This window comes from Litorimonas taeanensis, from assembly GCF_003634015.1.
Taxonomy (GTDB): domain Bacteria; phylum Pseudomonadota; class Alphaproteobacteria; order Caulobacterales; family Maricaulaceae; genus Litorimonas; species Litorimonas taeanensis.
Map to the genome: position 1 here is coordinate 629,099 of NZ_RBII01000002.1, position 56,515 is coordinate 685,613.

Here is a 56,515-nt window from a genome sequence, read left to right on the forward strand (position 1 = left end):
ATGCGGGGCAAAAGATTGAACAAGGCTCATAAATAGGCTCTCTTTTTGTTTCTACCCATTTTGCAGGGGCAAATGGGTCTGAAATCACGGTTTATTTATATATATAATTGTCAAACGCCTTTGGAACCCTTTTAGTTCCCATGCGTATTAAAAAATCTAGGGATCAATGAGGCCGAAATGACAAATAAGAAAAAAGACGACGATTTCCAACTGACAAAGTCCGGAAATAGTTTCGCGAGCCAGCCTTTGCGAGACAAAATCGGGACAAATCTGAAAAAGATATATGACGATGTCGTTCAAGAGGAAATCCCAGAAGAATTTCTCTCACTTTTACAACAAGCAGATACAAAGAAATAACTGAGGCTTAACGCTTCAAGAAAGTCAATAATGACCGCTTCCGGTACGACGCCATACGACCCGAATGATACAACGCCTTGGCCTCCCTTGGACGAAGATCAGTTTCGAAAAGAGCTCACTGAGCTAATTCCCCATTTACGGGCCTTTGCACGCTCGCTTTGCGGTAATGCAACCCTTGCCGACGATGTCGCGCAAGACGCTATGTTGAAAGCCTGGAAGGCTCGTGAAAAATTTAAACCCGGCTCTAATCTGAAGGCTTGGACTTTCACGATATTACGCAATCAATTTTACTCTATCAAACGCCGCTCTTGGCGCGCTACATCTCTTGATCAAGAAGTCGCTGAACAAACGATTGTTGCGCAATCTGATCAAGAAAAGTCTATGCAGCTGAATGAACTTCGCCGCGGCCTCGATAGTTTGAAAGATGATCAGAGAGAAGCGCTGATTTTAGTCGGTGCGTCAGGCCTGACCTATGAAGAAGCCGCTGAAATTTGTAACTGTGCCGTTGGTACAATTAAGAGCCGCGTAAGCCGCGCCCGAAAAAACCTTGAAATCATCATGGATAATGCTGATTTTAAGACCGAGGCCGATGAAGTCAGTGCCTTAAATGCTATGAATGAAATTTTAGAAGAGGCTGACAATCTTTCAAATTCCTAACATTATGACCCTCAAGGCACCTAGCGGTCTTGAATTTCGACGCTTCGAAAGATGACGGACTTACGCATAAGGTTTGGCGTAATATTGGCGATTGCGCTTTTCCCAATACTCCTCTTTGCCTTGTTTATGGCAACACGCCTGCAAAACAACCTCTACATCATTGTGGCCCTCGTCGTTTGGCTTATTGGTTACCTATCTATTTGGGCCTCTATTGAACGGCTTGTCTTTTCTCATCTTCGTGTCATTCAAAGAACATCGCGCTTGTTTTCCAAGGGCGATATGGATGCGCGCATTGGGAATTTAGAACGCGCGCCAGTTCGAATTGCAGCCCTTTCAAATACGTTTGATACGATGGCTGAAAATATTAGTGAGCGTGAATTACGTCTTTTAGAAAACCTAAAAGAGAAGGAAACCTTACTACGCGAGATACATCATCGCGTGAAAAACAACCTACAAATTATCATTTCACTTTTGAACATTCAGGAAAGAAAACTTTCCGATCATGATATGATAGAGGCCATTCACGACACGCGGAGCCGAATAAATGCAATCGCACTTGTTCATAGGGGACTTTACGAAGGTGAAGACCTCAGCGTCATTGACATGCAAGACTTTTTGTCACGTTTGATTTCTGAATTAGTGATCAGTTTTGATATGGCAAATCTCGGCATAGAGGTGAAGCTATCTCTAGAGAAATTAGAGTTTACGCCAGATGCTGCTGTTCCCGTGGCCTTGTTTATCGTTGAAGCCATATCAAACGCCATAAAACATGCACAATTTGAAGGCGGAACTATTACCGTTTCAAATACAAAAACCGAAGGCGAAATTACAATTTCTGTCTTGGATAGCGGTACCTTCGTCGATAAAAAAATTGTTCAGAGTACAGGCATAAAACTCATGAAGGGGTTTGCCCGGCAATTGTCAGGAAAAACGACGATTGGCCCAACCCAAAACGGTTTCTTGGCTGAGATTTCATTCCCTATCCAAGAAGCTATTGGTTCTTAAAACAAAAAGCAGGGAAGCTTTCCCTGCTTTCATATAGTCGAGAGTAATCTCTCTCATTACCATGATGTCGGGCCCTAACCTTCTTTAAGCTTTAACAAGGCCGCTTGCGCGGCTCTTAAATGTGGGCGCTCTCCACCATTCAAACCTTCATTAGACGCCCTCGTTAGGGCTTCTTCGTCTTCAACCCATTGCGTTAGCAAAGCCTCTTTTGTCTCAGCACTCAGCGTGGAGGCATCCACAATATCGGAAGGGTTGTCGAATTGCTGATATGTGAGCGTGTCGTCAGAACGTAGATTAGTCATGAGATTTTCTCCTGTTTTATACAAAGAGAATTCCTGCAACGTGAAAGTGTTCCAAATTATTTGGGAACATTAAGCCTAAGCTTTCGTTGTTCTTTCGTAACTAAGCGGCAGTGAGCTTTCTCATAGATGCCGCGGAAAATGAATAAGGAGATTACCATGGCGACTAAGAAAAATGTTGTTTCAATTAAACAAGACATTCCGGAACAGTTAGAGACCCTACGCGCTGATGTTGCTACTCTTGCTGAGACCATTAAGGCCCAAACAAAAACATCAATTGCTGAAAAAACAGCCACAGTTAAGGGCGCAACCTCTGAAACGGCCGACCTTGCCAAAGCGCGTTACGAAGAAATTGCTGCAAAGGCCGAAACAAGAATTCGGGAGAAACCTTTAACCTCACTTGCGATTGCGGTGGGCGCTGGCGTTCTCTTTGGGGCTCTATCACGCCGATAATCATATGTTGAAATATGTAACGCTTCTTGCGCCTTACCTTTTGAAGGTGCCACATCGCAACCCAGCCAAACGACTGGCTGGGTTTGCCTTTGTTTATGGCTTAATGGCTCTTGGCGCTGTGTTTGTTTTCACAGGTAGTTTTATATGGAGCGTTTCACATTACGGGTATGAGGTAAGCTTTATATTTGCTGGTCTATTTCTTCTTGGGCTTTCAGGCCTTTTCTGGATTATCTTGAACTGGCCCAAGAGAATAAAGCCTGCAGCTTTTGAAAATGAGCTCAACAATGATCCAATAGGCTCGCTTTTACCCGAGAGCGCCAAACAAGACCCCATCGTCCAATCCTTGTTGAAGCAAGTGAATGAATATCCGCTCGTTTCCTCATTAGCTGGCGTAACTGTGGGTATTATCCTTGCCAAAACCTTCTTTGAGGAGAGTTAGAATGTCCCAATTGAATTTAGAAAATAGTGAAAAGACACATATTGATGAAGTCGATGCCAAAGGTGGTCGTAAAGAAGGCGTAAACCTTATACTGACCTTGTCGATGATCATTGCCCTGGCGGTAATGACTCTAATCTTTATAATTTTCGTTATCTAGGCTCTTTCCAGAGGCCCCTATGGTTTGCCCATAGCTATGTTTGAGTAGCGATGACGTAACCTTAAAAATCAATAATGCTAAAGCCACAAGCCATTTCTCGCATCGGCAAGGGGTTGGCTTTGTGTAAAAAAATGGAGCGGGCGATGAGATTCGAACCCACGACCCTCACCTTGGCAAGGTGATGCTCTACCACTGAGCTACGCCCGCTCATATTTTGCGTATCAAGATCATGAAAGACCCTGTGCGGCAGAAGTTGCGCTATATACCCCCTTTTTCAGGCATTTCAAGCGATTTGATGCAGTTTTTTTACTCGCCTTCATTTACTTAGCACGCTAGCGCTTTTCCTATGACGTCATCACGCGAACAAGCCCTGTTTTCTCAGCTAGAATCTCTTAATATTGTAACGGAAACACACAATCACGCGGCAATCTTTACTGTCGCAGAGGGTGAGGGCCAGCGTAAGAGTCGGGCCGGGAGGCATACAAAAAATTTGTTCTTAAAGGACAAGGCCGGCGCTTATGTTCTGATATGTGCAGTGAATGATACACAAATCAGACTCAATCGTCTCCATAAGCCTCTGGGCACAAAACGTCTTTCATTTGGAAAACCAGAAGCTCTGATAGAAAAGCTTGGGGTTAAGCCAGGTTCAGTGACACTGTTTTCCATTATCAATGATATGGGGAGTGAAGTGAGATTAGTACTCGATAAAGCGCTTTTTTCTTATGAACGTGTTTGGTTTCACCCCTTGCGAAACACCGCCAGCACCGCCATTTACACCAAGGATATACTGAAATTCGCCAAAGCCTTGAACCACGAACCCACGGTTATCGACTTCAAGGCTTTGAACGAAGATAGCCCTCTGGGTTGAAAGGAACATAATGAACACACCATCTTCTGATACAGCGTCCAATATGACTGCGGATATTATCAAAGATTCGTCTGATATGGCTTTTATGGCTGATGTTGTTGAAGCCTCGAAAGAAACGCCTGTCGTTGTAGATTTCTGGGCGCCTTGGTGCGGTCCCTGTAAACAACTTATGCCAGCACTTGAGCGAGCCGTTAAAGGTGTCTCTGGTAAAGTTAAGATGGTTAAAATTAACATTGACGAAAACCCTGGCGTTGCAGGTCAATTGGGAGTGCGTTCTATTCCTGCTGTTTTTGCTTTCAAAGATGGAAAGCCTGTGGACGGGTTTATGGGCGGACAGCCAGAATCAGAACTTGATAAGTTCATAGGCCGCTTGGCAGGGGAGGTGGACCCATCTGCGGAAGCACAAAGCCTCGTAGAGCGGGCCCGTGATAGTCTGGCTGCAGGAGATATTGGCGGCGCCGCTCAAGATTATGCTCAAGCTCTGAGTCTTGATGAGGCAAACCCCTCTGCCCGTGCAGGGCTTGCCCAAATCAATTTAGATTCTGGCAATGACATTGGCGCAGCAGAGCTAATCTCTAACACCCCAGTTTCCCTCGTGGATCATCCGGAAATCGCAGCCATTCGGTCTAAGCTAGCTCTCATTGAGGCCGCCCCTGAGCCAGACGCGGAAGACCCTGCACTCGAACTGGCACAATCTGTCGAAAACAACCCAGACAATCTTGATGCGCGGCTAGAGCTTGCTAAAGCCTATGCCGCAACAGGACGCAATGCACAGGCCGTTGAGCAGCTTTTATACTCTATTCGTAAAAACAGAGCCCATAATGACGAAGCTGCTCGGCTTTTCCTTTTGACAATATTCGAAGCGGAAGGCCCTCAATCAGAGGTCTCTATCAATGGTCGCCGTGAGCTTTCCTCAATCTTATTTGCATAACATTATAATTCATGAGCGCTTATTATAAATCACTAGCCCGAAGAACTTCACCAGAAACGGTGTCGCTCTTTCCTTTAAACGGAGCCGTATTATTACCAGCCTGTGATTTGCCATTGAATATTTTTGAGCCACGTTATCTAAATATGGTTGATGATGCTCTTAAGGGCGATCGATTAATTGGCATGATTCAAAGCACCAAGGCCGGTCTGGCCCCCGTGGGTGGGCTCGGCCGCATTATTCAATTCTCAGAGACAGATGACGGGCGCTATTTAATCGTATTAAAGGGCTTAAAGCGCTTTAAGCTTGGCGCTGATATTGAAAGCTCGGCCCCTTATCGCCAAGCTAAAGTTGATTTCTCTAGCTTTGATCAAGATGCAGATATTCACGGGGCAAAACGGACAACAGAAAGCCTGTCAGAAGGTGGAAGAACAGAGCGTTCAGCACTGACAGTTGCAATGAAGGCTTTGGCCAAAAAAATAGGGGTACAAGTCGATTGGCAAGGCCTCTCTGATATTCCATTGCCCGTTTTAATCAATCAAGCCGCCATGATTTCGCCCTTTCAACCCGAGGACAAACAGTCTCTCATCGAAGCCGTTACGACGGATGAAAGGCGGCGCTTACTTATCGGCCTTATGCATTTATATGCGGGCGGTGAAGGCCCTAACGCGCCCAAGACGCAATAGGTTAAACTGACAAGCCAAAACCATAGGTATGATATGAACACCTCAAGCCACGCTGACATTTTAGTTGATCCAAAAATGCTAAATGTTCTTGTCTGCCCAAAAACAGGTGGGCCGTTAACTTATAATTCTGACACCAAGGAATTAATCAGCAAAAAAGCAAAATTAGCCTTTCCGGTTCGTGAGGGCGTTCCGATAATGTTAATTGATGAAGCAAAGCCGCTTTAAATATGCCGTTTGCCCATAATCGCCGATATTATCTATGAAATTCATATCACTTAAAGACTCGTATTATGGTTAATAAGTGTTACTTTTAACCTGTTAAGGTGCCTAAAGAGATTTGCCGCCTTGCAACAAGGTAATATCGATGGCCCTTAAAAATAGTACATTTTCAAACTACCGATTATTCGGCGCTTTGGCTATCAGCATCAATCTATGGGCTTATAGTGCGCTGGTATCTGCCGCGGCGCTCACTGAAACCGCTGTAACACAAGACACATCGCAACATGCTCAAATCTCTGGGGTGGTTGAAAGTCACCTCCAGAATAATGCCGAAGATATTTTTTTAAAAAGTGGGCTTTCAAAAGGCAGGATAGACGCTGCCCTAAAAGTTTATAAGCAAGCTGGATACTCGCCTTTATGGAAACGCGGAGCCGCAGAAAAGCTCAATGCGCTACCTGTATTTTTTAAAAGTCACGGACTGAAGCCCTCTGTATCAAACGAATCAATTCAAGCCCTTATTCAAGCACGTTTTGAAAGCCGCTCGGCGGCTGAACGCGCAATGGCAGATCTACATTTAACAATTCTTTGGTTAAACTTGGCCTTAGAATTGTCAGGCCGTTCATATGATATGGAAAATTCGTCAAATGCAGAGCAAGTTTCTCAGCGTTTAAAAAAGGCGGCGGGTAAAGATCCATTATTAGAAATGAATGTCTTTGCCCCTCAAGCCCCGCAATATGAAAACTTACGCCGAGCTTTAGGGTTATATACAAATAAAGCGCACCAAGGCGGATGGAAAGCCCTTCCAGTTATTCACCGCCCTATCGAAGTTGGCCAATATTCTCTCTTAATCCCAGCGATACGCCAACGACTTAAGGATGAAGGGTTTTTATCCCTGACTGTTGTCTCGAATGTTGTCGATGGGGTGCAAGTCTTCACCTCTGGACACAACAACGACCCTTTACAAAACTTGGAGCTCTATGACACAGAGTTAGAAAGCGGCGTTCGGGCGTTTCAAAAACATCACGGTCTGAATATAGACGGTGTTATTGGGTCAATGACCTTAAGAGTGATGAATGAAAGCGCTGACTCTAAAATAAAGCAGATTGAGGACACTTTGAATGCGTGGCGAGCCCTGTCGCAATTCAATGCTTCGGTACATGAAAATTATATTTGGGCCAATATTCCTTCCTTCACCGTTGAAGGCTGGGCTCATGGTAAAAAATCAATTTCCATGGGAACCATAGTTGGCACACAGGACACACAAACGCCTTCATTCTCTGATGAAGTTGAATATATCGTTGTGAATCCTAAATGGTACTTACCCACCAGTGTCGTCGAACGGCAAATGCTTTCTAAGCTGAAAAAAAATCCAAACTACGCCGCAGAACATCATTATAAAATCTATAGCCGGAAAACAGGCGGTGAATTAGACCCTCTCACTGTAGATTGGAATCAAGCCGGCATCAGCCGTAAAATTCAAATGGTGCAACAGCCCGGTGTTCACAATTCGCTTGGTCAAATGAAATTCATCTTTCCGAACCGGCATGCTGTCTATATGCATGCAACCCCCATGCAGCACTTATTCGCGCGGGATATGCGGGCTTTTAGTGCGGGTTGTATACGCCTTGAAGACCCAGTCTCTATGGCAAACTGGATTACAAATTTAGATTCAGAAATTGATACTGAGGCATTTAACCAGACCCTAAATTCAGCAGAACGCGAACGCTTTTATCTCGGAGAGCATTTGCCTATTCACATAACCTATATGCCCGTAACGGCTGATAAGTTTGGTATGCCTACATTTCACCGAGATATATATAACAAATTCAAAGCCCCTGATTATGTGACTCAACCCTATGATTTAGTTGTTCCTCAAAGAATCGCCGAATTAAAGGTAAAGGCCCCAACTTCATCCTCGGGGGCGGGCTCCTTTAATCAGCACGAATAACCATTGATTTTGTATCCATCCTTTTGCTTTTTTTTGATGGTTTTTCACCTGAACGGCCAGCCTTGACGCGCCCTTAAAGGCTTCCCATCTCTAAGCTTCATTAAAAGCTGATATTAGGAAAATCTTTTATGGCCGATCAATATGATTATGCCGACGCTTCTCAATGGCGCGGCACAACAATTTTAACCGTCCGAAAGAATGGAAAAGTCGTCATTGTCGGCGACGGCCAAGTGAGCGCGGGTAATACCGTCATGAAAGGAAATGCTCGTAAAGTGCGCACTCTTGCAGGCGAGAAAATTCTGACGGGCTTCGCTGGCGCAACAGCAGATGCATTTGCTTTATTAGAGCGATTAGAAACCAAGGTCGAACAATACCCGACACAATTAGCCCGCGCCTGTGTTGAGCTCGCTAAGGACTGGCGTACCGACAAATATCTAAGACAGCTGCAAGCTATGTTGATTGTAGCAGACAAATCAGAAACCTTCGTTTTAACTGGCAATGGCGATGTCGTAGAGCCTGAGGGCGGCATTACCGCCATTGGATCAGGCGGAAATTATGCTCTTTCTGCGGCCATCGCTATGGATGAGTATGAGGAAGACGCGGAAACATTAGCCAGAAAGGCGATGAAAATTGCTGATCGCATTTGTGTTTTCACAAATAATAACCTTACCTTGGAGAGCTTGGATTCTGACTCTTAATCCTATTTTTCTTTTTTAGCGTTTCAGGCTAAGAAAGCCGTATGACAAAAACCAGCCATATGAATGCCGCACAAATTCAGCAAGCTTTAGAGGCCGGCATTATATCCGCGAGTCAGGCCAAATCCATGCATGACGCCTTGGAACAAACGTCTGATAGGTTAAATTGGGATACAGCTCACATTGGCGATGAGGAAAACCTTCGTTTTCTCCGTCGCTTTTCTGATATCTTCCTGGCGATAGGTCTTAGTATATTGGGGCTCGGTGCCGCTGGACTTGTTAATCTTTTAGGTGGCGGCATTGTTAATTGGTTTGCGGCCGGAGCCTGCCTGATATTTGCGCTCTATTTTGGACGTCGTAAGCGCGCCCACTTACCAACCTTAGTTCTCGCGCTTGCTTTTCTTATATTTGTGCAGGCGGGGGCTAGCGCTTTATTTGGTGGAAGCGGAACAATTGCCGCCCTCCTCACATTAGCGGCGATGGGTTTATTCTATTACTTCATTCGCCTACCATTTTGTATTGCTCTCATTGCCCTCGCTAGTCTTTATCTGGTCTTCGCGCTTATCCGTTATAGCTTGCCGGGCGCTTTGCCTGTGCATACGGGAGTGGTTTTAATGGTTTGCGGCACCATTATTTTCGTCATTGCATTAATATATGACAGCAAAGACTTTCAGCGAAAGACACGGTTTTCTGATAATGCCTTTTGGCTCCACTTTCTTGCGGCCCCTATGATTATTCATGGCTTCGCCATTGGTGCTATACGAAACAAAGTAGACATCGCATTTGGCTTTGTTCCCATAGTGGATATCGACCGCTCTGACGCTATTCTCGTTCTAATCCTTGTCGGAATCATCGCCTTAATCGGTCTGGCTATAAATCGCCGCGGAATGATCGTTTCATCGCTTGGTTATGCGGCTTTCTCTTTGATTTATCTAATGGGTGGTACGGGCTTAGGCTTTAGTGGAGTTCTCGTTGCATCATTGATATTATTAGGCGCAAGTATTGTTTTGCTTGGTGTGGTTTGGCACCGATTAAGAGATATTCTTCTGACCATTTTGCCAAAATGGAAAATTTTTCCACCTGCATTCAAAGAAGATTAAACACGCTGTTGAACGCTATAGAACCCTCTTGAATTTATAGTTAGCCGCCCCATTTTTATGGCATGACAGATAGTTTTACACCCAGAGAAATTGTTTCTGAACTCGATCGCCATATTGTGGCTCAAGCCGATGCCAAACGGGCGGTCGCAATTGCGCTTCGTAATCGCTGGCGCCGAAAAAAAGTCGAAATCGATTTACGGGGCGAAATCACCCCTAAAAACATTCTCATGATTGGCCCCACAGGGGTTGGTAAAACTGAGATATCGCGCCGCCTCGCGAAACTAGCGCAAGCCCCTTTTATAAAAATAGAAGCCACTAAATTTACAGAAGTGGGTTATGTGGGCCGTGACGTCGAGCAAATTATTCGAGATTTGGTCGAAGCGGCAATTACGTTGCTACGTGATCAAAAACGGGAACAAGTGAAAGCTCAAGCTGAAAAAGCCGCAGAAGCCCGTATCATTGATGCGCTAGTCGGTGAAAATGCAGGAGAGGCCACACGTAGTAAATTTAGACAAAAGCTTATTTCTGGAGAGCTAGACGACAAAGAAGTCGAGTTAGAGCTTTCCGATACTGGCTCGCCCTTTCAAGGTTTTGAGATACCAGGACAACCCGGCGCAAGCATGGGCATGATGGACCTTGGGGCACTTTTTGGAAAAGGTGGCCGCACTAAAAAAGTTAAACTCCGTATAGGCGACGCTCATGGCCCTTTGCTCTCAGAAGAAGCGGATAAATTATTAGATGACGACTCCATCAAGCGCGAAGCCGTAGAGCGCGCGGAACAAGACGGTATCGTCTTCTTGGATGAGATAGATAAAATCACAGCGCGTTCAGATGCTCGCGGAGGCGATGTTTCCCGTGAAGGCGTACAACGAGATTTACTGCCCTTAATTGAGGGGACAACTGTCGCAACCAAATATGGGCCCGTCAAAACAGACCATATTCTCTTTATTGCCAGCGGCGCTTTCCACGTTGCGAAACCCTCTGACTTGTTACCCGAGCTTCAAGGCCGTCTTCCAATTCGAGTCGAATTACGAGCATTAAAAGAAGAAGACTTTGTTCGCATCCTGACAGAACCAGAAGCCAGCCTTATTAAACAATACAAAGCGCTCATGGAAACCGAGGATGTAACGCTTGATTTCACAGAAGACGGTATTGCCGAAATCGCGAAAATATCAGCAGAGGTAAATGCAAATGTTGAGAATATTGGAGCGCGGCGATTACATACTGTGATGGAACGCTTGCTTGATGATATCAGCTTCACGGCTACTGATAAAAGCGGTGAAAATCTGAAAATTGATGCAGATTATGTCCGCGAACATGTAGGAAAATTGGCAAGCAACCAAGATTTGAGCAAGTTTATTTTATAACGCTTTTACGTATCTAACGCTTTAGGAACACATACCACGCACCAGAACCACCATGTTTGATATGAGCCTGTGCATAGGTGGCTATAAGTGGTCTCAGGCTTGGATCATTAATCCAGTTAGGGAAGTTTCGGCGCAAAACACCGTCTAATCTTTGGCCCTTGCCAGTGACTACAAGCAAACATTTCTTATTATGCTTGGCCGCCCGCATAACAGCCTTTACCAAAGCGGGCTGCGCTTCGGCTTGAGTCATGTCGTGTAAGTCAATTTTCGCATCAATTTCTACGCGGCCACGGCGCGTTTTCTTGTCATTATTCACTTCAAGGGTTTTAGGTATTGCCTTAGCTGTCGCCGATTCCACAGGCCCTATACGCAACATATTTGCAAAGTCTTCTCGAGTCGGCAGAGGTTTTGCACTGCCCTTGCCTTTAAAATATCGACGCGGCGCAACTGTGCGGGCGACACGTTTCCAATCCGCTTTATCTTGAGGTTTTAAGGCTTTCTCTTTGTCCCAACTCATCGCATCATTTAGCTATTTGGTAACGCCATAAGAGGAGGGGCTATCGATTTTGGAACTAATAATGTCCAGCGCACAGCGTGTTTCATAACGCCCGCTCTAGCGCCAGCTTCATCGCCAGCCCCAAAAAACAAGTCTCCTCTTAGCGCGCCTCGAATTGCGCTCCCTGTATCCTGAGCTGAAACCAAAACTCCAGCTGGCTCACCTCTATAATCACCACCCTCTTGTGGAAGCTTGGTTTCAAGCCAAGCCAGTGTGCCATAAGGGTGATATCGTGGGTCAACGGCCATAGAACCCATTTCTGTCAACGGGACACGCATGGCGCCGCTAGGACCTTCACCCTCTTTAATTGTTTGTTCAGCAAAGAATATATAGCGCGGATTCTCATTCATGAGCGCTTTTGTTTTTTTCGGCCCGTTCTTTTCCATCCAGTTTTCTATAGCCTGTTTCGAGGCCTTATTTAACTTCATGTCCCCGCGGTCCACCAAAACACGACCTATAGATTTATAAGGTTTTCCATTATTTCCTGCATAGGCTGCTCTCAGGCTACGACCATCTTTATAACGAATTCTACCTGACCCCTGAATCTGCATAAAGAACACATCAATCGGCCGTCCATAAGCAATGACTCGTGCACTTTTTGCGTTTATCTCTGATCGCGGCAAATTCATTATGCTGGCGTTTGTTGGTTTAGCCAATATGGGTTCATAATATGTTTTGTCTGGTGTTAAACGCACATGAATTTCTGGTTCATAATATCCGGTCAACAAGCCTTCTTCAGCATTTAATGTTTTCAAAGATAGCGGGGCGAACTCTGTCTCAAAAAATAATCGGGCGCTATATTTGGAATCCGTACCATTTGTCTTATCGAAGGCAGCAAGGCGAGCGCAGGCTGGCAACCAATCACGGTAGGTTCCATATTGGGGTAAATTTGGATTCAAAGCTTTGTCCGGATCAGCCTTTACCCAACTTTGGCAGGACCGTGTAAAGGCCGCCTTGGCTGGTCTGTGATCTGCTTCAGCCCAATGCGCGAGATTATCATACCAAAGAGGGGCCTCTATTAATGGTTCCTCAGGGGGCGCTGTGACTGGAGCGCGTGGCGCTGGAATTTCTGGGGCAAGGGGCGGAAGATTTAAGGGCTCTGCCTGAATGATGGTTCCATTGTCACTTATGGGCGCATTATCAAAGGGTCCTTGATCATAAGGCGGCGTTCCTGTTGAGGCGCAGGCAGTCAGGGCGATAGCGCCCAATAATCCGAACAACTGTAAACGAGGCATTTATTATGCTGACGGTTTTGTATCTGGCGTTGGGTCAGCCTCTAATGTGTCGCCCTCAGACGGTTCTACGTCTGATAAACGCCATGTCGGATCAGATGATTTAAGATTTCGTTCAAATGTCCAGACTTCTGAGATTGAGGACAGAATGTCTGGATCACCTTGTACTACGTGACCTTCATCATCTAATAGGGCAGATGTAAGATCAGCTTCATACAAAACCGCAATGGTTGCTATATTTCCGTCAAGCGAAGCTTCTTTAATAGAGGTTTTTCTTAATCGGCCTAAATCTGTTACCTGTTTATGTCCTGCAGATTCTCTTGCATCAATTGCCTCTTCATACGCCAGATAAGTCTCTTTACTTAGAAGGTTCGATAATGTGTCTTTATCCCCGGCTGCATAAGCTTCTAATACCATTGAATAGACCTGCTTTGCGATATCAACAAAGTGTACCGGAGAAAAATTAGGGTCTTTTTTAGCTATCGCCGCTACGCCAATTGATTCCATCTCTGGCGAAATTGGCGTCACCACTGACAGGCCATTCTTTTCTTTCAGTCCTATATAGTTTTCTGGGTCAATCGCGTCTTCTGGGCCTTTGCCGACAGATCGGCCTAAAACACTATAAAACATGACGCAAACAACAGTTGCAATCGCAGCATAAAGAATGACTTCGTACATAAAGGCGTCTTTTCCGATTTAAATTCACTTAATCTGTTGAAACAAGAGGTCTCAACAACCAGATAGGGTCTGTAGAGCACTGTCGCAATAAGGAATTGCGGCAATAGGGCCATCATGATAGCACGCGCCCGTTAAAAACAATAACCCTACTTATGGGAGCCATATATGGCCAAAAAACCAAAAAAAGAACAAGAGGACGACAGCCTAAGCATTGAAGGCGAAGCTGCTCCTACTCCGGCAACGGAACAGCCCCAGGAGCAAGCTGCTGGACCCATGTTGAGTGTATTAGCACAATATACGAAAGATTTGAGCTTTGAAAATCCAAATGCTCCAGATTCTTTACGCTCTGGGCTCCCAGCCCCTCAAATCGGTATTAATATCGAAATTGGTCGCCAAATGCTTGAAAACGACAATGTCGAAGTGACTTTAATGCTCCGAGCAGAAGCCAGTAGAGGCTCTGATGTCGCTTTCATCGCAGAGCTAGAATATGCTGGGCTGTTTGCCTTTCAAGGCGTCAGTGTAGAGGAAATTCAGCCACTCATTCTAATTGAATGTCCGCGTCTTCTCTTCCCATTTGCCCGTCAAATTATGGCGGAAATGACTCAAAATGGTGGCTTCCCACCTATTATGTTGGAGCCGCCGGATTTTGCTGCCATGTTCCGCGAGGAAATGATGCGCCGCGCCGCAGATGCACCTACGAACTAGGTACGAAAATTCAGACGTCAAAAGACCCGCTTATGGCGGGTTTTTATTTGGCTGATACCCTTAAAAGCTGACCATTCTCATCATCGTCTGTAAGAACCAAAAGACTGCCATCTTTTGCAATGCGAACATCTCTGATGCGTTTGTCTAAATCACTTAAGAGGTCAATCTCGTTTACAGCTTGCCCCCCTTTTAAATTTACCAGACGCAGATCGCGGGAGGCCAGTCCGCCAATTATGGCATCCCCTTGCCATTCAGGAAACATGTCTCCACGATATATTGCCAAACCACTCGGCGCGATTGATGGAACCCAATAATATACTGGCTCTACCATTCCTTCTTTTTCTTCAAAGGGCGTGATACGGGCGCCATTATAATCTGTTCCCTTTGTTACAATGGGCCATCCATAATTTTCTCCGGGACGGATTATATTTAATTCGTCACCGCCGCGCGGGCCGTGTTCATGCGACCAAAGCACGCCTGTTGCCTTATCAAAAACCAGACCTTGAACATTTCTATGTCCTAAAGAATATATCTCAGCCTTATATTCTGGTGATTCAATAAAAGGGTTATTTATTGGCGCGCTCCCGTCTCTATTCAGACGTATGAGTTTCCCGAGGTGAGTGTTTGGTTTTTGAGCGTCTTCTCGTAGGGCAAAGCCTTCACCGAGAGTTAAAATAATCGTATCGTCTGGGAGAAAGGCTATTCTACTACCAAAATGTTGCGGGGCTGATTTAGGCGGGTTTGCTCTGAAAATAACCTCCACATCCTCAATATTCGTCGATGATAGCTTTGCTTTTGCTAAAGCTGTTCCATTGGCTTCTATCTGACCATAAGCATAAGAAAAATATATCTCTGACGTTTCCGTAAAATCTGGCGCCAATACAATATCTAATAGACCGCCTTGTCCTGCGACCAAGATGTCATCGGGAAGACCGCTTAATGCAACTGGCTTTCCTTGTGAAACTCGTATTAGCCGTCCACCGCGTTCTGTTATCAAAAAATCACCATTAGGAAGCTCTGCAACGCTCCAAGGGTTTATCAAGGCAGTAGCCTCTGTCTTAATATCAAATGCTATTGAAGATATTTCTTCTAGGGTTGGGCTTGTTTGTGTTTCTAAACAGGATGATGTCATAAACATTATCACCGCATAGCAAGCTATCTTTAAAGGCTTCATGATATGTCTCCTATTTGACATTCAGTGTTTTAAGCCTAGCCTATCTCAAATCATTTGAAAGGTCAGGGCCAATCGCCCGAAAGCGATTTTATGTTTTCTTTGAATAACTTTTTGCGCCTTGTTCTGGCCTGGGTCTTATCGGGAATATTGGCCGTATTTATTGGCGTTGTTTCGCAAACCCAATTTGTTTTAGCGCGGCTCGGCCAGCTTGGCGAAACCATATCTCTTTCTAATCGTCTTTCCATGACCTTTTATGACTTACATCATCTCGGTAGCTTATATGGCTTCTTCCTCCTAATCGCCTTTGCTATTGCTTTCACCGTTTCAGCCCTCCTTTATCGTATCGTTAAATTCGGACGCCCCGTCATTTATGGAGCCGCAGGGGGAATTGCGGTTTTTGTTCTACTCTTTATGATGAAGGCACAGTTTTTTAATATTCATATTATTTCGGGTGCCCGTGACCTTCCTGGCATTAGCCTACAAGTTATCGCAGGCGTTTTGGCTGGAAGTCTGTTTTCAAAATTGACGCAAAGTAAAATCAAAACTGATTAAAAAAGGGGCCTTTAAGGCCCCCTTTTCGAATGTATTTGATATCACTTAAGTATTCATGCTTTCGAAAAAGTCCGAATTAGTTTTACTGTCTTTGAGTTTTGAAAGTAAAAATTCAATCGCATCCATTGTACCCATCGGATTGAGAATACGGCGAAGAACATATGTCTTTTGAAGTTCAACAGGCCCGACCAAAAGCTCTTCTTTTCGCGTGCCAGACTTTGTTACGTCAATCGCCGGGAAAATTCGCTTGTCAGCAACTTTACGGTCCAGAACAATCTCAGAGTTACCTGTACCTTTAAACTCTTCGAAAATCACTTCGTCCATACGAGACCCCGTATCAATCAAAGCTGTGGCGATAATGGTTAATGATCCACCTTCTTCGATATTTCGGGCTGCGCCAAAGAACCGTTTAGGACGTTGAAGCGCATTCGCATCCACACCACCCGTTAATACCTTACCAGAACTAGGTACTACTGTATTATATGCACGGCCCAAACGCGTTATTGAATCTAATAGAATTACAACGTCTTTGCCGTGTTCCGTTAGACGCTTAGCCTTTTGGATGACCATTTCGGCTACTTGCACGTGGCGTGTGGCGGGCTCATCAAAAGTAGAAGAAACAACTTCACCTTTAACTGAGCGTTGCATATCCGTCACTTCTTCGGGACGTTCGTCAATTAATAGAACGAGCACATAACATTCTGGATGGTTGCGTTCGATTGAATGCGCGATATTTTGTAAAAGAACAGTTTTACCCGTTCTTGGCGGCGCAACAATCAAGGCCCGCTGCCCCTTACCAATTGGCGATACAATATCAATGACGCGGCCAGAATTGTCTTTAAGTGTTGGGTCTTCGATTTCTAACTGAAAACGCTGATCCGGATAGAGCGGCGTTAAGTTATCAAAATGGGCTTTATTTCGAGCTTGTTCAGGTGTGCCGAAGTTCATCTCTTTAACTTTCGTCAAAGCGAAGTAGCGCTCATTATCACGTGGGCTTCTAATCTCACCCGAAACAGTGTCTCCTGTGCGCAAACCCATTTTACGGATTTGATTTGGACTTACATAAATATCATCAGGACCGGCTAGGTAATTCGCTTCTGGCGCGCGTAAGAAACCAAATCCGTCTTGCAACACCTCAAGGACGCCGCTGCCATTAATTTGAATTTCGTCTTCTGCAAGGTCTTTCAACACAGCAAAGAATATTTCTTGCTTTCGCATAGACGCTGCATTTTCAACACCAACTTCTTCGGCAAATTTAATCAATTCTGCTGGTTTCAATAATTTGAGGTCATCAAGGCTGATGGAGGTCATGCCCTCCAATGTGAGTTTTGTTGTATCTGTCATAATTTAAGTCTTAATTTTGGGAGGGTTGGCTCTTCGATCTGTTTAAAAGGCGTATAATATCGTTTTAGTAGAAGAGATGACGCACGAATGGCGTTGATTTACAGTTAAGTCTTTTCAAGTATCTTGTCAAGCCACTGAATTTAGAGACAGAATTTTACCAATTCACCTTTCCTTTAAGCCTAATAATATTAGTTCAGAGAATCATAGAGCGAATAATAAAGGCTAACAGGCTTATGCAGGAAACCCCCGCAATCCAAAGTCCAACAAACCACAATATACGACTTAATGCGTTGGATTTACCGCCTTGGTCTTGCATCAATGATAACCCTCATCATGGGACACTTTCCCTCGAAACACCCAATAGGCATAAATTGTATAACCCAAGATAATGGGTATTAACACGCAGGCTCCCACAAACATAAATATTTGAGAGATAAACGGAGTCGCCGCCTCCACAATTGTGACCTCAGTCGGGATTATATAGGGGTACATCGATATCCCTAATCCGATAAAACAAAGCGCGAATAATAAGATAGACAATATAAACGGCCTATATTCGTGATGATGTATATTCAGTGATTTAAACAAATAAAATGTGATAAAGGCAATTATTACCGGCATAGGTATCGTTACAAACAAGCCTGGCATTTCAAACCAACGTCTATAATATTCAGTCTCAAGGTAAGGCGTAAAAAGGCTAACAATGGCAATAAAACCAATTGTTGCGAGGCCAAATCCCCAAGCGAGTTTACGCGCGCGGGATTCCACATCACCTTCGGTTTTCATAATCAACCACGTAGATCCCAATAACGCATATCCAGCAATCACAGCTAAGCCCGTTAAGAAGGAGAACGGAGATAACCAATCCCACCACCCGCCGCTATAGGCTCGGCCATCAACTTTAATACCCTGCAGCAGCGCTCCGAGCGCTATACCTTGCGAAAAGGCGGCAAGCGTTGACCCGCCAATAAAGGCCATATCCCAATATTTTTTCCAGCGCTTTGTGCGCCACCGAAATTCAAAAGCTACACCTCTGAAAATCAAAGCCAATAACATAGCGATAATAGGCACATATAATGCCGGCATTATTATCCCATAAGCCAATGGGAAGGCCGCAAATAAACCACCGCCGCCAAGAACAAGCCATGTTTCATTACCATCCCATACCGGAGCGACAGTATTCATCAAAAGGTCTCTATCTTTCTCCTTTGGAAAAAACGGATAAAGAACGCCGAGACCAAGATCAAAACCATCTAAAACAACATATATGAATACGGCTAACGCCAGAAGAAACGCCCAAGAATTCGCCAACCAAACACTTACATCCATGGCTTATTCCTTCTCTTTTTGAATTGAGGAAATCATTTCTGAGTGGTGAGATTGCGTTTGTTGTGCGGGGGTTGTCCCTGCTGTCCGAATAGGGCCTTCTTCAGCATTCATACCCATATCATTTATTTTGGGTGGTTTTGACATTAGTCGTAAGATGTAGAAAACGCCTGCGCCAAAAACGAAGAAATACACAATTATAAAAGCCAAAAGAGACGCTCCAACAGCAGGGGCATCTAAGGGACTTGCTGAATGTTCAGTCCTTAATAATTTCCAGATCGTATAAGGCTGACGTCCAACCTCTGTTGTTATCCACCCCGCCAAAACAGCGACTAATCCAGAGGGCCCCATCAAAAGCATAAAACGATGTAAGAACTTATGGTCGTATAAGGCTCCTCTAAATCGAGCCCATAAACCAACTATAGCGGCCCCTAACATTAAAAACCCTATACCTACCATAATTCGGAAAGACCAAAACACAATGGCTACAGGCGGTTGTTCATCATCAGGGATAGTATCCAGACCAGCCATTGGTGCATTAAGATCATGTTTTAAGATTAATGAGGACAGTTTTGGTATGCCGACCGCATATTTTAATGTCTGCTCTTCATCATCAGGTATACCAAACAGATACAGTGGAGCGCCCTCTGGATGGCTTTCGTAATGCCCTTCCATCGCCATAACTTTTTGCGGTTGGTATTCAAGCGTGTTTAATCCGTGCAAATCACCTAAAAATATTTGCAAAGGCGCTGTAATGGCTATCATCCACATCGCCATAGAAAACATCGTCCTAACCCCTTTATTATCAGAACGTCCTTTTAATAAGTGCCATGCCCCAACTCCGCCGACGATAAAGGCTGTCGTTAAATAAGCCGCCGTCAAGGTATGCGCTAATCGATAGGGAAAACTGGGCGTAAAAATAACCTTCATCCAATCCACGGGGATATACTGACCATTTTCAGCAAGGACATATCCGTCTGGTGTGTGCATCCAGCTATTTACTGATAAAATCCAAGTGGCTGATATAGCTGTGCCAAAAGCCACCATTGAACAGGCAAACATATGTAATTTAGGACCTACTCGGTCTCTGCCAAATAACATTATGCCTAAAAACCCAGCTTCAAGGAAAAAGGCGGTTAACACTTCATAGGCCATAAGTGGCCCAATAACTGGTCCTGCAATATCAGAAAAAATAGACCAATTTGTACCAAATTGATAGGACATTGTGATGCCAGAGACGACGCCCATAGCAAATGTAATCGCGAATATTTTTACCCAGAAATTAAAAAGCTGCAGATAAGCCTTATCCTTAGTTTTCAGGTAACTCCCGTTCAAAACAGCCAGATAGCTTGCCAAGCCAATTGTAAAGGCTGGAAAAATAAAATGGAATGCAATCGTAAAGGCAAATTGAATACGTGCTAATAGAATTGCATCGAAATTTTCAAACATAATCATCCCAGACATATTAAACTATAAGCTTTATATCTGAGGGTTACAGTATCCACTTAAATACTATCTGAAATATGGTAATAAGCCGCATCCCCTGCGACAAATTCGTCATGTTTAAAAGGGCTTCACAATAACCAAAATTACAATAATTAAGGTTGCAAGAGCTGGTATTTCGTTGATGCGCCGAAAGAATTTCTCAGATTTTGGTCTTCCCCCCTCTAAAAACGCTTTTCGGGTTTTAGCAAGAAATCCGTGATACCCCATTAAACCAAAAACAAAGAGCAACTTCACAGGCAGCCATAAAGATTGCGTATAAAGAGAGGCTTGGGTCGCAATAAGAGTTAAGCCTAATAGAAAGGCCGCTATCATAGCGGGATTCATAATTATTCGAAGAAGCTTTGCTTCAGCCTCTTCCATTTTAGCTTCAAGTTCTCCGCCTTTTTCAGCAACGGAATGATAAACAAATAAGCGCGGTAAATAGAGAAGCCCCGCCATCCAAAATATGACAGCGCTTAAATGAAAAGCCTTCAACCACAAATATAAATCAAACATAATGTGCCTCTTTGCCACGAATATGATTGACCACAGCTTGAACATTCTCGATTTTCACATCGGGTGTAACGCCATGACCTAAATTGAAAATATGAGGTCCATTTTTTCCGTCTTCCAAAACTTGGTCTACTGCTTTGCGTAATACGTTTCCGCCTATACGTAATGCCAATGGATCTAAATTCCCTTGAATAGGCATATTCTCCGGTATTGCACAGCGGAAATCATCAATCGGCATTTGGGTACCTGCCGCAATGGCTGTAATTCCAGTTTCATGCGCATAGCGTATAGAATTTAATCCAGCGCCTCTCGGAAAGCCTATGATGGGTACAGTCACACCTGCCTTCCTTACACGTTTAATAATGTCTTGAGTGGGGTAAAGTACAAGACGATCAAATTGCTGCGGAGATAAGCCTTCGGCCCAACTTTCAAATATCTTTAAGACATCTGCCCCCGCTTTGGCTTGACCTATCAAATACTCTGCACTTGATTCCACCAGAGCTTCAAGCAGGTCTGACATGGCCTCTGGGTTTTCATAGGCAAATCGCTTTGCCTCTTCTTTTGATGGGGTACCTTTACCTTCAATCATATAAGTCGCCACAGTCCAAGGACCCCCGCAAAAACCAATCAAGGCTTTATCTTTGGCGAGTTTTGCGCGAACTTTAGATACAGTTTTATAGACTGATGCAATACGGTCTGCCGCGCCGTGTGTCTTTAAACGCGATATATCCATGGGCGTGATAGGATCAAGCACAGGTCCTGTGCCTTTTACGAAACGGACATCTCTGCCTAGACCGATAGGAATAAGTAATATGTCTGCAAACAGAATGGCTGCATCCATATCATATCTATCTACTGGTTGCAGTGTTACCTCTGCCGCTTTGTCTGGTGAAAAGCAAAAGTCTATAAAATCAGCCGCTGTTGCACGTATTTTTAAATATTCAGGTAAATGACGACCAGCTTGCCTCATGAACCATATTGGCGGCGTAGTACTCTTTTTACCTTGAAGGGTTTCTAAGATTTTAGACGTCATGGGTTATTTCTCGTTCTTCCCCGAACTTATCCGAAGCTTTCAAATCCTCTCTTATATTTTTTAAAAAAGAAGTGATAGTCGTAGAAGCCTGTATATGTGGACAGCCTTAACCTTTGAGTAACCTTTCTTAATAGTCACAGGAGAAGTCGGTATAACTCACAGAGGATAATTTTGTATGTGTATAACTATAATTATGGGGATATGTTGAGAAAGTTGCAATATAGTTGAATAAGTTTTGAGGATAAAAATCTTAGAAAATTAGAATAATAAGTTATCCCCAGGATTCAAAGTATTAAGATTATTAGTTTTTAACGCGGGGTAAATCTAGGGATTTGCTATAAATAGCTCTCTTAACTCACAGACTTTGTTATTTTAGGTCGTGAGATGTGGATAGGCACAGTTTTTCACTGTGTCTTAATCATAACGTAGTTCTCATTGTAGTTTTGCAGCCTTCTGGCTAAGAGAGCCTATGACAACGTCTTCACGTAATATTGCCATTTATTTTCATGTGCATTTGGTATCAGATTCAACGGGGGAAACCTTAGTAGGTTTGATGAAGGCCTCAACAGCGCAATTTCGAAATGCAACTGCGTTGGAACATATCCATGCTTTGGTTCGTAGTGAGGCACAGTTAGAGCAAACTCTGCAGTCCATCGAGAATAAGCCAGGCGTTGTCCTGTACACTTTGGTGAACCCTGACCGCCGAAGACGCCTCGAAGAGTTTTGCCGCCTTCACAAAATTCCCGCTGTATCCATTTTGGATCCTACTTTGGCTATGTTGGGCCGTTATTTGGGCGCGTCTATAATATCAGAGGTGGGCGCTCAAAGAAATTTGGATGCAGAATATTATAACCGCATAGAGGCGCTTGATTATGCAATGGCGCATGATGATGGACAGTCAGTTCAAGGTTTAGAAGAGGCTGACATTATATTATTAGGGGTTAGCCGTACCTCGAAAACGCCGACTTGTATTTATTTGGCAAATCGAGGCTATAAAGCAGGGAATATACCGCTTGTACCCGGGGCACCTCTACCAGTTATTTTAGAGCAGTTTCCAAAACCATTTATTGTCGGCTTGGTTGCTGCCCCAGATAGAATTGTACAAATACGTGAACAGAGACTTATGGGGTTAAAGCAAACAGGACAAACGGATTATATTGATCAAGACCGCGTAAGAGATGAAATGCGGCAGGCGAAACGTATGTTTTTAAAGAAGGGGTATAAAGTCGTTGACGTGACTCGTAAGTCTATCGAAGAAACCGCGGCTCAAATCATAAATCTCTATAAGGCCCATAATGAGCATAACTAATCATGTGATATCGACGAACGCACGGATCATATTGGCGAGCGGCTCTTCTATTCGTGCCGATATTCTTAGGGGTGCAGGTTTGAATTATGAAGTCATATCAAAACCTGTGGATGAGGCGGCAATAAAGGCTGCAATGTTATCGGAAGGGTCTCGTTTAAGGGATATTGCAGATGCCCTAGCAGAAGCAAAGGCTCTTCGCGTCAGTCGACAAGAGAGTGGGTTTGTCATCGGCGCGGACCAGATAATGGTTATGGATGGGCAATTATTTGATAAACCACCAACGATAGATGCCGCTCGGCAGAGATTAAAAGAAATGCGCGGTAAAACGCATAAGTTAATGGGCGCCGTTGTGGTTTGTGAAAATGGTGTGGCTATTTGGCGTCATTTGGCAGTGACAAAATTAACAGTGCGTGATTTTTCGGACGAGTTTCTAGAGACTTATATTAATCTTGAAGGTGAAGCTCTCACAAAGTCTGTAGGGGCTTACCGTTTTGAAGGCCCAGGCGCGCAATTATTCTCTCATGTTGAAGGAGATTTCTTCTCAATTTTAGGGTTACCATTATTGCCTTTGCTTGAGTATTTTCGAACCCGGGGAGTTATCCCGTCATGAGTAATGATGTGACTTTACTGCCAAAACTCGCGGGGGTTTGTGGATGGCCAATTCATCATTCTCTGTCACCCGTGATTCATAATTACTGGCTTAAAGAATCTGGCTTATCAGGTGCTTATATTCCTTTTGTGGTGAGACCAGATGAAGCCAAACGTGCGTTTCAAAGTTTGAAACAAACCTCTATCTCTGGCGTTAATGTGACCTTACCTCTCAAAAGAGAGGCATTTTTGGCAGCAGATGAATGTACGCCGGAAGCGAAGAAGCTTGGCGTAGCCAATTGTCTTTATAAACGGGATGGTAAGTTAATTGGGCACAACACAGATTTAGAGGGGTTTACTCGCCCCTTGCTCAAACATTTTGATGCAAAGAGATTAGCCCATAGTTCTGTATTATTGGTTGGAGCCGGAGGCGCGGCTAAGGCCGTTATAGGTGCGTTATTATCATTAAATGTACCTGAGATTCGTGTTGTGAACCGAACCGATGAGAAAGCCGAAAAACTTGTTGAGTCTTTAAATTTACCGAGTGTCGTTTTTACGCCTTGGTCAGACAAACAAAACTATGTCGTTCCCTCTGATATTCTTGTTAATGCGACATCTGCAGGCATGGCTGGATACCCTGCCTTAGACATTTCACTTACTGGTATGAACAAAGACTCGCTTGTTTACGATTTAATCTACACGCCCCGTGTCACTCCGCTTTTAAAAGATGCCCAAAAACAAGGTTGTAAAACACTTGGAGGGCTGGAAATGTTGATTGCTCAAGCGCGCCCAAGTTTTCGGTTGTTCTTTGGTGAAACGGCGTCTCCAGACTCTGACCCAAGCGAGGTTTTATACTCTGCACTAAAGTCAGGAATTAGATGAGCAATAAATCAACTTTGATTCTTGGCCTTACTGGTTCTATTGGTATGGGAAAAACGACAACGGCCCAGATGTTTGCCGATGAAGGTTGTCCCGTTTTTGACGCTGATAAAGCGGTTCATTCCCTGTATGCCAAAGGTGGAAAAGCTGTAGATCTTATACGGGCTGTTTTTCCTGACGCCGTTAAAGATGGTTCTATTGATAGGTCTGTTTTAGGGCAATATATGCGGGACGATCCGCTAAATTTAAAAGTCTTAGAGAGCTTTATACACCCCTGGGTTGGCGCGTTGAGGCAAGAGTTTCTTGAGGCAGCTATTAAGAATAATGCAGAAATTGTTGTCTTTGATGTTCCCCTTCTTTTTGAAACAGGTGGTGATCAGTATGTTGATTATACGCTCGTTGTTTCAGCGCCTGAGTCTATACAAAGGCAACGTGTTATGGCGCGTCCGGGTATGAATGAAGACCTGTTTAAACAACTTCTTTCTCGGCAAATGCCTGATGTAGAGAAAAGGAAAAGAGCGGATTTCATCCTATCCACAGCACAGGACCTTTCCGAAACTAGGAAACAAGTGCAAGCTCTTTTGAAAAAGCTGAGGACTCAGCTAGTTAAAGCATGATTTAGGATAGCTTCATGTCAGGCAAACGCGAAATTGTTTTTGATACGGAAACAACAGGATTTGACGCTAAGGGTGCAGACCGCATTACCGAAATTGGCTGTATTGAGATTATTGATCTTTTGCCGACTGGTGAGCAATTTCACACATATTTAGATCCTGAAAGAGATGTCCCAGATAAGGTTGTAGAAATTACAGGTCTGACCACCGAGTTTTTGCGTGGGAAGGCTAAGTTTAAAGAGCAAGCTCAAGCTTTTCTTGATTTTGTTGGGCAGGACACTTTGGTTGCTCATAATGCGAGGTTTGATGAAGGCTTCATCAATGCCGAGCTTGTAAGGGCGGGTTATGACCCCATTCCAAGTTCTCAGTTTAAAGATACTTTGGCGATGGCTAATGCGCAGTTTCCTGGTTCGCCAGCATCATTAGACGCGTTATGTCGCCGTTTTGATATTTCTTTGTCGTCACGGGATAAACATGGCGCCATTGTTGACTCAGAACTTTTGGCGGCGGTGTATCTTGAGTTGAATGGCGGCCGAGCACGTCTTTTAGGGTTAGACGGTGAAAAGGCAAAACCGCATAACCCTTATCGTAATGCCAGTGCTTCAATGGCGCGGCAACGACCTACAGCTTTACCGTCAAGCCTTACCGAAGCCGAAAGGCTGGCGCATAAAGAATTTATCGCAAGTCTTGGCGAGGATATGATTTGGCAGAAATACTGGTCCCGGCAGGGCCAATAGGGACTAATATTTACTTCTCTGCTAGACAGGTCGCATAAGCCTGTTGATCATATTCCCCTATAATTGCGGGATAATCCGTTGGCCAATCGGATACAAGAAAAACGCTTTGCGCCGCTTTTTCAGAAATATTATCTTCTTTACTAACGAGGCCAATATAACCCGCCATATCCGTTTTTCCCATTTGTGATGTTATATTTCGTCCCATCCATAGAAGCGTTGTTTTTGGGTTGAGACCCTGTCCTTTGTCTTCTCCAGGAGCTGAAATTAACATCTCAGGAGCTAAGGCTTGCAACTCTTTTGCACGCTCTTGGGTATAAGCAATGAGCACAACTTGTCCTGCCATATCACGTTCTCGTATTAGGCGAAGAACGTCATCAGTTTTTGCGCTAGATTTAAAATCCACTTCTAAGAAAATTTTGTCCTTAGCAAGATCGAGAACGGTTGAGAGAAGGGGCGGCCTTTCAGACGAAAGTGTTCCCGCATAACTTTTTAGAAGATAGGTTTCTGCCGTGTCCCATGTCGTGCTGGCTAATGGGCCTTTCCCTGTACTTTTTCTGTCCCATACACCGTCATGATAGAGGATTTGCTCGCCGCTTTTGAGGCCTGCTACATCAATTTCGGCGATTAATGTTCCGGCTTCAATAAGTAGGTTGAGGCCTTGCAAGCTGTTTTCTGGAATATCCCAAGCGCGCGATGTGCCGCGATGGGCTGCAATGAGAGTATTATTGTTTGGAAGACAAGATAAAACATCTATCAAATCATATTTAAGAAGGTTAAGCGGCGCTTCCGATACAGGAGTTACTGTGTTTGTTTGAGCCTCATTTTTTTGTTCAGCAGCTTGGTTTTGGCAGGCTATAAGTGCCAATGCTGTGAATGAACCAAGAGCGAGATGGGTAAGCGTACGTAACATTTCTAGCAATCCTTTATCTTTGCGCGGTCTGCAGTTTGGCTTTATAGCCGCATACATGAAGACTCCAGTTCAATTTGATAAATCCACACCCATTAAAGGTGCGGCAGAGACTATTTTCTCTTTGAGTTCTGCCCCGGGGCGTTCTGGCGTATCTGTCTTTCGTGTAAGTGGTCCTGCATGTGAGGCCGTAATACGTGCTTTGACGCTGCAAAAATGCCCAAAACCACGATATGCGGCGCTTCGAACCTTGTGGGATGGAAGCAACCCTATTGACGAGGCTTTGACCCTTTGGTTCCCTGCGCCGGCCAGCTTTACGGGTGAAAATTGTGTGGAATTTCAAACACATGGCAGCGCGGCTGTTGTCCAAGGCTTAAGCCGCGCTCTTTTAGCTTTGGGTCTGAAACAGGCAGATCCGGGTGAATTTACGCGCCGCGCTGTTCAAAATGGTAAAATGGACCTGACAGAAGCGGAAGGCCTTGCGGATTTGATTGATGCTCAATCTGAAGGTCAGCGTGTTCAGGCTTTACGTCAAATGGGCGGCGGCCTTCGAGAGTTATATGAAGGCTGGCGCGAGAATATTCTAGACGCTTTGGCGCAGATAGAAGGGGAGATAGATTTCCCTGATGAAGGGGACATTCCAGACGGCCTATCCCACAGGGCATATGAACCTTTAACAAAACTTATCCTTGATATGCAAAAAGCCCGGCAAGATATGGGACGCGGGGCGGCGGTTCGATCTGGTCTTGATATAGCTATTATTGGGGCGCCAAATGCGGGAAAATCGACATTGATAAATGCGCTCACGCGTCGGGACATTGCTATAACATCGCCTGAAGCCGGTACAACACGTGATATAGTTGAAGCACAAATGATAATGGCGGGCCTCCCGATTACATTGTCTGACACGGCTGGTTTACGCGATACAGATAATGTGATTGAGGCTGAGGGGGTTCGCCGGGCAAAAAAACGCTCAAGTGAGGCAGAAATTACAATTTATGTTGTACGGTTAGGTTTTACCGAATTTGACCCATCTATTATGGCGTCACTATCTGATAATGACATTATATATATAAACACCTCTGGCTTAGATGATGATTTACAGTCCGCATTAGACATAAGCTTGCAATATCCTGCTCAAACCATTCATAGTAACTTGGTTGATGATGACGGAGAAGTTGTTATATATCAAAGGCTTGAGAGAATAATCTCTGATAATTTCTCAATAGGGCAGGAGGCTGGATTAACCCGCGAACGCCATGGAGATTGCGTGCTGCGAGCTGAAGGCGCGCTTGAGCGTGCTCGTAGTCAATTGGGCATTTCTCCGGAACTCGCAGGAGATGATTTGCGATCTGCCCTTAGGGCTATATCAGAACTCGCAGGTGAGTCTGATATCGAAGCCGTATTTGATAGAATATTTTCTCGATTTTGCGTAGGCAAGTAAGCGCTACTTTCTGTAATAACGGGGGCTGCTGTCTAGCCCTCGACAGATTACTCAAGAGCCTTTATGGGACGGGCATATATACCGCGTCATGTTTCACGTGAAACACCGACAGGCTAAAAGTTAGAGTGAGAATATGACCCAATCTTGGGATGTCATTATAATTGGCGGGGGCCATGCCGGCTGCGAAGCAGCGGCGGCTTCTGCGCGTTTAGGGGTAAAAACTTTATTATTGACGCATAAGCTAGAAACGCTCGGTGAAATGTCTTGCAACCCCGCTATTGGCGGATTGGGCAAAGGGCATCTAGTCAGAGAAGTAGATGCTTTGGGCGGCTTAATGGGCGTGGCCGCTGATGCGTCAGGGATTCAGTTTCGGTTATTAAATCGCTCTAAAGGGCCTGCTGTTCAGGGGCCTCGTACGCAGTCAGATCGATTTTTATACCGCAATGCTATGCAGTCTGAGCTTGGGACAATTGAAAATTTAGACTTAATGGCTGGCGCGGCCGAAGATCTAATATTGGAAAATGGCGTCGTTAGAGGTGTTGTAACTGAGACAGGATTAGAGCTGTCGGCGCGCCGCGTAGTGTTGACAACAGGGACTTTTCTAAAAGGAATGATTCATATTGGCGATACGCGTATCCCAGCGGGTCGTGTAGATGAGAAACCTTCGATTGGTTTGAGTGACCGGCTTTATGATACAGGTTTGATGATGGGGCGCCTTAAAACAGGCACGCCCGCCCGCCTTCGTAAAAGTTCAATCGATTGGGATTCGCTTGATATGCAAGCGGCAGATGAAGACCCTGTCCCATTTTCATTTTTGAATAATAAAATTACGGTACCGCAAATTTCATGCGGTATCACGCATACGAATGTCGAGACCCATAAAGTCATTCAGGACAACATCTCGCTTTCTGCGATTAATAACGGGTCCATTTCAGGCCGCGGGCCGAGATATTGCCCCTCAATTGAAGATAAGGTGGTTCGTTTTGCTGACCGAGAGCGCCATCAAGTATTTTTGGAACCAGAAGGTTTGCCGGGTAACCCTGACGGGGATATTGTCTATCCGAATGGGATTTCTTCTTCACTGCCTGAATCGGTGCAAGACGCTTTTCTTAGAACGATGCGCGGACTCGAAAATGTTGTTGTTGAGCGCTATGGCTATGCAATTGAGTATGACTATGTGGACCCTAGAGAACTTCGTAGCACTTTAGAGGTAAAAAAACTGACAGGCCTATATTTGGCTGGGCAAATTAATGGCACAACAGGTTATGAAGAAGCGGCCGCCCAAGGGTTGATTGCTGGCGCTAATGCGGCGCTCGCCGTGCAATCTCGCGAGCCTCTGATTTTGGACAGAAGCCAAGCCTATATTGGCGTGATGATTGACGATCTTATCTCGAAAGGTGTGACGGAACCTTATCGTATGTTCACATCGCGTGCTGAATATCGCTTAGCGTTGCGGGCTGACAACGCTGATGCGCGTCTGACACCTTTGGGTGAAAGCTTAGGTCTCGTCTCTGATACACGTTCAGAAATGTTTCATGTGAAACATACCGCTTTTGAAAAGGCCAAGATATTGGCAGAGAGCCTGGTGGCAACGCCAAACGTTCTTAAATCCAAAGGTCTTTCAATAAACCAAGACGGCGTGGCGCGAACAGCGATGGATTTGTTGGCGTATCCAAATATTGATGTAGCTACACTTGGAGCTGTGTGGCCTGAACTAATGGAGTTGTCCGAGGCGCAATCAGAATATCTAAAAACGCACGCAATTTATGCAGGGTATTTGGAGCGCCAAGCAAAGGATATCGAGGCTTTTCGCCGTGATGCGGGCCTTAGAATCCCAAGAGACATAGATTATAGTGCCATTGGTGGTCTCTCTAATGAGGTGAGACAAAAATTATCTGATGGGAAACCTGAAACTCTGGGTCAGGCCTCTAAATTAGAGGGCGTTACACCAGGCGCATTAATGGCCGTTCTAGCCTATTTAAAGAAACAATACCGTGCAGCCTGAAGATATTTTCCTCCAAGAAAGTGATGTTTCCCGTGAAACATTAGAGCTTTATAAAGCGTGGCATACGCTATTATTAAAGTGGAATAAGCGTATAAACCTCGTGGCGAAGTCAACCTTGCCAGAGTTTTGGACGCGGCACGCATTGGATAGCTGGCAAATTACGCCCCATTTTCAGAAAACAGATAAGCTAATATTGGATTTTGGTTCGGGTGCGGGCTTTCCAGCTATTGCATCAGCCATTGCATTGAGAAATCTTGTGGGCGCAGAAATCACTTTAACGGAATCAGCGGGAAAGAAAGCAAGCTATCTGCGAACAGTAATACGTGATTTAGACTTACCAGCAAAAGTGCATGGTGGCCGCATCGAAGACATGGACGTCTTCACGGCTAATGTCATTACGGCCAGAGCCTTCGCACCTTTGCCCCGACTCTTAGAATATGCAGAACCTTTCATAGGTAAGGATACGCGTTTTATTTTATTGAAAGGCGGAGCTGTGGACGAAGAGATAGAACTTGCGCATGCCACATGGACTTTTGATTTTGAAACGGTACAAAGTTTAACCGACGATGCGGGCTGCGTTTTGCTTATCAAGGACGTTAAGCGCCTGAAATAGCGGTTATTTTAGAGTTAGAGGCCGATATTATGCGGGTTATCGCTATCGTAAATCAAAAAGGCGGTGTTGGAAAAACAACGACCTCGATAAATCTTGCCGCAGCCTTGGCGTTAGAGGGACAGTCTGTTCTGTTGGTTGATATTGATCCTCAAGGCAATGCGTCTACGGGGCTAGGTGTTTCTCGTCAAAACCGAGAAAAATCAATTTATCACGTCTTAACAGAAGACCTGAGTCTGGCAGAGGCAATACAGCCTACATCTGTGGAAAAATTACATATTGTGCCTTCACACGTAGATTTATCTGCAGCTGAAATGGAGATCGGAAGCCAAGATGGGCGGACGACATTGATGCGTAAAAAAGTGGCTGAGCTTGTACGGGATGGGCGGCGAAGATATGATTACGTATTAATCGATTGTCCGCCCTCTTTGAACTTATTGACGGTGAACGCCCTCACAGCGGCGCGCTCGGTAATTGTGCCATTACAGTGTGAGTTTTTTGCTTTAGAGGGGTTAAGTCAGCTTTTACAAACTGTAGAGATGGCCAAAGCAAATTTGAACCCCTCTTTGGTTATCGATGGCGTCATGCTGACGATGTACGACCAACGAAATCGCTTGTCGTCGCAAGTGGCAGAAGATGTAAGAAAACACTTAGGGCGGGCAGTTTTTAAAACGCTTATACCAAGAAATGTCCGCATAGCGGAGGCGCCGTCTTTTGGTCAGCCCGTACTTACATATGACCCAACATGTGCGGGCTCTGTGGCCTATCAAGACCTAGCGATTGAATTATTACAGCGTCATAAAAAAACAAAGGAATAGAGAATGTTCCTTTTTATATCAGTGAGTTAAGTCATGTCTCAAGAAACAGATAAGAGCAAATCACCTGTAAAAAAGAAACCTCAGAACAGAGGTTTAGGGCGCGGTTTGTCTGCCCTAATGAGCGATATATCAGCAATTCCCCAAGATGAATCCGCAAAGGACGGCTCCACTGAAGTAATACATAAAGGGCGTCCTGAAAATGTTGAGACTTTAAATGTAAAAACAGAGCCTGATGTAACGGATCGGCGTGTTCAGTTCGTTTCAATTGATAAATTAGAACGAAACCCTGATCAGCCACGACGTTTCTTTGACAAAGAAAAATTAGCCGAACTCACAGGCTCAATAAAAATCAAAGGGGTTTTGCAGCCCATTCTTGTGCGCCCTGTTTCGCAGGGGAAAAAAGATAGATTTCAAATTGTGGCGGGTGAAAGACGTTGGCAGGCGTCAATGGCAGCCGGTCTTACGGCCATGCCGGTGCTTATTCGTGATCTTAACGATGAGGAAGTCCTCCAAATTGGCGTGATTGAAAATGTCCAGCGCGCCGATTTAAATCCGATCGAAGAAGCAAAAGCATATAATGCGTTGATTTCCCAGTTTTATCGTAAACAAGAAGAGGTGGCTGAAGCTGTAGGGAAGTCACGATCATATATTACAAATATGCTGAGATTACTAAAACTGCCTGAAATTGCTCAAGACATGCTAGCGGAGGGTAAGCTCTCAACGGGCCATGCCCGCGCTATTATCTCTGCTCCTGACCCTATTGCTCTTGCTCGCGAGATTTCAGAAAAATCTCTGTCTGTAAGAGAGGCTGAAGATTGGGTGCGCCGCATAAAGAAAGCAGGAGGGGAAACCCCAAAAGCAAGACGTTATAAAGATGCGGACACGCAAGCAGTTGAAACCCGTTTGATGGATGCGTTGGGCCTAGAGGTTGACCTCAATCACAAGGGCCCTGGCGGTAATATAAAAATAAGTTACAAAACAGGTGAGCAATTGGAAGAGATTATCCAAAAGCTCTCAAAGACATAATTGTTATTTTTCAATAACTTATACTGATTTTAGAGTTTAACCTTAGTCTGATTTCATTGTCACGACGCGTTGCGGGAAGGGTATCTCGATATTTGCCTTATCAAGCGCAGATTTGATATCCATACGCAGGTCAGACGTACGGCGAAACCAATCATCAGCGGGTAACCAGCAACGGCATGACAAGTTAATGGCGCTGTCGCCAAAAGCCATCACATAGACTTCAGGGGCTGATGGAGCTTGGCTAACACCGTCCGTAGTAAAAGGAATAAGCTCTGGTGTGTTTTGAAGGGTCTCTAATAGGAGAGTTTGGGCCTGCTTTAAATCCGTTTCATAAGCCACGCCAATTTCGATAACGGCTTTTCTGATTTTATGACGCCCGAAATTTTGAATGCGATTCGTCCAAACTTGGCTATTGGGTACAAAGATGAAAAGACCTTCGGGATTTTTAAGTGTTGTCGCAAATAACCCAATTTCAACGACGGAACCCGCTGTGCTACCCGTATCAACAAACTCACCGACAGCTAGCGGACGAAGAACGAGCATCATAACGCCTGATGCAATGTTTGATAATGTGTCTTTCAGAGCAAGACCGATGGCAAGACCCGCAGCACCAAACACCGCCAAAAGGGATGTAGGCGGAACGCCAAGCTTGATTAAGAACGCATAAAGCGTCATTGCCATGACAATATAGAAAACAACAGAGGCAAGAACAGGACGAAGAGTAGGGTCAACTTCATGTTTACCTAAACGAATTCGGTTAACGCGGCCCCTTATCCACTTAGCCACAATCCATCCAATGACTAATATAGAAAAGGCCGCTGCAATGGTCATTGAAGCTTGAAGCAATACTGGAAATTGTTCGCTAGCTTGATTCCAAAGTTCGGAAAACTGTTCCATAAATTAAGTCCTTTTTGCTGCGTAAGACGCCAGCGCAAGAATGAGCCGGCCCATAATAGCTTCTGCGGGAGCTGCAGCCGTTTTAATTTCACGTTCAGCCTTTTGGCTTTGCGTTAGAGCGCGCCGTAACATGGATTGCGGCCATAAGGAAAGGTGGCGTTTAAACATATCTTCCTGCATGGAAAATACGGGTGGCCGCAGACTTCGCATAGCTTGACCCACATTATTACCTCCGTCCATAGCCATTGACGCTTCAATAAGGCGTAAAAGGTGACGCTGAAGGCCGATTAAGATTCCCACAGGGTTTAGTTTACCTGCCATGGCACGGCGATAGCTCGCATCGGCCTCTTCAATTGCTCCGCTAAGAGTTTGCATAACAATCATGTCAATAGAGGCGCTTTGGCCCCCCGCAGCAATGGCGCGAATGTCAGCAACGGTAACGCTTGCCCCTTCAAATTTTCCATACCCTTTATAAAGAGCCATTTTTTCTATTTCGCCCAAGGCAAGTGCATGATCACCTTCAAGTAAAGGGACCCACAAATCTAGAGCATCTGGCATGAGGCTAATGTTATGTTCGGCAAGTTTGCTTTTTGCAAGTTCAGCGATGTCTCGCGCGCTAGCTGCGTAACATCCAATAGCGGCAAAATGGGCTGATGCTTCACAGGCTTTCCGAATGGCGGAGCGCGGCGTCATATCGCCAGCCTCAATGATGAGTTTGGCTTCAGCCTTCTCAGGTTCAGTATCAAACTGCTTAATAAGTTTTGAGATGGCCGCGCCATTGCGCTCATGATCGAGTCGGAGCCGTACAAGACGGTCGTCACCTAATAATGAAAGAGCGCTCATTTCATCGGCTAAGCGCGCAGGGTCTCCAGACAGATCATCGGCGGTCAAAATTGTCGTGCCAAAAGCATCATCAGCGTTAGGCATAAAGACTTTGGAAAGGGCAAGGCTTCTTGCTTTAACGAGTCCTCTGTCTGGTCCAAAGAGCAAAACACCGATAACATCGGCGCTTGGTTTTTCAATAAACCTTGTTGCTCTAGCCCCTGTCAGTTTCATAAAAAAGTAAGATTAAGGTGCGGTCTTAGAGAGGTCCGCCTCTGCAAAATACCCTGCGAGTTTAAAGATTATACGGTCGGCGGCTTCTGCTGCGACATTGCGCACGGCATTATTATTTGAAGCGATAACGGCATAAGGGTCTTCTGACGCTCCATAAGTGGAAACGGCCGTAACATTTCCTGTATTCATAACCTTACCAGAGCGAGTATCAGTTAAAGTATATTTGGCACGAAGACTGCCATCATAGCGTGACGCAACGTCATCTGAGGAAATACCTAGACGCCCTCGACTCCAACTTGGTGAAACGGTCAGAGTGTACGCGCCTTGGTTGACTCCAATTCTATCTCGTAACCGTTGATTTAGATGAAAACTCGCTTCTTTATCATTCGCATCTTTGCCGTCTTCAACGATAAGGGTAATGTTTTGTAAAGCTGAGGCACTATTACTCGATAAGTTACTACCGCCATGAACAGGCGCAAAACCACAGGCCGTTAATAAACCGAGGGATAAAGCCGACAGAATGAGGATTGCTAGATTACGCATAAACGCCTCCTAATTGGCGACTATATTGATAATGCGGCCTGGGACAATGATGACTTTGCGAATTGTTAAACCATCAAGCAACCGCACGACATGTTCATCGGCCAGAGCAAGTGCCTCAATGTCATTTTTACTCATATCGGCGGGAACATTGATTTCGGAACGACGCTTACCATTAACTTGAATAGGCAGGGTAATACTGTCTTCGACGAGCATAGCTTCGTCAATAACAGGCCATGGGGCTTCATAAACCAGAGTATCCCCGCCCAGCTTTGACCAACATTCTTCCGCTAAATGTGGCATGAAAGGCGCAATAGCGCGTATCAGGATGCCGAGGGCCTCCATTTTGGCGTCATCATTTTGTTTATATTTCCCGAGCGCATTTGTGAGTTCGTAAATTTGCGCAACTGAGGTATTAAATCTGAAGGCTTCGATACCGGCTGTGATTTTGTCCATAGCTTTATGGGCAAAACGTCTAAGATCAAGAGCCGGACCTTCAGCTGCCGTTGCAACAACCATGGGGTTGGCACTTTCAATATTCTCTACAAGGGCCCAGACTTTCTTAGAGAATCGCCATGCGCCTACAACGCCTGACTCTGTCCATTCTACATCACGGTCTGGAGGGGAGTCAGATAATACAAACCATCGCGCGACATCTGCGCCATATGTTTTGATGATGTCATCTGGGTCAACAACATTCTTTTTGGACTTGGACATCTTTATGACGTCGCCTTTGGTAACAGGTTTCCCTGTGTTCAAGTCAATCAAATCCCCGTCTTTTTCGTCAACATCAGCGGGAAGAATAAATTTTCCAGCTTCATCCGTATAAACAGCATGTGTCACCATTCCTTGAGTGAAAAGCCCGGCAAAGGGTTCACCATTGGGTAAGTCAAGTAGTCCACAATCCCTTAGGCCGCGCGTAAAGAAGCGCGCATATAAAAGGTGAAGAACAGCATGTTCAACACCGCCAACATATTGATCAACCGGGAGCCAATCACTGGCCGAAGTTTTGTCAAAAGGTTTATCACTGGGCTCGCCATTCCCTTGGCCTCCTGCAAAGCGGGAAAAATACCATGAGCTATCGGCGAACGTGTCCAAAGTATCCGTTTCGCGCCGGGCTGGTTTGCCGCAAGCGGGGCAATTAACATGTTTAAAGGTTGGGTGGCGGTCCAGAGGGTTGCCAGGTATCGTTAGGTCAATGTGATCATATGGCAAAGCAACAGGCAAATCGGCTTCTGGAACGGGTAAGACACCACAATCATCGCAATGAATAACAGGGATTGGGCAACCCCAATAGCGTTGTCGAGAGACACCCCAATCTCTGAGGCGGTAATTTGTTACGCCCTTTCCAAGGCCCATATCCTCTATTTTAGAAATAGCCGCGGACAGCCCATCGGCTTTATTCAGCCCGTTAAGGAAACCAGAATTAATTAACGTGCCTTCTCCAGTGAAGGCCTCTGTGACTATGGAATAAGTGTCCGCGCTTTCATTTTGGGGCAATACTACGGGCGTTACATCGAGATGATATTTACGAGCAAAATCAAGGTCACGCTGGTCATGCGCAGGACAACCAAATATAGCGCCAGTGCCATAGCCCATTAAAACAAAATTTGCGATCCAGACGGGTAGGGTCTTACCTTCAATGAAGGGGTGCTTAACCTTTAATCCCGTATCATATCCAAGTTTTGGTGCTGTCGCGATGGCCTCTTCAGTTGTACCAATTTTAGCACATTCGGCGCGGAAGCTTTCAACGTCGGAATGGTTTTTCGCTAAATCTTTAACTACGGGGTGGTCAGGCGATAAAGCAATGAAGCTTGCTCCAAATAATGTATCGGGCCGAGTGGTGAAGATTTCAAAATCAGGCATTTCGCCTAAACCTTCGAAACGCATCTCAAGGCCCTCGGACTTACCAATCCAATTTGCTTGCATTGTACGAACTTTTTCAGGCCAACGGTCGAGCGTGTCTAATCCCTCTAAAAGCTCTTCAGCGTAATTCGTGATTTTGAAAAACCACTGATCCATATCGCGCTGTTCAACAACCGCACCAGAGCGCCAGCCTTTGCCATCAATAACTTGTTCATTTGCGAGTACAGTATTATCTACTGGGTCCCAATTGACCTTGGCAGTTTTGCGATAAACAAGGCCTTTTTCCCAAAACTTAAGAAAAATGGCTTGTTGTTGCTTGTAATAAGCTTCGTCACAGGTCGCGAATTCCCGGCTCCAATCTAAGGCAAAGCCTAGACGTTTCATCGGCGCGCGCATGGCATCTATATTGCCATAGGTCCAATCTTTAGGGTGGCCGCCACTTTCTTTGGCAGCGTTTTCAGCAGGCATTCCAAAGGCATCCCAACCCATAGGGTGAAGGACTTCAAACCCCTGCGCTTTTTTATATCGCGCAACGACATCCCCCATAGCGTAATTACGGACATGCCCCATATGGATACGGCCGCTCGGATATGGAAACATTTCAAGCGCGTAAAATTTTGGTTTGTCGCTGTTATCATCGGCGCGATAAATATCACGGGATTCCCAAACGTCTTGCCAGCGTGGCTCAACCTCGGATGCATTATAGCGTTCAGACATGGATTGTCGGCCTCAATTCGAATTTAAGCCCGTTCTATAGCAGAGTCATAAGGCTTTGCTAGGTCTATATGAACGAACAAGCTCAGCACCAAATGCGAGTGGTTATAAGTTAATTTTACAATCAATGGCGACAAGCCGAAACCCAACTAGCCTGACCAGTAATGGGTTTTAGATTCGCGCCTAAATTAGAGCTACCAAGGCTATCTGCTGTCAACGGTTGCGATATAGAGTTCACGGGCGCGAGTTAGAATAGCATTTTCGATTTGACGGGCTGTATCTGCATCCACAGACGCGTCTTCCCAACCGCCCGCATTACGCGTTTGTTTGAAAATAGAAGCCTTTAAAGCATCAGCACGCAAAGCCGTATCAAGTATGTAAACATTGGCCTTAAAACGCTCAGTGGGGGCTTCAGCAGATGTGTACCAGTCCGTAACGATGACGCCGCCGAAAGGATCTACTTGTTCCAGAGGCATGAAGTTCAGTGTTTCAAGAGAAGCGCGCCACAAATAAGAGTTCACGCCCATATTTGGAGCTTTCGCTGCGGCAGCGGCTCGCTCGGCCTTTTTGCTTTTGCCAGAAAGCGTACTGCATCCACCGAGGGCAGAGGCTATGATAAGCGCCGAGGCAGCACTTAAAAGAAGAGGGCGGCTTAGTTTCGATAACATTCACGAACTCCGAAAGAAAAAAGGCTTTTGCGGCTTATAACGCAAAATATCTGTGGGACTAGTCTCTCTTTGCAGGAAAGCAGAAATGGCGACTAGCCATTTTCCCCCATAAAACCGTAGTTTTTAATCTTTGTTAACCATTTTTTAGGGAGGCTTAGGGCAAACAAAAGGTTAACACGCCTTTATGATTTGGTTTTTTGAAGAGGCGGATAAGAAGAACATAAAGGTGAATTATGAACGATAGTGCTTTCACAAAGCCAGTATCGCCTTCAATTCCTAAAACATCTTATGTTTTAGGTTCGGTTATTGTTATTGCCTTAGGTTCTATGACAATTGCTAGCGCGCAGTCACCCTTTGCAAACCAAAAGAAGCAACAAGCTTGGGAATTACCGCAAAACACACAAACACAATCACCCCCCCAGCAGCGTGCAACGCAACAGCCTATAACTCAGACACCGACGACGACTCAGAGTTATCCATCTGCGGCCCCTGCAGCGACGTCATATTCTGGACCATATTCCTCTCAACAGGCCTCTCAGCCCTACACATCACAACCGAATACCACGCCGTCGCAATCTGGATATGCGTCGCCCTTAACGTCACAGCAAACGGCACCGACCCCTCCTCGTGCGACTTCTCCAAAGGCGACTCCAACGTCAAATTATTATTATCCGCAGCCTTCTTCTTCATCGCCGACAGGGCAGTCCGCCCCTCTAAATAACTCCGTGCCTCAAAACAACGCGCCTCAAAACAATAATGGGGTATATTATTATGGCGGACAGAGCGGAGGTCATGCTGCACCTTATTCAAACTCGCCCTATCAACCTGCTTCAACGCAAACATACCCTGCTCAAACTTATCCGCCTCAGGCGACTCGCCAAGGGCCTAAAAGCTGGAAAGAAAAATTGGGTCTAGATAGGATATCAACTGTATTTCGAGGCTTTGTCAAAGGCGGCGTAGGCGCTGTGCATCAGGACACAGGGGCAGATAGTGATTGGGACGACGCTTATATTGGCGACGCAAAAGCAGAGTTCGAAATAAGCGCCATTACTGATTCAGGCTATGAATATGGTGTGAACCTAGAAGGGCGTGCACAATATGACAAAAACCGACGAGGCTTTGGCGGCCGTGTTACAGACTGCCCTCCAACCGAGTTAGGCTGTTCTTCAGCTGTCATTGAAGGAACGCCCACGGCATTACGAGGTCACACCTCTAGATTCTATAGTTTTGGTGTCGATGACGCAAAAGAGTCAGAGCTCGCATTAGAAAGCGCGCATCTATTTTTACGTAGCGCCTATGGTGACTTTACAATTGGCCGAGATGATGGCGCAGCCTATCTATTCAGTCTTGGCGCACCTAGTCTTTTAGCTATTGGGGCTTCGAATTCCTCAACTGACTATACGGGTTTGGATGGCGTTAAGACAGTGAATGATGCCTCAGGATTTTCTGAAAAAATTACTTATACAAGTCCACGATTATTAGGCGACACAGTTGGTGTTGGTGTACAAATAGGCGGTTCTTATGCGTTAAACGCTCGGGCCTGCGGTGTGGACTATTGTGTGAAAGCTACAGATGTTGTGGGCACAGCCTCTCCAGATATTGAGGATATATTTGAAGTCGGCCTAGCTTTAGATCGGACTTTTACAAATGGTCTTAAAATGGAAGCCACAGCAACATATGCCGTTGGGTCAGAACAAAGTGGATATGACGCCTTTGATGACTTGAAGTCTTATAATGTTGGCGCGGAAGTGTCATGGATGGATGTGACGCTTGGCGGATCATTTTTGCAATCAAATAATGGTCTGGCGAATGGCGACTATCAAGCTTGGGACATTGGCGCGACGTGGAAACCTTCCGCGCTTGGGTTCACTCTGGGCTATGGTCATGCCAAAGACGAAAATGTAAGTTTACTATCTGATCAATTTCTCGCTGGAATAAGTTATGATTTTGACAAATTTACACTAGGTGCGGGCGCGCAATATATTGAACGCGAAACCTATGGATTTGATGGAACAGCAATTGCCCCGAGCACAGATAAAGCCACAGCCCTCTTTGTTGAGGGTGGTTTTAAGTTTTAAAGTCTTCTGGGTTTAAGGCGGACATTTCGGCCCATTCAGGCTTGCGTTTGAACCAAACAGCGACAAAGGGACATCCGGGTATAATTTTATAGCCCATATTTTTTGCGTCTTCTGACATAGCCTTTACGAGAGCCGTTCCAACGCCTTGCCCGCCCATTGATTTCGGAACGCCAGTATGGTGCGCATTATAAACGCCCTTGGCCACTAAATTGAGATCTAAAACAGCTTCATCATCCAATCCTGGAAACTGGGCTTTGAATTGCAGTTTATCCCCGGATTCTGATTTGGTAATTTTAAGGCCTGTTCTCTTATCTGTGGTGTTTTTCGTCATAGTATTCTCCTGTGTTAAGGCCCCAACCGCAGCAATACCTGCGATGCCTGTATCGCTAAGCTCTGGTGCCGTCTTAGGATTAATCCCCCCGAGAGCGTAAACGGGGACGGCAAAACGCTCTACCTTCTGTCTTAGGGTCTGTACCCCGATAGGATCACCCGCGCTCGGGCTTTGGCTTGGAAAAATGGCCGAAACGAGAAGACCGTCTACTGGCGGTAGTGGGTGAGGGTATTGGGTATGCTTAAGGGCCGCGAGCGTAGTGATGGCTTTGGGGTTTGAAACCTGAAATTTTTGTATCGCTTCTAGCGAGGTTGAGCGAATAAAGTGCAAACCGTCACAGTTTGCGTCCAGGGCTTTAGACCGTAGTAATAGTTGTTGTTTTTTCTTTTGGCTTATGTTGCGCAGAGACCGTGCGATATTGGGATCAAAATCGATATATCGATATATTATAGCGCAATGATCGGGCAGATTTCCTGCCCATCTAATGGTGTCTGGAGTACGGATAGGGTCGCTCATAGCAATGAGTGGTGACAACCGAGATTTAATTTTTCCAGAACTCAGATATTTTTCCCGTAAATTGAGAGCATGTTCACCCAAAGGGTGACTTTGCAAACCGGGCCAGACTTTGTATGGGGGCGTTATGTCAGACATAAACCCCGAAACTTCCTCTAGCGATTCTATGACAGTTCAAGATAGACATGCCATGATTATGGCGCGTATGGCGAAGTCTGCCAAGCGTGCTGGACGGAATGTGAATGATATTTCTCTCATTGCTGTCAGCAAGGTGCAGCCTGATACACGTATTGAGGCCATGTTAAAGGCAGGACAAACGCAATTCGGTGAAAACCGTGTCCAAGAAGCACAAACCCGCTGGGGTGAGAAATTCGCGCAAGCCCGTAAAAATATAGAGCTTCGCCTTATTGGACCTTTGCAATCTAATAAAACAGAGGACGCCGTGGCATTATTTGATGTCATAGAAACGGTCGATCGGGAAAAACTATTAAAGACATTAGCAAAGTCTAAGCAAGACATGACCGCGCAAGATGCAAAGGAGACCTTTCCGCGTCTTTATGTTCAGGTCAATACAGGTGAAGAGCCACAAAAGTCCGGTGTGATGCCATCTGAACTGCCAACATTTATAACGTTGATGAGAGAGACTTACGACCTTCATCCAGAGGGCCTTATGTGTATTCCGCCGCAGAATGAGGCCCCATCCCCGCATTTCTGGCTTTTAAAAAAATTGGCATGCAATGTTGGCATCGAAAATTTGTCAATGGGTATGAGCGGTGATTTTGAAGTGGCGATAGAAATGGGCGCTACATCTATACGCGTTGGCTCGGCATTATTTGGTGATCGCGATTATGCGTAAATATTCACGGCCATGCCGCAATGTAGTTTGGGCAATAATCTGATCATGTCATCAGGTGAAAACCCTATACAACCTAATGTCTTTCTATCATCTGGCTGTGCGATATGAATAAAAACGGCGCTTCCCATGCCTGGCTTGGGCGGACTGTCATTATGGCTCACAACTAAGATGATATCATACGCGCCATCTTCTCGCCAAAGGGCCTCATGACTGGCCGAGAAAGGTAATTTAATAAACCGGTTATAAGCGGTACTGTTCACGTCATCACACCAACCATCATTTGGCTGTAAGGGACGCCAAGTAAGAGGAGATAATGAATTGCGCGGCGGCGGGGACAATCTATCCGCGCGATATAACCCCCAACGCAAATTATAATGACCCAAAGGTGTCTTTTCATCCCCTTCACACCCGTTAGTAGAATCGATATATCCGCCCCTCCCAATCCGGCATGGCAGAATATAATGCCCCAGAATGGCTGTACTAGACGAGCAATCAATATCAAGGCGAAGGTGTTTAGACATATACTCCTCTCACATTTGTGATGTAATTTGTATAAACTGCGATTAGCATTAAAAGGAATGACACAATAAGACACCACAAATTTTGTTTGGCTATCATAGGACTGAAACATGGCTGTTAAAAAACGCATACTGCTGGTTGACGATGATGAAATGCTTCGAGGCGAGCTTGTCGAACAATTTGCTGTTTATGATGAGTTTGAAACCTTCGATGTTGGCACGGCGACATTAGGTATTGATGCGGCCAAGAACCAAACATTTGACCTTATTATTTTGGATGTTGATTTGCCCGATATGCTGGGAACAGAAGCTTGCGAGCTTATGCGTAAGGCAGGAGTGGCCGCGCCTATCGTTATGCTGACGGGCAATGATGGAGAAATGAATGAAATTTTGGGTCTGAATTCTGGAGCCAATGATTATGTGACGAAACCCTTTCGTTTTTCGGTCCTGTTAGCGCGGCTTCGCGCCCATCTTCGAAGCTTTGAGCAAAGCGAAGATGCGATTTTTCAAATCGGACCTTATGCCTTTAAACCTGCCTTTAAACGTTTAACCCCGCCTCAAGAAGAGGGAGGGCGAGCGGTGCGTGACATCAGATTGACGGAGAAAGAAACCAATATTTTGAAATATCTCTATCGGGCTGGCGGAAAAGCTGTGGCAAGGGAGGAGCTATTAGAAGAGGTTTGGGGATATAACTCAGGCGTGACAACACATACATTGGAAACTCATGTTTATCGTCTTCGCCAAAAAATTGAGCCAGAGAAGGGGATAGCATCAATTCTCATGACAGAGCCCGGTGGATATAGATTGGCGTTGGATTAACAATATAAATGGCCCTTCTCGGTCTTTATTGTCTTCTCGTTATCGCGCTTCTTTTGGCTGAACTGAAACAAGTGCGGCGGGCTCAAATGATTTTCAAACCCGCCGCGGCATTCGGGTTTGTTTTACTAGCTTTGCAGCAGGGCGCGCTGGAGACTGATTTTGGTATATTAATTTTTATTGGCCTTGTTGCTTGTGCATTAGGAGATATTTTTCTTTTATCGCGTCACAGTCAGGCAATGTTCAAATCAGGCATGGCCGCTTTCGCCATAGGCCATGTTTTTTTTATTTTCGCAGCAAATCATATAAGTAACCCAAACATCACCTTATTCTATTGGGGAGGCAGCTTACTTTTTGGCGTCATATTAGCCTATATTGTGTTCCGATATTTAAAGCCGCGCCTGCCCAAAGATTTGGTGTGGCCTGTTGGATTTTATACTTTGATAATTTCGGCTATGATTATCTACGCCTTACAATCAGACTTCCTTGGGCCGCATATATATATTGTGCCCGCCGCCCTTTTATTTGCGATATCTGATCTATTTGTTGCAAGAGACCGTTTTATTCGGCCAAGCTCAAATAACGCGATTCTCATCACGCCACTATATTTCACGGCGCAAGCTTTATTTGCATTGAGTGTGACGGTTTAGTCGCGTAATTCCATTATCTGCGTGATGGGAACGTGGTCAGATGGTTTTTCCCAAATTCGGCAAGGCACATGAATTTTATATCCTGATTTTCCTTGAGATTCGACGCAAGATTTTAAAGTGGGACTCACCCAAATATGATCTAAACGACGGCCTCGATTAGAGGCCATCACATCACGCGCCCGGTAAGACCACCAGCTATAAAGCTTTTCTGTATCATCATGAAGAAGGCGGGCTGTATCTGTAAAGTCATGTGTAGCCTGTAGCTTCGCTAATAACTCGACTTCTAGGGGTGTGTGACTGACGACTTTCAATAGCTGTTTATGGCTCCAAACATCATTTTCATGAGGGGCAATATTAAAGTCTCCCACCAAAACTTGTTGGTCATCCCCTTTGGAGAAGCGTTCTGAAAAATAGGCATTCATCGCGGCAAGAAAATCGAGTTTATGTTGAAATTTGTCGTTTATTTCTGGATCCGCAACATCGCCACCTGCGGGAATATAAAAGTTGTGAAACTCAAAATCTTGATCGCAGTCTTTGCCCTTTGCTATCACGCGTGTACTTACATGGCGGGCGTGTCCTAGAGGGCAAAATGTGGTTGGCAGTCTCTCCATGGGTAACTTTGAAAGTGTTGCGGCGCCATGATACCCTTTTTGTCCCGCAACTTCGATAAATTCATACCCAGCCTCACGAAAGGGCGCGAAAGGAAATTGCTCCTCTTGGCATTTGATTTCTTGTAACCCCAAAATGTGAGGTTGCTCTTCTTCCAAAAAGCGCAAGACTTGATCCAAGCGCAAGCGGACTGAATTGATATTCCATGTAGCGAGTTTGATTTTCATGGGGAGAGGATAATCCTTTAAGAGGTGATTGTAACCCTAAATGCCGCATTATTGCGGCTATAACTCAATAGATTTTATGATAAGATATCTTGTGAAAACAAATTATGACATTTTGATTGTGGGTGGAGGGCTCATCGGCCAATTGGCGGCCCTAGCGTGTGCTAAAATTGGTAATTTATCGATAGCACTCATTGACGGCCGCGACATCCTGAATTCAGAAATATATGAACAAGATGGACGCGCATTCGCTTTGTCGCCAAGCTCCGTGCGTTTGCTAAACCATTTGAAAATAGAGACAGACAATCTCTCGCAACCTATACAAGATATGTTGATTACTGATGGCGAAATTGGAGAAGAGAATGCTTGGCGTCTTCACTTTAATTCTTCATCTATCCCTCATGACAAAATAGCAGAGATGATAGAAAGCCGTCTTCTGTCAGTGGCTACGCTCAATCGTTTAAAAACAGAGAGCGCCATTACAGTTATAGCGCCGCACTTTATTTCAGACTTAATTCATGACGACAGCGGCGTATCGGGCATCGTGGCAGGTAAAAAGATTACAGCTGATTTGCTTATTGCGGCGGATGGCGCTGGATCGCCTATTCGGAAAGCGGCTGGCATTCTTTATGAAGGGCGAAGCTATAACCAAAAATCTTTGGTTACAACAATAGCGCATAGCTTACCTCATGAAGGGTTGGCTGTGCAGCGATTCCTCCCCGGCGGCCCACTCGCGATTTTACCTTTGATAGATCAACGAAGCCAAATTGTGTGGAGTGATACGTCACGCGCCATAGAGGCGGCCTGTAATCTTACAGAAAATGATTTCCTCACAGAGTTAAACCATAGGATTGGTGGACATTTAGGCGATATTTCACTTATCGCCCCACGCCAGAATTATGGGTTGGCCTTGCAAATAGCGCAAAGTGTTACAGCTAAGCGATTAGCTTTAATCGGGGATGCGGCCCACGTTATTCACCCAATGGCCGGCCAAGGACTAAATCTGGGTTTGCGTGATATAGCAGCGCTTTATGATGTATTGAAAGACGCCCGAAGTGTTGGACGCGACATAGGCGGCGCCGCCTTAGAAAATTATGCGTCTTGGAGAAAAACAGATGTTACGGCTTTGGCTGCGGCAACGGATGGTTTGTCGTATCTTTATAATCCCGCCAATGGCCCATTGAGTCGCCCTGCGAGTAAAGCTCTGGCTCATCTTCGGCGAGCGGGATTGTCTGCTATAAACGAGTCAGAGTTTCTAAAGACAATTTTAATGAGCGAAGCCGCAGGAGTTGGGAATTTGCAGCCAAGTTTATTGACATAAATTGGGAATATTTAAGTTTACAAAAAAATGAAAGAAGAGCATTAGGCCTCTTCATAACGCACGGCCGGGCAGGGCTTGCTGCAAATCATCACCCTATTCACGAACCCCCCTAAGTGTATATCAGGTTAGTATCGAACATTGCGCCCCGTTTCGATACTGACGCCCTGTTGTGCTACGGCGCAACAGGGCACTTTTATGAATTGACACTCTGAACATGGCCGTCTTTCACTTCAAAATTTTGTGAGCGTCCATCAAAGGCCTTAAAGAGGCTTTCATCTGTTCCAGTCATAAAAACTTGTGTTTCCAAAGCGAGTAATTCCTCAATCAAGGCCGCTCGGCGGCCTTCGTCCAAATGAGCGGCCACTTCATCAAGTAAAAGGATAGGTTTTCGTGATTTTATAGTCGGTCCATTATGTGTCCGCGCTTGAGCAAGCATGAGGCCGATGAGTAGAGCTTTTTGTTCCCCAGTCGAACAGTCGCTGGCAGGCATGGATTTAGCAATATGAGTCACACATAAATCTGAGCGATGAGGCCCAATTAAGGTTCGGCCCGCCCGTTGAGCCAGACTTCGGCCTTTTGCTAAATCTTCTTTCAAGGCGTTTTGCACACCTTGGGTGTCCATACCCTTTAGTGACAAAGTCTCATAATGGCCTTCAATAGATATCTGCGCTTTGGGGAACACAGAGTCACGGGCAGAAATTTCGGCTTGCAAGGCTGTCAGAGTTGCTGCCCGCGCCTCGGCGATTTGCGACCCATAAATTGCTAAGTCTGTTTCTAGGGCTTCAAACCAACGCGTGTCCTGAACACCGTCTGACAAAAGGCGATTTCTTTCACTTCGCGCTTTCTCGTAGCGTGAACTGATGGCCCCGTGACCCGGGACGTGAGCGAATACAAAGCGGTCTAAGAATTTTCGCCTATCACCCGCTGGGCCCGTGAATAACCGATCTTGAACCGGGGTAAGCCACATAAGGTTTATTTCTTGAGCCAGTTCTGTGCTGGTCGCATTCGCGCCATTAAGACGTACAAGTCGGCGGCGCGGATATTCGGGAATCTGCCCGATACTTATTTTGGTTTCATTATTGAGTGTGGCGTTTATGCCCCAGGCAACAGCCTGGCTATTGATTGTTCTTTTAGCCAGATCCTCAATTTTGGCGCGGCGCATACCGCGACCCGGCGACAGAAACGAAAGCGCTTCTAAGAGATTGGTTTTACCCGCGCCATTCGGTCCAAACAATACAACGGGTTCTGGGCCGAAGGTGACATCGAGACTGTGATAATTTCTAAAGTCAGTTAGACGCAGGGCAGATATATGACGCACGCCTAAGCCCTAATAAGAAAGCAGCGCGAAGCGTGCCACATTCACAATTAAACGCGTAAAGGCATTAAGACGAAAAGCGCATCTGGGTCTTCGCTATCTTTAACCAAGGCAGGACTTGCTGAGCTATCTAAATAGAACGTAGCATCTCGGCCCTCAATTTGACCGGTGACATCTAGTAGATATTTTGCATTAAACCCAATTTCGAGCGGGTCTTCAGAATAACTTACAGCAAGGGCTTCATTTGCATTTCCGCTTTCTGGGTTGTTAACGGTAAGCTCTAAATTATCTTCGCTAAGCGACATTTTTATTGAACGGGATTTTTCTGCTGAGATTGTAGAAACACGATCTACGGCGTCGGCAAAAACTTTATTGTCAATGACAAGCTCTTTAGGATTATTTTTGGGAATGACGCGCTCATAATCTGGGAAGCTCCCATCGATGAGTTTAGAGGTCAGAACAGCCGTACCTGTTGTGAAACGAATTTTTGCTTCGGAAACACTCATGGCAACATTGCCATCTGCACCATCAATCAAACGACGGATTTCTGCGACTGCCTTACGGGGTATAATAACGCCTGGCAGATCTTCTGCACCAGCAGGCAGGTCTGTTTCTGCTAAAGCCAGTCTGTGCCCATCGGTGGCAACGGCGCGAAGTTTTCCAGCATTGGCATGGATGTAAATTCCATTCAGATAATAGCGGGTTTCTTCGGTGGAAATTGCGAACCGTGTCTTGTCTATCAGGCGCTGTAAATCCGATGCAGCCATGACGAATTCATGGGTGAATCCCTCTGCTGTCATTTTCGGAAAATCACCTGACGGCAATAAAGGCAATGTAAAATGAGCGCGGCCCGAATCTACATCCAGACGCTCATCACTATTAATTTGTAATACGACTTGTGCGCCGTCTGACAGTTTTCGAACAATATCATATAAGGTGTGAGCGGGGGCTGTAATTTGACCGGGTTGACCCACATCTGCACCTGTAGATTCAGACATTTCAATATCCAAATCTGTAGCCACTAAATTCACTTGATCGCCTTCTGCGCTCAATAAAACATTAGAGAGAATAGGAATTGTGTTGCGTCGTTCGACAACATTCTGAACATGTCCAAGCGCTTTCATTAAGGCGCTGCGTTCTAGGGTGACTTTCATGATGCTTCTCTCATTTCGGACGGGCGCGAGGCGCCATAATTCTTTGGGCCTAACCATAATCGACACACAAAATAGAGCAAGAGAGAATACAGTTCAGCGAATATGGCGGCACGCCTTTTAAACACGCACTCTCTGAAGGCTAAGACTTTATTTTTTTGGTCAAGGAAGTTGGTTTAGAGAGGTAGGCGGGTTCAAGAGTTAACGTTAAACCCCTTAAATCGCTGAAAACCGCCCCAAAAGCACAACAATAATTCATATGACATGACATCTTGCCCGATAAATCAGCAGGCAAGTGTAACAAGCCGCTTTTAAGTAGGCAGAGTTTGAAAAAATATTCATCAGCTGTTTAAAAACAATCAGCATCACTCTTTCCCCGATGCGACCAACTTTAGGCCCGGACATGTTCCGGGCTTTTTTTGTGGCTAAAGAAGAGAAGAGATACCTTCTAGATATCAATGCGCAACAAGGTCATAGAGGCTATGGCCAGTAATCAAGAGCAAGCAAAACCCGCCATCTCTACTCTAGGCAGTAAAGCCTTCTATAACCGGATGTTTCTTAGCGAATGCGGTGAATTGTTAACTAGAAAAATAGACCCGCCCAAATATGGCGAGTCTTTAAGAGGATAAGGGCCTGCCAATACTATCAGCGCGCACAAAGTCGTAGGCGCGGGCTAAGTTTTTAAAGTCGCCTCAACGGCCTCGATTTGACCGTTAAATTCAGCATCAACAGCTCGAAGTTCATCAATGCGTTTCACGGCATGCATAACGGTCGTGTGATCGCGCCCTCCAAAACGACGGCCAATATCTGGCAAGGAGCGCTTGGTCAGTTTCTTTGAGAGATACATGGCGACTTGACGTGGGCGCGCTATTTGGCGGGCGCGGCGTTTCGATACCATATCTGTTAGGCTTAATCCAAAGGCTTCGCAGACCGCGCGCTGTATGCGATCAACGGTAAGGCGCTGTCCAGCCATATAACGAGAGTCAGAAAGTGTGTCTTGTACTGTTTCAAGAGTAATTGGCGTGCCAAGGAACTCACTTTGAGCGACGATTTGATTAAAGGCCCCTTCTAGGTCACGCGGCGTAGCATTCATACGCGCAGCCAAATGGTCACGTGCATTTTGCGGAATAGCGAGCTCAGGATTACCAGAGGCGCGTCGACGTTGAATCAGGCGGTCTAATATGCGCAGGCGTAGCTCATAATCAGCGGCGCCAATACGGCAAACCAGACCCGAAGATAAATATGATTTTAAGCGATCTGAGGCTTTTTCAATTTTGTCTGGGTGGCGATCCGCGGCGATAAGAATTTGACGGCCCTGCGCGACAAGGCTTACTAATGTATGGAGCAATTCTTCTTGGCTGCCAGGCTTGTCAGCGATGAAGTGAGCATCATCAATAATGAGCAGGTCAACATCACGTAGAGAGGCTTTAAAGGCTTCAATGGCGTCACGGCCAGTGCCACGTACAGATGAAACGAAAGCGGAAACAAAATTTTCCGACGAAATAAGTTTCACGCGATAGCTAGGATCAGAGGCTCGCGCCGCATCTTCTATGGCGTGAAGTAAGTGTGTTTTTCCCATACCGTTCGCGCCGTGAATAACAATCGGGTTATATTGTGGAGCGCGGCAAGACGCGATTTGGCGTGCAACGGCAAAGGCGAGTTCGTTGGATGCACCGACAACAAAATTATCAAATGTGAAGCGGTCACGTGGATTATCAGTTGAAGTGGGCTTTGTCTCTTCTAGGTCTGCAGGTACAGGAACGTCTGATTTGACTTCTTGTAAATATGGGGTGTGAAGCGGCGCCGTATTTTCCGCCGCCTTTCTACGGGGCGTTGGGGAGGCTAAGGCTGAGCGTTCATTGGTGGCAGAGAAAATGATATCTCGAGGCGGCGCAACCATGTCATGCTTTTTCCATAAACGTCTTACAGTGTCCGCATAATTGGCTTCAATTTTTGAAGCAATAAAACGAGACGGCGCGGCGAGTGTTACAATTCTCTCATTAGCCTGACTCACGCGAAGTTGCCCCGTCCATGAACGATGAACATTTGGGCCAAGAGCATATCCCAGATCTGTTTTGACTTTTGCCCATGTGTTATGGGCGCTCTGTAAAGGCGGTTCACCTGTGTAGAGATCTGGTGCCGAAGTCGAACGTTTTACGGGTTGTTTCCGTGAAGCGTGAGGCGAGCTAGAATTGGCATCATTCATCAAAATTCACTCCAAACGGAACCAGGGGGGTTAAACGTCAAAAACCCCTACAAATTTACAATTTAATGGAACCCCGCGTAAAGAAGACCCCTCCCTCAGACGCTTGGCTATCCCTGACACTGAAGAGCTTTGGCGAGCGCTGTCGGCATCTCAGTGTTCCCTTTTAAAGCGACTCTTTTCGCTTTCGTCAACGGACAAAAATTGAGAAAAAGGCGACCTTTCCAGTTGACTCAAAAAAACGTAAGAATCTCAAAAAGGTGGCGTCTTAAAAATTTCACATTTCCGTGAAATTTTTTTTAGGTCTAAAAAAGGGCTCAGGCCTTGTTAAAAAATTCACCCCTCTATGACGCGCTAAGCACAAAAATTTTTCGTTCAAGTGAAGACTGTAATCTATAGAGAGAAATTAACGCGCTTAGAAGAGACAGACGCTTGGCACAGGGCGGTGGTTTTCGGTCTACATTGTGGACGCTGCTGAACCCGTAAGAGGTTGAAGCAAGATTACGGGCATAAAAAAACCGGGCACTGGCCCGGTGATTTAAAATCTACAAATCAAACTCAAAGATCAGCTTTATGAGTTTCGTCATAGGATAGTCAATCTGTCGGAAGACAGGCTGACTTCGTTATTTGGTTTAAGCAATCGCCTTAACGCGCTTATTTAAGCGAGAGATTTTGCGAGCCGCTGTGTTTTTATGAAAGACACCACGTGACACGGCGCGCATCAAAGCAGGTTCAGCTTTTTTTAATGCATCGCTAGCGGCTGATTTGTCACCAGCTGTGATAGCGTCTTCTACACGGCGCAAAAATGTACGCACTTGGCTCCGGCGAGCGCGGTTGACTTCTGTCTTCCGTGCCATCTTGCGGACGTTCTTCTTGGCAGATGAAGTATTTGCCATGTTTACCTCTATTCCATATCATAAAGGGGCAGGCGGCGGCCTACCCGAATTTCGAAACGGCCCTATACGCCGCGTATGCGGTGCCGTCAACCACACAATCTCATAGAATTTGCGTGGATGACGTGATTTGGCCTATTTGTTTTTAAAATGAGGTTTTCGTTTCTCAATAAAGGCCGCCATACCTTCTTTTTGATCCTGAGTAGAAAACAGACTTTGAAATAAGCGGCGCTCAAAATGAATGCCTTGTTCCAAGGTCATATTGAACCCGGCATTGATAGTTTCTTTGGTAATCATGGCCACAGGCTGGCTCTGAGCCGCAATCTTGGAGGCAGCATCAAGCGCTGTTTCCATAAGGTCATCCAGCTTAACAATCCGGCTCACAAGGCCAGCACGTTCAGCCTCTTCGGCATCCATCATACGGCCCGTCAGGCAGAGATCCATGGCTTTGGCCTTACCCACAGCGCGCATAAGACGCTGCGTCCCGCCAATACCTGGCATAACACCTAAATTGATTTCAGGTTGTCCGAATTTTGCGGTTTCAGCGGCAATGATGAAGTCACACATCATTGCGATTTCACAGCCGCCGCCCAAAGCATAGCCTGCAACAGCGGCAATTATTGGTTTGCGAAAACGCTCAATCGCGCAGTGATTGGCTTCGAAAGGGTCATTCTTATATATGCTCAGATAATCATTATCTGACATCTCCTTAATATCCGCGCCGGCAGCAAATGCTTTATCGCTGCCTGTGAGGATAACGCAGCCAATGGCGTCATCTGATTCAAGTGCAGCTAAAGCCTGCGCCACTTCGCCCATCATTGCAGAGTTGAGCGCATTGAGCGCCTTGGGGCGGTCGAGCCGGATAATGGCGACGTGGCCGTCGCGGGTCAGGTCTATATTTTGATATGCCATAACGGTGTTTTCTCTCTATATTTAAGTCGCGGCTTCTATCGTGATTGAGGGGGTGCCGCAATGGGGAAGACAAGGCGCAAAGCCCCGAGGTCGCAATGCCTTATGCTTTTCCAACAGCGTATGTGTCATAGGGAGGATTTTCAAGAGAAGAAAAACGAGGTAGTTTTTAAGCGACTCTATAGAGTGTTATAGGCTTTATTTTTGACAGGGCCTGCAAAAGAATGAACTTCGACCGCTTTGAACGATACGCTTTATGGGAGTATTGCAAACGGGGCAGGGCTTACCTTCCCGTCCGTAAACATCGAATTGATGTTGGAAATATCCTAATTTTCCGTCTGTGTTTGAAAAGTCTTTCAAGCTACTCCCGCCAGCTTGGATTGCTTCGGATAAGACATCCTTGATATGAGCTGCAAGGGCGTCAGTTTCTCTTACGCTCAGGCGCCCTGCGGCGCGTCGCGGTGAAATAAGGGCGCGAAACAAAGCTTCGCAAACATAAATATTACCAAGGCCTGCAACCACGCGTTGGTCGAGTAAGGCGGCTTTGATCTTAGATTTTTTCCCGCGTAGAGCCTCCCGAAGGACAGGCCCGTTAAATTGATTAGAGAGAGGCTCTGGTCCAATATGGTCAAGGCGGTAATCTTCACCATTGGCGGCGAGTTCCATGAATCCAAATCGTCTAGGGTCATTGAATATTATTATGGCGCCATTATCCATCTCGAATATGACGTGATGGTGTTTTGGATTCGCCTTATGGGCGTGAACCAGATCAGGCGTGTTTTGGTGATCGATGATAAACCGCCCACTCATGCCCAGATGCATGAACAGTCTCTCACCTGATGAGAGATCAGCTTGCAAAAACTTTGCCCGCCGAGAAAGCCGGGTGAGTCTTTGACCTTCTATCCTTGCAACGAAATCAGGATGAAAAGGAAAGCGAAGGTCTGGACGATTTAGAGTAACGCTACAAAAAACAGCCCCTTCCATAACGGGGTATAGCCCTCGGCGGACCGTTTCGACTTCGGGAAGTTCAGGCATAACCCCGGGCCCGGTCAGCCAAGATGACTGACCCGTTTTGTGGGGCGGTTTTAGATTGCTTATTTATGCCGCAGGGCCTGTGCTGACAGCAACCATAGCGGCCCGCAAAGTACGATCACCGATTTTAAAGCCCGTCTGCATTACATTTGCGACATTACCCTTTTCTTCATCAGAGGGAATATTGGCTACAGCTTGATGCACATTGGGGTCAAATTTTGACCCCACACCCGGCACAGCTTTAACACCATGACGCGATAATACCATGATGAGGTCTTTTTCTGTTAGCTCAATCCCTGCCACGAGATTTTTAGCATTCTCACCAAGTTCATCCTTATTTGTGCCTTCGAGGGTTAAGAGCGCCCGAGAAAGATTGTCGTGAACAGAGAGGATGTCTTGAGCAAAGCGTTCAATTCCAAATGTTTTTGCAGCAGCTACTTCGCGTTCCGCGCGTTTTTTGACATTTTCAGCATCTGCCATAGAGCGAAGGGCTTGGTCTTTTAAATTAGCAAGTTCCGCCTCTAGTTCTTGGATGCGGGCGATAGCGGCGGCCCCAGCGTCAGGGGCGTCAGCATTAATGCCTGCGTTTTCAAGGCTAGCTTTAATCTCTTCCTCAGTCGCTTGAGCGTCTTTAGCGGCTTGAGCGGCGGCGGCACGATTGCCCATGCCTTTCGTTGCGTTGTCAATTTCAGCTTGAAGTGCGTCAAGTTCGGCTTCGGTGGGCATATCACCCATGCCTTTGATATTGGGCATTGTTGGTTTTTTCGGGTCAGACATTCTGGCTCTCTTTACGCTTTTGTTTTGCGTGGGTGTATCACTGTGTTCAAAGGGCTATGTATTGATAGTTTATGCTTTATTCAACCAACGACCGACGAGTTGTGCAGTATAATCCACCATTGGTATAACGCGAGCATAATTTAGTCGTGTTGGACCAATAACGCCGACCGCGCCAAGAATATTCTGTTTGGCATCACGGTAGGGGGCAATGACTAAGCTAGACCCAGATAAAGAAAATAACGGGTTTTCTGTACCGATAAAAATCTTCACGCCATCTGCTTGTTCTGTTCGGTCCAGCAGGGCGATGAGTTCCTCTTTTCGCTCTAAATCTTCGAACAATAGCCGGATGCGCTCAAGATCTGTTTGCGCTTCTAAGTTATCAAGAAGTTGCGCTCGACCGCGAACAATTAGGGCGCGTTTGCTCTCGGCCCCATCGTCTTGACCAGACCAGGTTGCGAGGCCTTGTTCAATAAGGCTGGCCGCAGAGGCATCAATTTGGGCATGGCCTTGGGCTATTTCCTCAAGGATATCTGCGCGGGCTTCTTCGAGTCGACGGCCTTTTAAGCGGGCAGAGAGGAAGTTTCCGGCGCGCTCTAATGAGGCCGGAAGCAAACCTTCAGGGCGAGGCATCAGACGGTTTTCAATGTGGCCATCTTCGAAAACAAGAACGACTAAGGCTTGTCCATTGTCAAGCGCAACAAATTCTACATGGCGCAAAGGCGAGGATAATTGTGATTGTGGGCATAGGACTAATCCTGCGCCGCCAGCGAGCCCCGCGAGCATACCGCTAGCTTGTTCTAAAAACCGATCAGGTGATTGATTTGAGCCTGCTAGGCGAGCTTCTAGATTGGCTTGCTCTGTTTTCCCGAGGTCGCCAATTTCTAATAAGCCGTCCACAAAAAGCCGTAACCCCGCCTGTGTAGGAATTCGCCCTGCGCTGACATGGGGCGAGGCCAGTAATCCAAAGCGGCTTAATTCGGCCATGGTGTTCCGAATTGTAGCGGGCGATAGATTTTGACCACTGGAAAGAGCAAGGGTTTTTGAACCTACAGGGGCTCCAGACTCAAGATAGCTTTCTACAATATCCCGAAAAACTCTACGAGCGCGGCTGTCGAGATCCGAAAGCGAAAAATGTGGAGCGGGTGCTGTCATAACCCCCTTAATGTGGGGGATTATGAGCGAAGTTCAATCTCTTTTCATCCTGTTGCTATAGCTTTTATATAAATTTTAGCCTAGGCGGCGGCAGAGGCTGTAAGGGCCTCAAATCCGTTTTTTAAGTCTGCGATGATATCATCGATATTTTCTAGGCCAATTGATAAACGAATAAGCCCGTCACTAATGCCGTGATGCTCTCGTTCCTCGGGGGTGTATGTGGAGTGAGTCATACTGGCAGGGTGTTGAATAAGTGACTCTGCGTCGCCCAGCGATACTGCACATTGAATGAGGTTTAACTTATTGATAAATTGACGCCCAGCCTCCAATCCGCCTCTCAACTCAAAAGCAATCATGCCGCCAAAGCTTTGCATTTGTTTTTTTGCGAGCGGTCGTTGTTCAAAGCTTTCAAGCCCGGGATACCAAACTTTGGATATCTCAGGAGAACGCTCTAGCATCTGCGCGGCAATCATAGCGCTTGAAGAGTGACGTTCCATACGTAGCTCTAATGTTTTTAATCCGCGCATAATCAACATAGCTGTAAAAGGACTCATGACCGCACCCGTCATATCTTTTAGTCCCATCAACCGAACGCGCTCCATCATCTCTTGTGTTCCGATAATCATGCCTGCGACGAGATCCCCGTGGCCGCCGAGATATTTGGTCGCAGAGTGAACCACGATATCTGCCCCGAGTTTTATGGGCTGTGTAAT

The 56,515-nt window shown here is 45.7% G+C and carries 60 protein-coding genes and 1 tRNA gene (2 of these 61 cut by a window edge); 31 read left to right on the forward strand and 30 right to left on the reverse strand.

Features of this window, described 5'->3' with window-relative positions:
• Window positions 1–30: the start of a response regulator gene (locus DES40_RS10940; RefSeq protein WP_121102039.1), read on the reverse strand. 744 nt of this gene lie to the left of the window's left edge; only the first 30 of its 774 coding nucleotides appear in the window; its start codon is at window positions 28–30; its stop codon lies beyond the left edge, outside the window.
• 147 nt (window positions 31–177) lie between these two features.
• On the opposite strand from DES40_RS10940, the gene DES40_RS10945 reads away from it, so the two are divergent.
• Genes DES40_RS10945 through DES40_RS10955 form a run of 3 tightly spaced genes read left to right on the forward strand, consistent with a single transcriptional unit; the run spans window position 178 to window position 2,019 of the window.
• Window positions 178–357, forward strand: a complete 180-nt coding sequence (locus DES40_RS10945; protein ID WP_121102042.1) for a NepR family anti-sigma factor — start codon at window positions 178–180, stop codon at window positions 355–357.
• A gap of 30 nt (window positions 358–387) precedes the next feature.
• Window positions 388–1,014, forward strand: coding sequence for a sigma-70 family RNA polymerase sigma factor (locus DES40_RS10950; RefSeq protein WP_121102045.1), 627 nt, complete (start codon window positions 388–390; stop codon window positions 1,012–1,014).
• 51 nt (window positions 1,015–1,065) lie between these two features.
• Window positions 1,066–2,019 (forward strand): sensor histidine kinase, encoded by a 954-nt coding sequence (locus tag DES40_RS10955; protein ID WP_121102048.1) that lies wholly within the window; start codon window positions 1,066–1,068, stop codon window positions 2,017–2,019.
• Between the two features lie 74 nt (window positions 2,020–2,093).
• Here the strand turns inward: DES40_RS10955 and DES40_RS10960 are convergent, their stop codons facing one another.
• Entirely contained in the window at window positions 2,094–2,321 is a 228-nt protein-coding gene (locus DES40_RS10960; protein ID WP_147405900.1) for a hypothetical protein, read from the reverse strand.
• Between the two features lie 156 nt (window positions 2,322–2,477).
• On the opposite strand from DES40_RS10960, the gene DES40_RS10965 reads away from it, so the two are divergent.
• From DES40_RS10965 to DES40_RS13250, 3 genes are read left to right on the forward strand one after another with little or no spacing between them, the layout of a single operon-like run.
• Window positions 2,478–2,771 carry a DUF883 family protein gene (locus tag DES40_RS10965; RefSeq protein ID WP_170144968.1) on the forward strand — a complete coding sequence of 98 codons (294 nt, stop codon included), beginning with the start codon at window positions 2,478–2,480 and terminating at the stop codon, window positions 2,769–2,771.
• Between the two features lie 4 nt (window positions 2,772–2,775).
• The gene (locus tag DES40_RS10970) at window positions 2,776–3,210 is read left to right on the forward strand and encodes a hypothetical protein (RefSeq protein WP_121102057.1); all 435 of its coding nucleotides are present in this window, start codon (window positions 2,776–2,778) and stop codon (window positions 3,208–3,210) included.
• Between the two features lies 1 nt (window position 3,211).
• Window positions 3,212–3,367, forward strand: coding sequence for a hypothetical protein (locus DES40_RS13250; protein ID WP_170144969.1), 156 nt, complete (start codon window positions 3,212–3,214; stop codon window positions 3,365–3,367).
• Window positions 3,368–3,499: 132 nt separating this feature from the next.
• Here DES40_RS13250 and DES40_RS10975 read toward each other — a convergent pair.
• A tRNA-Gly gene (locus DES40_RS10975) sits at window positions 3,500–3,574 on the reverse strand.
• Between the two features lie 139 nt (window positions 3,575–3,713).
• On the opposite strand from DES40_RS10975, the gene DES40_RS10980 reads away from it, so the two are divergent.
• The 8 genes from DES40_RS10980 to hslU all read left to right on the forward strand — a co-directional run bounded on the left by DES40_RS10980 (window position 3,714) and on the right by hslU (window position 11,178).
• Window positions 3,714–4,235, forward strand: coding sequence for a prolyl-tRNA synthetase associated domain-containing protein (locus DES40_RS10980; RefSeq protein ID WP_121102061.1), 522 nt, complete (start codon window positions 3,714–3,716; stop codon window positions 4,233–4,235).
• Window positions 4,236–4,245: 10 nt separating this feature from the next.
• On the forward strand, window positions 4,246–5,166 hold the full coding sequence (gene trxA / locus DES40_RS10985) for a thioredoxin (RefSeq protein WP_121102064.1): 921 nt from the start codon (window positions 4,246–4,248) through the stop codon (window positions 5,164–5,166).
• A gap of 11 nt (window positions 5,167–5,177) precedes the next feature.
• Complete coding sequence (locus DES40_RS10990; protein WP_121102066.1) at window positions 5,178–5,849, forward strand: LON peptidase substrate-binding domain-containing protein; 672 nt, start codon at window positions 5,178–5,180, stop codon at window positions 5,847–5,849.
• Window positions 5,850–5,882: 33 nt separating this feature from the next.
• Window positions 5,883–6,074, forward strand: a complete 192-nt coding sequence (locus DES40_RS10995) for a Trm112 family protein (RefSeq protein ID WP_121102069.1) — start codon at window positions 5,883–5,885, stop codon at window positions 6,072–6,074.
• A 139-nt stretch (window positions 6,075–6,213) separates the two neighbouring features.
• Window positions 6,214–8,016, forward strand: coding sequence for a L,D-transpeptidase family protein (locus DES40_RS11000; RefSeq protein WP_121102072.1), 1,803 nt, complete (start codon window positions 6,214–6,216; stop codon window positions 8,014–8,016).
• A gap of 128 nt (window positions 8,017–8,144) precedes the next feature.
• Entirely contained in the window at window positions 8,145–8,714 is a 570-nt protein-coding gene (hslV, locus tag DES40_RS11005) for an ATP-dependent protease subunit HslV (RefSeq protein ID WP_121102075.1), read from the forward strand.
• Between the two features lie 41 nt (window positions 8,715–8,755).
• On the forward strand, window positions 8,756–9,811 hold the full coding sequence (locus tag DES40_RS11010; RefSeq protein WP_121102078.1) for a hypothetical protein: 1,056 nt from the start codon (window positions 8,756–8,758) through the stop codon (window positions 9,809–9,811).
• Window positions 9,812–9,873: 62 nt separating this feature from the next.
• Entirely contained in the window at window positions 9,874–11,178 is a 1,305-nt protein-coding gene (hslU, locus tag DES40_RS11015) for an ATP-dependent protease ATPase subunit HslU (RefSeq protein ID WP_121102081.1), read from the forward strand.
• A 13-nt stretch (window positions 11,179–11,191) separates the two neighbouring features.
• Here hslU and DES40_RS11020 read toward each other — a convergent pair whose 3' ends face one another.
• From DES40_RS11020 to DES40_RS11030, 3 genes are read right to left on the reverse strand one after another with little or no spacing between them, the layout of a single operon-like run.
• Window positions 11,192–11,695, reverse strand: a complete 504-nt coding sequence (locus DES40_RS11020) for a Smr/MutS family protein (RefSeq protein WP_121102084.1) — start codon at window positions 11,693–11,695, stop codon at window positions 11,192–11,194.
• 8 nt (window positions 11,696–11,703) lie between these two features.
• A complete protein-coding gene (gene mltA / locus DES40_RS11025) occupies window positions 11,704–12,969 on the reverse strand; it encodes a murein transglycosylase A (protein ID WP_121102087.1) in 1,266 nt (421 codons plus the stop codon).
• 3 nt (window positions 12,970–12,972) lie between these two features.
• The gene (locus DES40_RS11030; RefSeq protein WP_121102090.1) at window positions 12,973–13,644 is read right to left on the reverse strand and encodes a Tim44/TimA family putative adaptor protein; all 672 of its coding nucleotides are present in this window, start codon (window positions 13,642–13,644) and stop codon (window positions 12,973–12,975) included.
• A 273-nt stretch (window positions 13,645–13,917) separates the two neighbouring features.
• Between DES40_RS11030 and secB the strand changes: the two genes are divergently transcribed.
• Window positions 13,918–14,349, forward strand: coding sequence for a protein-export chaperone SecB (secB, locus tag DES40_RS11035; RefSeq protein WP_407656793.1), 432 nt, complete (start codon window positions 13,918–13,920; stop codon window positions 14,347–14,349).
• Between the two features lie 43 nt (window positions 14,350–14,392).
• On the opposite strand, the gene DES40_RS11040 is transcribed toward secB, so the two are convergent.
• Complete coding sequence (locus DES40_RS11040) at window positions 14,393–15,523, reverse strand: PQQ-dependent sugar dehydrogenase (RefSeq protein WP_233345584.1); 1,131 nt, start codon at window positions 15,521–15,523, stop codon at window positions 14,393–14,395.
• A gap of 90 nt (window positions 15,524–15,613) precedes the next feature.
• On the opposite strand from DES40_RS11040, the gene DES40_RS11045 reads away from it, so the two are divergent.
• On the forward strand, window positions 15,614–16,075 hold the full coding sequence (locus DES40_RS11045; RefSeq protein ID WP_121102096.1) for a hypothetical protein: 462 nt from the start codon (window positions 15,614–15,616) through the stop codon (window positions 16,073–16,075).
• 45 nt (window positions 16,076–16,120) lie between these two features.
• On the opposite strand, the gene rho is transcribed toward DES40_RS11045, so the two are convergent.
• From rho to hemE, 5 genes are all read right to left on the reverse strand, one after another.
• On the reverse strand, window positions 16,121–17,386 hold the full coding sequence (gene rho / locus DES40_RS11050) for a transcription termination factor Rho (protein WP_121102951.1): 1,266 nt from the start codon (window positions 17,384–17,386) through the stop codon (window positions 16,121–16,123).
• A gap of 348 nt (window positions 17,387–17,734) precedes the next feature.
• Window positions 17,735–18,748 carry a cytochrome d ubiquinol oxidase subunit II gene (cydB, locus tag DES40_RS11060; protein WP_121102102.1) on the reverse strand — a complete coding sequence of 338 codons (1,014 nt, stop codon included), beginning with the start codon at window positions 18,746–18,748 and terminating at the stop codon, window positions 17,735–17,737.
• Window positions 18,749–18,751: 3 nt separating this feature from the next.
• Entirely contained in the window at window positions 18,752–20,194 is a 1,443-nt protein-coding gene (locus tag DES40_RS11065; RefSeq protein WP_121102105.1) for a cytochrome ubiquinol oxidase subunit I, read from the reverse strand.
• Window positions 20,195–20,308: 114 nt separating this feature from the next.
• Window positions 20,309–20,746 (reverse strand): protoporphyrinogen oxidase HemJ, encoded by a 438-nt coding sequence (gene hemJ / locus DES40_RS11070; protein ID WP_121102108.1) that lies wholly within the window; start codon window positions 20,744–20,746, stop codon window positions 20,309–20,311.
• Window positions 20,739–21,776, reverse strand: coding sequence for a uroporphyrinogen decarboxylase (hemE, locus tag DES40_RS11075; RefSeq protein ID WP_121102111.1), 1,038 nt, complete (start codon window positions 21,774–21,776; stop codon window positions 20,739–20,741). The genes hemJ and hemE overlap by 8 nt, the downstream gene beginning before the upstream one ends.
• 469 nt (window positions 21,777–22,245) lie before the next feature.
• Here hemE and DES40_RS11080 point away from each other — a divergent pair, with 469 nt between their 5' ends.
• From DES40_RS11080 to dnaQ, 5 genes are read left to right on the forward strand one after another with little or no spacing between them, the layout of a single operon-like run.
• Window positions 22,246–23,085 carry a pyruvate, water dikinase regulatory protein gene (locus DES40_RS11080; RefSeq protein WP_121102113.1) on the forward strand — a complete coding sequence of 280 codons (840 nt, stop codon included), beginning with the start codon at window positions 22,246–22,248 and terminating at the stop codon, window positions 23,083–23,085.
• On the forward strand, window positions 23,072–23,695 hold the full coding sequence (locus DES40_RS11085) for a Maf family protein (protein WP_121102116.1): 624 nt from the start codon (window positions 23,072–23,074) through the stop codon (window positions 23,693–23,695). Before DES40_RS11080 ends, DES40_RS11085 begins: the two co-directional genes overlap by 14 nt.
• Window positions 23,692–24,555 carry a shikimate dehydrogenase gene (gene aroE, locus DES40_RS11090; protein ID WP_121102119.1) on the forward strand — a complete coding sequence of 288 codons (864 nt, stop codon included), beginning with the start codon at window positions 23,692–23,694 and terminating at the stop codon, window positions 24,553–24,555. Before DES40_RS11085 ends, aroE begins: the two co-directional genes overlap by 4 nt.
• Entirely contained in the window at window positions 24,552–25,169 is a 618-nt protein-coding gene (gene coaE / locus DES40_RS11095) for a dephospho-CoA kinase (protein ID WP_121102123.1), read from the forward strand. Before aroE ends, coaE begins: the two co-directional genes overlap by 4 nt.
• A 14-nt stretch (window positions 25,170–25,183) precedes the next feature.
• Window positions 25,184–25,903, forward strand: coding sequence for a DNA polymerase III subunit epsilon (gene dnaQ / locus DES40_RS11100; RefSeq protein ID WP_121102126.1), 720 nt, complete (start codon window positions 25,184–25,186; stop codon window positions 25,901–25,903).
• A gap of 10 nt (window positions 25,904–25,913) precedes the next feature.
• Here dnaQ and DES40_RS11105 read toward each other — a convergent pair whose 3' ends face one another.
• Window positions 25,914–26,813, reverse strand: a complete 900-nt coding sequence (locus tag DES40_RS11105; RefSeq protein WP_170144970.1) for a glycerophosphodiester phosphodiesterase family protein — start codon at window positions 26,811–26,813, stop codon at window positions 25,914–25,916.
• Between the two features lie 55 nt (window positions 26,814–26,868).
• Here DES40_RS11105 and mnmE point away from each other — a divergent pair, with 55 nt between their 5' ends.
• The 5 genes from mnmE to DES40_RS11130 all read left to right on the forward strand — a co-directional run bounded on the left by mnmE (window position 26,869) and on the right by DES40_RS11130 (window position 32,713).
• Window positions 26,869–28,254, forward strand: a complete 1,386-nt coding sequence (gene mnmE, locus DES40_RS11110; protein WP_121102131.1) for a tRNA uridine-5-carboxymethylaminomethyl(34) synthesis GTPase MnmE — start codon at window positions 26,869–26,871, stop codon at window positions 28,252–28,254.
• Between the two features lie 133 nt (window positions 28,255–28,387).
• Window positions 28,388–30,259 carry a tRNA uridine-5-carboxymethylaminomethyl(34) synthesis enzyme MnmG gene (mnmG, locus tag DES40_RS11115; RefSeq protein ID WP_121102134.1) on the forward strand — a complete coding sequence of 624 codons (1,872 nt, stop codon included), beginning with the start codon at window positions 28,388–28,390 and terminating at the stop codon, window positions 30,257–30,259.
• On the forward strand, window positions 30,249–30,872 hold the full coding sequence (gene rsmG / locus DES40_RS11120) for a 16S rRNA (guanine(527)-N(7))-methyltransferase RsmG (protein WP_121102137.1): 624 nt from the start codon (window positions 30,249–30,251) through the stop codon (window positions 30,870–30,872). The genes mnmG and rsmG overlap by 11 nt, the downstream gene beginning before the upstream one ends.
• 29 nt (window positions 30,873–30,901) lie before the next feature.
• Entirely contained in the window at window positions 30,902–31,687 is a 786-nt protein-coding gene (locus DES40_RS11125) for a ParA family protein (RefSeq protein WP_121102140.1), read from the forward strand.
• A 33-nt stretch (window positions 31,688–31,720) separates the two neighbouring features.
• On the forward strand, window positions 31,721–32,713 hold the full coding sequence (locus DES40_RS11130; RefSeq protein ID WP_121102143.1) for a ParB/RepB/Spo0J family partition protein: 993 nt from the start codon (window positions 31,721–31,723) through the stop codon (window positions 32,711–32,713).
• 42 nt (window positions 32,714–32,755) lie between these two features.
• Here DES40_RS11130 and DES40_RS11135 read toward each other — a convergent pair whose 3' ends face one another.
• The 5 genes from DES40_RS11135 to DES40_RS11155 form a co-directional block, all read right to left on the reverse strand.
• Window positions 32,756–33,610 carry a mechanosensitive ion channel family protein gene (locus DES40_RS11135; protein WP_121102145.1) on the reverse strand — a complete coding sequence of 285 codons (855 nt, stop codon included), beginning with the start codon at window positions 33,608–33,610 and terminating at the stop codon, window positions 32,756–32,758.
• 3 nt (window positions 33,611–33,613) lie between these two features.
• Window positions 33,614–34,666, reverse strand: a complete 1,053-nt coding sequence (gene holA / locus DES40_RS11140; protein ID WP_121102148.1) for a DNA polymerase III subunit delta — start codon at window positions 34,664–34,666, stop codon at window positions 33,614–33,616.
• Window positions 34,667–34,678: 12 nt separating this feature from the next.
• Entirely contained in the window at window positions 34,679–35,209 is a 531-nt protein-coding gene (gene lptE / locus DES40_RS11145; RefSeq protein WP_121102151.1) for an LPS assembly lipoprotein LptE, read from the reverse strand.
• Window positions 35,210–35,218: 9 nt separating this feature from the next.
• Window positions 35,219–37,789 (reverse strand): leucine--tRNA ligase, encoded by a 2,571-nt coding sequence (gene leuS / locus DES40_RS11150; RefSeq protein ID WP_121102154.1) that lies wholly within the window; start codon window positions 37,787–37,789, stop codon window positions 35,219–35,221.
• Between the two features lie 200 nt (window positions 37,790–37,989).
• Window positions 37,990–38,454 (reverse strand): DUF3576 domain-containing protein, encoded by a 465-nt coding sequence (locus DES40_RS11155; protein WP_121102157.1) that lies wholly within the window; start codon window positions 38,452–38,454, stop codon window positions 37,990–37,992.
• Window positions 38,455–38,687: 233 nt separating this feature from the next.
• On the opposite strand from DES40_RS11155, the gene DES40_RS11160 reads away from it, so the two are divergent.
• Complete coding sequence (locus DES40_RS11160) at window positions 38,688–40,532, forward strand: porin (RefSeq protein WP_121102159.1); 1,845 nt, start codon at window positions 38,688–38,690, stop codon at window positions 40,530–40,532.
• On the opposite strand, the gene DES40_RS11165 is transcribed toward DES40_RS11160, so the two are convergent.
• Window positions 40,522–41,514 (reverse strand): N-acetyltransferase, encoded by a 993-nt coding sequence (locus DES40_RS11165; protein WP_121102162.1) that lies wholly within the window; start codon window positions 41,512–41,514, stop codon window positions 40,522–40,524. The two genes, DES40_RS11160 and DES40_RS11165, sit on opposite strands and share 11 nt — an antisense overlap.
• 28 nt (window positions 41,515–41,542) lie before the next feature.
• On the opposite strand from DES40_RS11165, the gene DES40_RS11170 reads away from it, so the two are divergent.
• Window positions 41,543–42,232: a YggS family pyridoxal phosphate-dependent enzyme gene (locus DES40_RS11170; protein WP_121102165.1), complete on the forward strand. Its 690-nt coding sequence runs from the start codon at window positions 41,543–41,545 to the stop codon at window positions 42,230–42,232.
• On the opposite strand, the gene DES40_RS11175 is transcribed toward DES40_RS11170, so the two are convergent.
• A complete protein-coding gene (locus tag DES40_RS11175) occupies window positions 42,223–42,753 on the reverse strand; it encodes a L,D-transpeptidase family protein (RefSeq protein ID WP_121102168.1) in 531 nt (176 codons plus the stop codon). The two genes, DES40_RS11170 and DES40_RS11175, sit on opposite strands and share 10 nt — an antisense overlap.
• Before the next feature lie 108 nt (window positions 42,754–42,861).
• On the opposite strand from DES40_RS11175, the gene DES40_RS11180 reads away from it, so the two are divergent.
• Both DES40_RS11180 and DES40_RS11185 read left to right on the forward strand, forming a co-directional pair.
• Complete coding sequence (locus tag DES40_RS11180; protein WP_121102171.1) at window positions 42,862–43,569, forward strand: response regulator transcription factor; 708 nt, start codon at window positions 42,862–42,864, stop codon at window positions 43,567–43,569.
• A gap of 8 nt (window positions 43,570–43,577) precedes the next feature.
• Window positions 43,578–44,216, forward strand: coding sequence for a lysoplasmalogenase (locus DES40_RS11185; RefSeq protein ID WP_121102175.1), 639 nt, complete (start codon window positions 43,578–43,580; stop codon window positions 44,214–44,216).
• Here the strand turns inward: DES40_RS11185 and DES40_RS11190 are convergent.
• Window positions 44,213–45,052: an exodeoxyribonuclease III gene (locus DES40_RS11190; RefSeq protein WP_121102177.1), complete on the reverse strand. Its 840-nt coding sequence runs from the start codon at window positions 45,050–45,052 to the stop codon at window positions 44,213–44,215. The two genes, DES40_RS11185 and DES40_RS11190, sit on opposite strands and share 4 nt — an antisense overlap.
• A 91-nt stretch (window positions 45,053–45,143) precedes the next feature.
• Here DES40_RS11190 and DES40_RS11195 point away from each other — a divergent pair, with 91 nt between their 5' ends.
• On the forward strand, window positions 45,144–46,370 hold the full coding sequence (locus tag DES40_RS11195) for an FAD-dependent monooxygenase (protein ID WP_170144971.1): 1,227 nt from the start codon (window positions 45,144–45,146) through the stop codon (window positions 46,368–46,370).
• A 193-nt stretch (window positions 46,371–46,563) separates the two neighbouring features.
• On the opposite strand, the gene recF is transcribed toward DES40_RS11195, so the two are convergent.
• The 9 genes from recF to DES40_RS11240 all read right to left on the reverse strand — a co-directional run.
• Window positions 46,564–47,688 (reverse strand): DNA replication/repair protein RecF, encoded by a 1,125-nt coding sequence (gene recF, locus DES40_RS11200; protein WP_121102184.1) that lies wholly within the window; start codon window positions 47,686–47,688, stop codon window positions 46,564–46,566.
• A gap of 47 nt (window positions 47,689–47,735) precedes the next feature.
• Complete coding sequence (gene dnaN, locus DES40_RS11205) at window positions 47,736–48,839, reverse strand: DNA polymerase III subunit beta (RefSeq protein WP_121102187.1); 1,104 nt, start codon at window positions 48,837–48,839, stop codon at window positions 47,736–47,738.
• A 670-nt stretch (window positions 48,840–49,509) separates the two neighbouring features.
• On the reverse strand, window positions 49,510–51,042 hold the full coding sequence (gene dnaA / locus DES40_RS11210) for a chromosomal replication initiator protein DnaA (protein WP_121102190.1): 1,533 nt from the start codon (window positions 51,040–51,042) through the stop codon (window positions 49,510–49,512).
• A 629-nt stretch (window positions 51,043–51,671) separates the two neighbouring features.
• Window positions 51,672–51,935, reverse strand: coding sequence for a 30S ribosomal protein S20 (rpsT, locus tag DES40_RS11215; RefSeq protein ID WP_121102193.1), 264 nt, complete (start codon window positions 51,933–51,935; stop codon window positions 51,672–51,674).
• Window positions 51,936–52,067: 132 nt separating this feature from the next.
• A complete protein-coding gene (locus tag DES40_RS11220; RefSeq protein WP_121102196.1) occupies window positions 52,068–52,844 on the reverse strand; it encodes an enoyl-CoA hydratase in 777 nt (258 codons plus the stop codon).
• A 195-nt stretch (window positions 52,845–53,039) separates the two neighbouring features.
• Window positions 53,040–53,876, reverse strand: coding sequence for a bifunctional DNA-formamidopyrimidine glycosylase/DNA-(apurinic or apyrimidinic site) lyase (gene mutM / locus DES40_RS11225; RefSeq protein ID WP_121102199.1), 837 nt, complete (start codon window positions 53,874–53,876; stop codon window positions 53,040–53,042).
• A gap of 63 nt (window positions 53,877–53,939) precedes the next feature.
• Window positions 53,940–54,650 (reverse strand): nucleotide exchange factor GrpE, encoded by a 711-nt coding sequence (gene grpE / locus DES40_RS11230; protein ID WP_121102202.1) that lies wholly within the window; start codon window positions 54,648–54,650, stop codon window positions 53,940–53,942.
• A gap of 69 nt (window positions 54,651–54,719) precedes the next feature.
• Window positions 54,720–55,802, reverse strand: a complete 1,083-nt coding sequence (gene hrcA / locus DES40_RS11235; protein WP_121102204.1) for a heat-inducible transcriptional repressor HrcA — start codon at window positions 55,800–55,802, stop codon at window positions 54,720–54,722.
• Window positions 55,803–55,882: 80 nt separating this feature from the next.
• Window positions 55,883–56,515, reverse strand: partial view of a methionine gamma-lyase gene (locus DES40_RS11240; RefSeq protein ID WP_121102206.1) — the 3' portion only. The gene runs 573 nt beyond the window's last position; 633 of the gene's 1,206 nt are visible here — the last part of the coding sequence; the start codon falls outside the window, past its right edge; its stop codon occupies window positions 55,883–55,885.

Coding starts and splice junctions, on each gene's coding strand:
- DES40_RS11130 (WP_121102143.1), top strand. CDS start 31,721: ATGTCTCAAGAAACAGATAAGAGCAAATCACCTGTAAAAAAGAAACCT.
- DES40_RS11020 (WP_121102084.1), bottom strand. CDS start 11,695: ATGAGTTGGGACAAAGAGAAAGCCTTAAAACCTCAAGATAAAGCGGAT.
- hrcA (WP_121102204.1), bottom strand. CDS start 55,802: ATGACAGCACCCGCTCCACATTTTTCGCTTTCGGATCTCGACAGCCGC.
- hemE (WP_121102111.1), bottom strand. CDS start 21,776: ATGACGTCTAAAATCTTAGAAACCCTTCAAGGTAAAAAGAGTACTACG.
- DES40_RS10960 (WP_147405900.1), bottom strand. CDS start 2,321: ATGACTAATCTACGTTCTGACGACACGCTCACATATCAGCAATTCGAC.
- mutM (WP_121102199.1), bottom strand. CDS start 53,876: ATGCCTGAACTTCCCGAAGTCGAAACGGTCCGCCGAGGGCTATACCCC.
- DES40_RS10990 (WP_121102066.1), top strand. CDS start 5,178: ATGAGCGCTTATTATAAATCACTAGCCCGAAGAACTTCACCAGAAACG.
- hslU (WP_121102081.1), top strand. CDS start 9,874: ATGACAGATAGTTTTACACCCAGAGAAATTGTTTCTGAACTCGATCGC.
- DES40_RS11135 (WP_121102145.1), bottom strand. CDS start 33,610: ATGGAACAGTTTTCCGAACTTTGGAATCAAGCTAGCGAACAATTTCCA.
- DES40_RS11010 (WP_121102078.1), top strand. CDS start 8,756: ATGACAAAAACCAGCCATATGAATGCCGCACAAATTCAGCAAGCTTTA.
- DES40_RS10955 (WP_121102048.1), top strand. CDS start 1,066: ATGACGGACTTACGCATAAGGTTTGGCGTAATATTGGCGATTGCGCTT.
- mnmE (WP_121102131.1), top strand. CDS start 26,869: ATGAAGACTCCAGTTCAATTTGATAAATCCACACCCATTAAAGGTGCG.
- DES40_RS11170 (WP_121102165.1), top strand. CDS start 41,543: ATGACAGTTCAAGATAGACATGCCATGATTATGGCGCGTATGGCGAAG.
- hslV (WP_121102075.1), top strand. CDS start 8,145: ATGGCCGATCAATATGATTATGCCGACGCTTCTCAATGGCGCGGCACA.
- DES40_RS11220 (WP_121102196.1), bottom strand. CDS start 52,844: ATGGCATATCAAAATATAGACCTGACCCGCGACGGCCACGTCGCCATT.
- DES40_RS10950 (WP_121102045.1), top strand. CDS start 388: ATGACCGCTTCCGGTACGACGCCATACGACCCGAATGATACAACGCCT.
- DES40_RS11185 (WP_121102175.1), top strand. CDS start 43,578: ATGGCCCTTCTCGGTCTTTATTGTCTTCTCGTTATCGCGCTTCTTTTG.
- cydB (WP_121102102.1), bottom strand. CDS start 18,748: ATGGATGTAAGTGTTTGGTTGGCGAATTCTTGGGCGTTTCTTCTGGCG.
- grpE (WP_121102202.1), bottom strand. CDS start 54,650: ATGTCTGACCCGAAAAAACCAACAATGCCCAATATCAAAGGCATGGGT.
- trxA (WP_121102064.1), top strand. CDS start 4,246: ATGAACACACCATCTTCTGATACAGCGTCCAATATGACTGCGGATATT.
- DES40_RS11085 (WP_121102116.1), top strand. CDS start 23,072: ATGAGCATAACTAATCATGTGATATCGACGAACGCACGGATCATATTG.
- DES40_RS11180 (WP_121102171.1), top strand. CDS start 42,862: ATGGCTGTTAAAAAACGCATACTGCTGGTTGACGATGATGAAATGCTT.
- DES40_RS11000 (WP_121102072.1), top strand. CDS start 6,214: ATGGCCCTTAAAAATAGTACATTTTCAAACTACCGATTATTCGGCGCT.
- mltA (WP_121102087.1), bottom strand. CDS start 12,969: ATGCCTCGTTTACAGTTGTTCGGATTATTGGGCGCTATCGCCCTGACT.
- DES40_RS11040 (WP_233345584.1), bottom strand. CDS start 15,523: ATGAAGCCTTTAAAGATAGCTTGCTATGCGGTGATAATGTTTATGACA.
- lptE (WP_121102151.1), bottom strand. CDS start 35,209: ATGCGTAATCTAGCAATCCTCATTCTGTCGGCTTTATCCCTCGGTTTA.
- dnaA (WP_121102190.1), bottom strand. CDS start 51,042: ATGAATGATGCCAATTCTAGCTCGCCTCACGCTTCACGGAAACAACCC.
- DES40_RS11125 (WP_121102140.1), top strand. CDS start 30,902: ATGCGGGTTATCGCTATCGTAAATCAAAAAGGCGGTGTTGGAAAAACA.
- rpsT (WP_121102193.1), bottom strand. CDS start 51,935: ATGGCAAATACTTCATCTGCCAAGAAGAACGTCCGCAAGATGGCACGG.
- hemJ (WP_121102108.1), bottom strand. CDS start 20,746: ATGTTTGATTTATATTTGTGGTTGAAGGCTTTTCATTTAAGCGCTGTC.
- DES40_RS10965 (WP_170144968.1), top strand. CDS start 2,478: ATGGCGACTAAGAAAAATGTTGTTTCAATTAAACAAGACATTCCGGAA.
- DES40_RS10980 (WP_121102061.1), top strand. CDS start 3,714: ATGACGTCATCACGCGAACAAGCCCTGTTTTCTCAGCTAGAATCTCTT.
- DES40_RS11065 (WP_121102105.1), bottom strand. CDS start 20,194: ATGTTTGAAAATTTCGATGCAATTCTATTAGCACGTATTCAATTTGCC.
- mnmG (WP_121102134.1), top strand. CDS start 28,388: ATGACCCAATCTTGGGATGTCATTATAATTGGCGGGGGCCATGCCGGC.
- holA (WP_121102148.1), bottom strand. CDS start 34,666: ATGAAACTGACAGGGGCTAGAGCAACAAGGTTTATTGAAAAACCAAGC.
- DES40_RS11105 (WP_170144970.1), bottom strand. CDS start 26,813: ATGTTACGTACGCTTACCCATCTCGCTCTTGGTTCATTCACAGCATTG.
- DES40_RS11030 (WP_121102090.1), bottom strand. CDS start 13,644: ATGTACGAAGTCATTCTTTATGCTGCGATTGCAACTGTTGTTTGCGTC.
- dnaN (WP_121102187.1), bottom strand. CDS start 48,839: ATGAAAGTCACCCTAGAACGCAGCGCCTTAATGAAAGCGCTTGGACAT.
- DES40_RS10945 (WP_121102042.1), top strand. CDS start 178: ATGACAAATAAGAAAAAAGACGACGATTTCCAACTGACAAAGTCCGGA.
- DES40_RS11080 (WP_121102113.1), top strand. CDS start 22,246: ATGACAACGTCTTCACGTAATATTGCCATTTATTTTCATGTGCATTTG.
- leuS (WP_121102154.1), bottom strand. CDS start 37,789: ATGTCTGAACGCTATAATGCATCCGAGGTTGAGCCACGCTGGCAAGAC.
- DES40_RS11160 (WP_121102159.1), top strand. CDS start 38,688: ATGAACGATAGTGCTTTCACAAAGCCAGTATCGCCTTCAATTCCTAAA.
- DES40_RS11155 (WP_121102157.1), bottom strand. CDS start 38,454: ATGTTATCGAAACTAAGCCGCCCTCTTCTTTTAAGTGCTGCCTCGGCG.
- rho (WP_121102951.1), bottom strand. CDS start 17,386: ATGACCTCCATCAGCCTTGATGACCTCAAATTATTGAAACCAGCAGAA.
- DES40_RS11175 (WP_121102168.1), bottom strand. CDS start 42,753: ATGTCTAAACACCTTCGCCTTGATATTGATTGCTCGTCTAGTACAGCC.
- DES40_RS11165 (WP_121102162.1), bottom strand. CDS start 41,514: ATGTCTGACATAACGCCCCCATACAAAGTCTGGCCCGGTTTGCAAAGT.
- DES40_RS10995 (WP_121102069.1), top strand. CDS start 5,883: ATGAACACCTCAAGCCACGCTGACATTTTAGTTGATCCAAAAATGCTA.
- aroE (WP_121102119.1), top strand. CDS start 23,692: ATGAGTAATGATGTGACTTTACTGCCAAAACTCGCGGGGGTTTGTGGA.
- DES40_RS11045 (WP_121102096.1), top strand. CDS start 15,614: ATGTTTTCTTTGAATAACTTTTTGCGCCTTGTTCTGGCCTGGGTCTTA.
- dnaQ (WP_121102126.1), top strand. CDS start 25,184: ATGTCAGGCAAACGCGAAATTGTTTTTGATACGGAAACAACAGGATTT.
- coaE (WP_121102123.1), top strand. CDS start 24,552: ATGAGCAATAAATCAACTTTGATTCTTGGCCTTACTGGTTCTATTGGT.
- secB (WP_407656793.1), top strand. CDS start 13,918: ATGTTGAGTGTATTAGCACAATATACGAAAGATTTGAGCTTTGAAAAT.
- DES40_RS11190 (WP_121102177.1), bottom strand. CDS start 45,052: ATGAAAATCAAACTCGCTACATGGAATATCAATTCAGTCCGCTTGCGC.
- DES40_RS10970 (WP_121102057.1), top strand. CDS start 2,776: ATGTTGAAATATGTAACGCTTCTTGCGCCTTACCTTTTGAAGGTGCCA.
- DES40_RS13250 (WP_170144969.1), top strand. CDS start 3,212: ATGTCCCAATTGAATTTAGAAAATAGTGAAAAGACACATATTGATGAA.